The organism is Pseudomonas sp. NPDC089408 (genome assembly GCF_044749445.1).
Taxonomy (GTDB): domain Bacteria; phylum Pseudomonadota; class Gammaproteobacteria; order Pseudomonadales; family Pseudomonadaceae; genus Aquipseudomonas.
The window spans coordinates 251,868-307,479 of the sequence record NZ_JBIVHY010000004.1; the positions used below are offsets into that span (position 1 = coordinate 251,868).

Below are 55,612 nucleotides of genomic sequence, written 5' to 3' on the forward strand. Positions count from 1 at the left end.
TGAGTCCTTGGGGCTGCTTTGCAGCCCTTCGCGACGCAAGGCCGCTCCTACAGGGAGTGCGACGCCTTTGAGGTGAACCATGACCACAACCACCGCCCAACTGCGGGCCTCCCCCCTGGACGCACTACAGCGCTGGCTACCCAAACTGGTGCTGGCGCCGAGCATGTTCATTGTCCTGGTGGGCTTCTACGGCTACATCCTCTGGACCTTTGTGCTGTCCTTCACCACCTCGACCTTCCTGCCCACCTACAAATGGGCCGGCCTGGCGCAGTACGCCCGGCTGTTCGACAACGACCGCTGGTGGGTCGCCAGCAAGAACCTGTTGCTGTTCGGCGGCCTGTTCATCGCCATCAGCCTGGCCATCGGCGTTCTGCTGGCGGTATTGCTCGACCAGCGCATTCGCCGCGAGGGCTTTATCCGCACCATTTACCTATACCCCATGGCGCTGTCGATGATCGTTACCGGCACCGCCTGGAAGTGGCTGCTTAACCCTGGCATGGGCCTGGACAAGCTGCTGCGTGACTGGGGCTGGGAGGGCTTTCGCCTGGACTGGCTGATCGACCCCGACCGGGTGGTGTACTGCCTGGTGATCGCCGCCGTGTGGCAGGCATCGGGTTTCATCATGGCGATGTTCCTTGCCGGCCTGCGCGGCGTCGATCAGTCGATTATCCGGGCCGCGCAGATCGACGGCGCCAGCCTGCCGCGCATCTACTGGACGGTCGTGCTGCCCAGCCTGCGACCGGTGTTCTTCAGCGCACTGATGATCCTCTCGCACATCGCCATCAAGAGCTTCGACCTGGTCGCGGCGATGACCGCCGGTGGCCCGGGCTACTCGTCTGACCTGCCAGCCATGTTCATGTATTCGTTCACCTTCAGCCGCGGCCAGATGGGCATGGGCTCGGCCAGCGCCATCCTCATGCTCGGGGCAATCCTGGCGATCCTCGTGCCGTACCTGTACTCGGAGCTGCGGAGCAAACGCCATGCATAGCCCTGTCGACAAGGCGCCGCTGAGCGCAAGCCGCATCGCCATCCACGCGGTATTGCTGATCGCCGTGCTGCTGTACCTGGTGCCGCTGGTGGTGATGCTGCTGACCAGCTTCAAGTCCCCGGAAGACATCAGCAGCGGTAACCTGCTGAGCTGGCCGACAGTGATCACCGGCATCGGTTGGGTCAAGGCCTGGGGCACGGTCAGCGGGTATTTCTGGAACTCGATCATGATCACCGTGCCCGCAGTGCTGATCTCTACCGCCATCGGTGCGCTGAACGGCTATGTGCTGTCGATGTGGCGCTTTCGCGGTTCGCAGCTGTTCTTCGGCCTGCTGCTGTTCGGTTGCTTCCTGCCGTTCCAGACCGTATTGCTGCCGGCCTCCTTCACCCTCGGCAAGCTCGGCCTGGCCAGCACCACCAGCGGCCTGGTGCTGGTGCACGTGGTGTATGGCCTGGCCTTCACCACGCTGTTCTTCCGCAACTTCTACGTGAGCATTCCCGACGCGCTGGTCAAGGCGGCGCGCCTGGACGGGGCGGGGTTTTTCACCATCTTCCGCCGCATCATCCTGCCGATGTCGACGCCGATCATCATGGTTTGCCTGATCTGGCAATTCACCCAGATCTGGAACGACTTTCTATTCGGCGTGGTGTTCTCCAGCGGCGACTCGCAACCGATCACCGTGGCCTTGAACAACCTGGTCAACACCAGCACCGGGGCCAAGGAATACAACGTCGACATGGCGGCGGCGATGATCGCCGGCCTGCCAACCCTGCTGGTCTACGTGGTGGCAGGCAAATATTTCGTGCGCGGGCTGACCGCCGGCGCGGTCAAGGGGTAAGTCATGGCAACGCTCGAACTGCGCAATGTGAACAAGACCTACGGCAGTGGCCTGCCAGATACCCTCAAGGACATCCAGTTGTCGATCAGGGACGGCGAGTTCCTGATCCTGGTCGGCCCGTCGGGCTGCGGCAAATCCACGCTGATGAACTGCATCGCCGGCCTGGAGCAGATCACCGGCGGGGCGATCCTCATCGACCAGCAAGACGTCAGTGGCATGAGCCCCAAGGACCGTGACATTGCCATGGTGTTCCAGTCGTACGCGCTGTACCCGACCATGAGCGTGCGCGAGAACATCGAGTTTGGCCTGAAAATCCGCAAGCTGCCCCAGGCCGCCATCGACGAAGAGGTCGCACGGGTGGCCAAGCTGCTGCAGATCGAGCACCTGCTGGCGCGCAAACCGGCGCAGCTGTCTGGTGGCCAGCAGCAGCGGGTGGCCATGGGCCGGGCGCTGGCGCGGCGACCGAAGATCTACTTGTTCGACGAGCCGCTGTCCAACCTGGATGCCAAGCTGCGGGTCGAGATGCGCACCGAAATGAAACTGATGCACCAACGGCTGAAGACCACCACCGTGTACGTCACCCATGACCAGATCGAAGCCATGACCCTGGGCGACAAGGTGGCTGTGATGAAGGACGGCATCATTCAGCAGTTCGGCACGCCGCAACAGATCTACAACGACCCGGCCAACCAGTTTGTCGCCAGCTTCATTGGTTCACCGCCGATGAACTTCATCCCGGTGCACCTGACCAAAGAAGACGGTCGCGTGTTGGCGCTGCTCGACAGCGGCCAGGCGCGCTGCGAGCTGCCATTGGGGCTTGCTACCGAGGAACTGGATGGCCGCGAGATCATCCTTGGCATTCGCCCCGAGCAGGTTGCCCTGGGGGCAGGGGAGGGCAACGGCCTGCCAGGCATTCGCGCCGAAGTGCAGGTGACCGAGCCCACCGGGCCGGACCTGCTGGTGTTCGTCACGCTCAACCAGACCAAGGTGTGCTGTCGCCTGGCGCCGGATGTGGCGTGCCAGGTGGGTGACAGTCTCAACCTGCAGTTCGACCCGGCGCGGGTACTGCTGTTCGACGCCAACAGCGGCCAGCGCCTGCACCTGGCCAGCACTGCCGCAGCCGTAAAGGACAACGTGGCTCACTTCAAAGGCCGCTAACTCGTCTACACCATCAATAAGAAAAAAGAGGACGCAAAGGGATGGAACAGCGCAAACGCATCAGGACATTAGGCTCGCTGGCCTTGCTTGCCATCGTTGGCAGCAACGGCGCACAGGCTGCCGAGGCCTTTTCCAGTGAATCGAAATGGATGACCGGCGACTGGGGCGGCACCCGTACCGAGCTGCTGGACAAGGGCTATGACTTCACCCTCGATTACGTAGGCGAGGTGGCCGGCAACCTGCACGGCGGCTACAACGACGACAAGACCGCCCGCTACAGCGACCAGTTCGCCCTCGGCGCGCACCTGGACCTGCAGAAGATTTTTGGCTGGCATGACGCCGAGTTCAAGCTGGCGATCACCGAGCGCAGCGGCCGCAACCTGTCCAACGACCGCATCAGCGACCCGCGTGCCGGGCAGTTCAGCTCGGTACAGGAAGTGTGGGGCCGTGGCCAGACCTGGCGCCTGACCCAGATGTGGATCAAGCAGAAATACTTCGACGGCGCGCTGGATGTGAAATTTGGCCGCTTTGGTGAGGGCGAGGACTTCAACAGCTTCCCGTGCGACTTCCAGAACCTGGCCTTCTGTGGCTCGCAGGTGGGTAACTGGGTCGGCGGCATCTGGTACAACTGGCCGGTCAGCCAGTGGGCGCTGCGGGTGAAATACAACATCAACCCGGAATTCTTCGTGCAGGTCGGCGCTTTCGAGCAGAACCCGTCCAACCTGGAAACCGGCAACGGCTTCAAGCTCAGTGGCAGTGGCACCAAGGGGGCGATCCTGCCGGTGGAGGCGGTGTGGTCACCCAAGGTCAACGGCCTGCCGGGCGAGTACCGCCTGGGCTATTACTACAGCACCGCCAAGGCCGACGATGTGTTCGACGACGTCAACGGCAACCCACAGGCGCTAAGCGGCGAGGCCTTCAAGTCGCACTCCAGCAAGCATGGCTGGTGGGTGGTGGCGCAACAGCAGGTCACCGCCCACGCGGGGGACGTCAACCGTGGCCTGAGCCTGTTCGCCAACTTCACCGTGCACGACAAGGCCACCAACGTGGTCGACAATTACCAGCAGGTGGGGCTGGTCTACAAGGGCGCCTTCGATGCCCGGCCCAAGGACGACATCGGTTTTGGCGTGGCACGTATTCATGTGAATGACGACGTGAAGAAACGCGCCGAGCTGCTCAATGCCCAGAGCGGCATCAACGATTACGACAACCCCGGCTTCGTGCCGCTGCAGCGTACCGAGTACAACGCCGAGCTCTACTACGGCTTCCACGTCACCAACTGGCTGACCGTACGGCCCAACCTGCAGTACATCAAGAGCCCCGGCGGGGTGGACCAGGTGGACAACGCGCTGGTCGCAGGCTTGAAGATTCAGTCGTCATTCTGAGGGCATTTGTTGTAAATTTACGCCAATCCATTTTCGGCTCCCGGCAACCACTGGCCTGCAGTGGTTGTCAGGGATAGGCCGAGACAGCGCTATCTCAAAAAACAAGAGCTCTGAACCATGCCCGAACATCCGCTCCATCGCTTCTTCACCTCGCAGCGGCCACGGCCGACATTCGAGTGGGAGCGTTACCAGCAGCGCGATGTGCTGATCATCGATCACCCCCGTTGCCAGGCGGTGCTCAGCCGCCAGGGCGCGCAGCTGTTGCACTTTCAGCCAGCGGGCGAGCGGCCCTGGCTGTGGTGTGCCGAGCAGTGGCCGCAGGTGGGCGCGATCCGCGGTGGTGTACCCGTGTGCTGGCCCTGGTATGGCCGCCACCCCAGCGAAGACCTGTGGCCGGCTCATGGTTGGGCACGTTTGCTGGACTGGAAACTGGTAGACAGCCGCGAGGACGAGGAGGGCGTGACGCTGAAGTGGCGGCTGGACCTGTGCGACTGGCAAGTCGACCTGCATGCCCGGCTGGGCAGTCGCATGGAGCTGAGCCTGAGCACCGAGCATCAAGACAGCGAACCTTGCCAACTGAGCCATGCCCTGCTGGCCTACTGGCGCATCAGTGACGTGTCCGAGATAGCGCTATCCGGGCTTGAGGACATCGAAGGTTACGACCGCCTGAACCGCCAGGCCTGCCGTGAAGATGGCGCCCTGAAGCTCAAGGGCGGCTGCCAGAAGGTCTACCCCGGCACGCCGCGCGTGCAACTGCAGGACCCGGCGTGGCAGCGCGAGCTGTGCATCGATACCGGGGACAGCGACGATACCGTGGTGTGGCACCCGGGCAATCGCCCACTGATGGGCGTGAGCGGCCGCGAAACGCAGGGGTTTGTCTGCGTCGAAGCCGCCAGCGGCAGCGGTGAGGGCCTTAGCCTGGCGCCTGGGCAGCGTGCGCACCTGCGCTTGCAGGCGCACCGGCTCAGCTGAGTTCGTCGTCCTCGATCGGGTAGCGGCTGGCGTTGAGGCTTTCCTTGATCTTGCGCAGGTGTGGCTGGAAGTCCACGCCGCGGCGCAGGGTCATGCCGGTGGCCAGCACGTCGAGCACGGTCAGCTGGATGATCCGCGACGTCATCGGCATGTAGATGTCGGTGTCTTCCGGCAGCGGAATGTGCAGGCTCAGGCTGCAGGCGTTGGCCAGCGGCGAGCCGGCGGCGGTCAGGCCCAGCACCGAGGCGCCGTTTTCGCGGGCCAGGCGTGCCACTTCGACCAGTTCGCGGGTGCGCCCGGTGTAGGAAATGATCACGAACAGGTCGCCGGTGTGGGCCACCGAGGCCAGCATACGTTGCATGAGTACGTCGGCATGGGCCGACACCGCCAGGTTGAAGCGGAAGAACTTGTGCTGCGCATCCAGGGCTACCGGGGCCGAGGCGCCGAGGCCGAAGAAGTGGATCTGCCGCGCCTGGATCATCATGTCCACGGCGCGGCTGACCTGCGCCGGGTCGAGTTGCTGGCAGGCGCTGTCGAGCGAGGCGATGGCACTGGCGAAGATCTTCTGAGTATAGGCCGCCGGGTCATCGTCGGCCTCTACCGCACGGCTGACATAGGCGGCGCCGCTGGCCAGGCTTTGTGCCAGTTGCAGCTTCAGTTCCGGGTAGCCGCTGACGCCGAACGAGCGGCAGAAACGGTTGACGGTCGGCTCGCTGACCTTGGCCGCCTGGGCCAGCGCTGCGATGCTGAAACGGGTGGCTTGTTGCGGGTTGAGCAGGATGACTTCGGCGACTTTGCGTTCGGCCTTGTTCAGCTCGTCGAGGCGGCCCTGGATCTGTTCCAGGAGGTTTCGCACGCGGTCCATGGGTGTGTCCTTGGGTCGGGAAGACAGCCGGCTGTGGGAGCAGCAGGCTTTTTGCACGGTCGTCTATCGTACTGTCGGTGCGGTTGGCGTACCACTTGTCTGTAACACTTGCGTGTAATGTTGTGGTTTTTACTACATTATCCCTTGAAAACCGTATGTGAAAGCGGTATTCCTAGACCAACTTTAGGAAAGAACCAACATCATGGCTGCTATCAGTGTCGAACCTTGCACCTTTGCCCTGTTTGGCGCCCTCGGCGACCTGGCATTGCGCAAGCTGTTTCCTGCGCTCTACCAGCTCGACCGGGCCAATTTGTTGCATCCAGACACCCGCCTGCTGGCGCTGGCGCGCGAAGCTGGCAGCGCGCAGGCGCACCTGGACCACATCGAAGCCCATTTGCGCCGCCATGTGCCCGAAGCTGATATCGAACCCGCCGCACTGGGCCGCTTCCTCGCCCGGCTGAGCTATCAGCACTTGGACTTCCTGCAGCCCGAGGGGTATCAGGCGCTGGCCGAGCAACTGCCAGGCGAACTGCCGTTGATTGCCTACTTCGCCACGGCGGCAGCGGTGTACGGGGCCATCTGCGAGAACCTCGACAAGGCCGGCCTGGCTGCGCGCACCCGGGTGGTGCTGGAAAAACCCATTGGCCACGACCTGGAGTCGTCGCGCCGGGTCAACGATGCCGTGGCGCGGTTCTTTCCGGAAAACCGGGTTTACCGCATCGACCACTACCTGGGCAAGGAAACGGTGCAGAACCTGATTGCCCTGCGCTTTGCCAACAGCCTGTTCGAAACCCAGTGGAACCAGAATTCCATCTCCCACGTGGAGATTACTGTCGCGGAAAAAGTCGGCATCGAGGGCCGTTGGGGTTATTTCGACAAGGCCGGCCAGCTGCGCGACATGATCCAGAACCACCTGCTGCAGCTGCTGTGCCTGATTGCCATGGACCCGCCCAGCGAACTGTCCGCCGATGCCATCCGCGACGAGAAGGTAAAGGTACTGAAGGCCCTGGCACCGATCACCGGTGACGGGTTGAGCACCCGCGTGGTGCGTGGCCAGTACATTGCCGGCTACAGCGACGGCAAGGCGGTGCCAGGCTACCTGGAAGAAGACAACGCCAACGCCCAGAGCGACACCGAAACCTTTGTTGCCCTGCGCGCCGACATTCGTAACTGGCGCTGGTCGGGCGTGCCGTTCTACCTGCGCACCGGCAAGCGCATGCCGCAAAAGCTTTCGCAGATCGTCATCCACTTCAAGGAAACGCCGCATTACATTTTCGCCCCGGAACAGCGTTTGCAGATCGGTAACAAGCTGATCATCCGCCTGCAACCGGACGAAGGCATTTCTTTACGGGTGATGACCAAGGAGCAGGGCCTGGACAAGGGCATGCAATTGCGCAGCGGCCCGTTGCAGCTGAATTTTTCCGACACCTGGCGCAGTGCGCGGATTCCGGATGCCTATGAGCGTTTGCTGCTCGAAGTGATGCGGGGCAACCAGAACCTGTTCGTGCGCAAGGACGAAATCGAGTATGCCTGGAAGTGGTGCGACCAGTTGATCGCCGGCTGGCGTAATGCAGGCGATGCGCCCAAGCCATACGCAGCGGGGTCTTGGGGGCCAATGAGCTCGATTGCACTGATCACACGCGATGGGAGGGCGTGGTATGGGGATATCTGAACTGAAACTGCCGGCGGCGGTAAAGGTACACGCGCTGGCAGATGCCAAGGCGCTGGCCGCCATTCAAGCCCACGATGTGGCCGAACGCCTGCGTTCGGCGATCGCTGCCAGGGGCCAGGCCTGCCTGGTGCTGTCCGGTGGCCGCAGCCCGGTGCCGTTTCTGGAAAAACTGGCCAGCGAGCACCTGGACTGGGCCCAGGTCACGGTCAGCCTTGCCGATGAACGCTGGGTGCCGGTAGAACACGCCGACAGCAACGCCGGCCTGCTGGCCCGACACCTGCTGAAGGGCGAGGCGGCCAAGGCGCGCTTCGTTGGCCTGTACCAGCAGGCGGAGAGCCTCGATGCCGCTGCGCTCAAGGCCGATCAGGTCCTCGCTGCGCTGCCGCCAATCGACGTGCTGGTGCTGGGCATGGGGGACGATGGCCATACCGCCTCGTTGTTCCCGGCCAGCCCTAACCTGGAAGCGGGCCTGGACCTGGCCAACCCGCGCCGCTGCCTGCCGTTGCTGGCGCCGAGCGTGCCGCACCAACGTTTATCGATGACCCGCTCGCTGCTGGCCAGCGCCGCCTTTATCGCGCTGTCCGTGCAAGGCCAGGGCAAACTCGCTACCCTGCGCGCCGCGCTGGCTGGCAACGACCTTACTGAAATGCCGATTCGCGCTTTTCTTCACGACCCCCTGGACATCTACTGGTGCCCATGAGCCAAGGATCCACAGTCATGACCACCCTCGAACGCCCACAGCCAAAGCTCTCGATGGCCGACAAAGCCGCGCGGATCGACGCCATTTGCGAAAAGGCGCGCATCCTGCCGGTAATCACCATCGCCCGTGAGGAAGACATCCTGCCACTGGCTGATGCCCTGGCCGCAGGCGGCATCCGTACCCTGGAAGTGACCTTGCGCTCGCAGTATGGCCTGAAGGCCATTCAAGTACTGCGCGAGCAGCGTCCGGAGCTGTGCGTCGGCGCCGGTACCGTGCTTGATCGCCGCATGTTTGCTGCCGTTGAAGCAGCGGGTGCGCAGTTTGTCGTTACCCCGGGTATTACCCAGGACATTCTCGAAGCCGGTGTGGACAGCGCAATCCCACTGCTGCCGGGTATCAGCACCCCGTCCGAAATCATGATGGGCTACGCCCTGGGCTACCGCCGCTTCAAGCTGTTCCCGGCGGAGATCAGCGGTGGCGTGGCGGCGATCAAAGCTTTTGGCGGGCCGTTCGGTGATATCCGTTTCTGCCCTACGGGCGGCGTGAACCCGGCCAACGTGCGCAATTACATGGCCTTGCCCAATGTGATGTGCGTGGGGGGGACCTGGATGCTCGACAGCAGCTGGATCAAGAACGGCGAATGGGCGCGGATTGAAGCGTGCAGTGCCGAAGCGATGGCGCTGCTGGACGCCAACTGAATTTGTTGCGTGCTTTACGGCTTATTGGGGGCGCTTGGTCGGCGCCCCTTTTTTTTGCCTTAGGTTTCTGCAATGCCTGTGCGGGCCTCTTCGCGGGTGAACCCGCTCCTACAACGGGCTGCGTTCCCATGTAGGAGCAGGTTTACCCGCGAAGAGGCCCGCACAGGCACGCCACAGCCATCGAATCCTGCGGCGGTCCCCTTGTAGGAGCGGGTTTACCCGCGAAGAGGCCGGCACAGGCACGCCACAGCCATCGAATCCTGCGGCGGTCCCCTTGTAGGAGCGGGTTCACCCGCGAAGAGGCCCGCACAGGCACGCCACAGCCATCGAATCCTGCGGCGATCCCCTTGTAGGAGCGGGTTTACCCGCGAAGAGGCCGGCACAGGCCAAAAAAAAGCCCGCATCAAACGATGCGAGCTTCTTCATTCATCACGCCAAGGCTCAGGCCGCCTTGGCTTCCTGCTGGCTCAGCGAGCGGTTCAGCGCGCTGAACAGGGCCTTGAAGCTGGCGGTAGTGATGTTTTCATCGATACCCACACCATGCACCGGGCGGCCACCGGCCACGCGCAGTTCAATGTAGGCCGCAGCTTTGGCGTTGGTACCGGCGCCAATCGCGTGCTCGTTGTAGTCCATGATTTCTACCGCAATCGGCAGGCCGGCAACCAGTGCTTCCAGGGCGCCGTTGCCCTTGCCGCGCCAGTGCAAGGTGGTTTCGCCTTCACCGGCAACTTCCACTTCCACGGCGCTGTGGCCGTTTTCTTCTTGCAGGCGGTGGCTGACCAGCGCATACGGCGCGTTGGCCTGGAGGTATTCCTTGTGCAACAGGCTGTAGATCTGCTGGGCAGTCATTTCCAGGCCCAGGCGGTCGGTTTCACCCTGTACCACCTGGCTGAACTCGATCTGCATGCGGCGTGGCAGGCTGATGCCGTATTCCTGCTCGAGCAGGTAAGTGATGCCGCCTTTGCCCGACTGGCTGTTGACGCGGATCACCGCCTCGTAGCTGCGGCCAATGTCGGCCGGGTCGATCGGCAGGTACGGCACTTCCCACAACTCGCCTTCCTGCTGCTTGGCGAAGCCCTTGCGGATGGCGTCCTGGTGCGAGCCGGAGAACGCGGTGTGGACCAGGTCGCCGACATACGGGTGACGCGGGTGCACCGGCAGCTGGTTGCACTCTTCGACCACCTTGCGCACACCGTCGATGTCGGAGAAGTCCAGCAACGGGTCGATGCCCTGGGTGTAAAGGTTCAGGGCCAAGGTCACCAGGTCGACGTTACCGGTGCGCTCACCATTGCCGAACAGGCAGCCTTCGGCGCGGTCGGCACCGGCCATCAGGCCCAGTTCGGTGGCAGCGATGCCGGTGCCACGGTCGTTGTGGCAGTGCAGGCTGATGATCACGCTGTCGCGGCGGCTGACGTTGCGGCAGAACCACTCGATCTGGTCGGCGTAGATGTTTGGGGTCGACACTTCGACGGTGGCCGGCAGGTTGAGGATGATCTTGTGCTCGGGCGTCGGGTTCCACACTTCGATGACCGCGTCACAGACTTCCTTGGCGAACTCCATCTCGGTGGCGCTGAAGGTTTCTGGCGAGTACTGGAAGGTCCAGTGGGTTTCCGGCTGCTGGGCCGCGTACTTGACGAACAGCTTGGCCGCATTAACCGCAATGTCCTTCACGCCTTGCTTGTCCTGGTTGAAGACAATGCGGCGGAACGACGGGCTGGTGGCGTTGTACAGGTGGACGATGGCCTTTTTCGCCCCGCGCAGCGATTCGAAGGTGCGGGCGATCAGGTCTTCACGGGCCTGGGTGAGCACCTGGATGGTGGTGTCGTCCGGGATGTGGCCGTCCTCGATCAAGGTGCGTACGAAGTCGAAGTCGGTTTGCGAAGCGGACGGGAACGACGCTTCGATTTCCTTCACGCCAACCTGCACCAAGGTCTTCCAGAAGCGCAGCTTCTTCTCCGAATCCATCGGCTCGATCAGCGACTGGTTACCATCACGCAGGTCAGAGCTGCACCAGATAGGCGCTTCGGTGATGGTCTTCGACGGCCAGGTACGGTCAGGCAGGTCGATGGTCGGGAAAGCGCGGTACTTCTTCGAAGGGTCTTTGAGCATGGACATGGAAGCAATCCTTTTGTGTGCGGCCGAGATCGGGCCTGCCGAGCAGTAACGAGATGAAGGGGCGAGGCGACGCGATTCAGCCTGGTAGTCGGGCGCTGACCAGGCAGAGGCTGCGATGTTGTCGGAGCAGGATGAGGGTGCTGAAGGTTTTCATGCCTTCAAACTTAACCAGTGGGGTGGGGGATGGCAAGCGTTCGGGAAAAATTGAGAGGAATGCTTAAAAAAAGATGATGCGCGAGATTTTATGGCTGGAATTCTCCAGGGCGTTATTTATTTTTGCGCGGTAGTTTTCGATGGCGCAACACAATGGAAGTGACATTGGCAGTGCGGGCCTCTTCGCGGGTGAACCCGCTCCCACAGGGATCGCGCTGTACCTGTGGGAGCGGGTTTACCCGCGAAGAGGCCAGCAATGGCAACACAAATCTCAGGGCTGAAACGCCCCAATGAAAATCGCCGGATCCACTCGCGCATCATTCAGGCTGACATTCCAATGCATGTGCGGCCCGGTAGCCCGCCCTGTAGACCCCACGCGCCCGACCACCTCGCCACGACGCAACTGCTGCCCCACCTGCACATCGATCTTCGACATGTGGCAGAACATGCTGATAAAGCCCTGCCCATGGTCGACGAACACCGTGCGGCCATTGAAGAAGTAATCACCTACCAGAATCACCTTGCCATTGGCCGGGGTCTTGATCGGCGTACCCGCCGGCACGGCGAAGTCCAGCCCGGCGTGCGGGTTGCGCTCTTCGCCATTGAAGAAGCGGCGTACGCCGAACTTGCTCGACAGCGGGCCATTCACCGGCTTGTCGAGGATCAGGTTGCTCGGCAGGCCCGGGCTGAAGCTGCGGTAGGCCTTGATCTGCTCGGCCAGCTCGCCGTCGATGCGTTTAAGGTCGGCCGGGTTCGGGTTGACCTGGCGGGTGTTCTTCAGGGTGATGCGCTGCTCGGGATATTTCTTGCTGCCAACCGCGAAGGTTAGGGTGCGACCGCCCTGGCTCAGCACGGCGGTACCGGGCTTCTGGGTCAGCGGGATGCCGACGATGGCCAGCCAGTTGTCCTGCTCCTTCACCACCAATACCGGCTTGCCATCGAAGCGGGCACTGGGTGCGCTGGCAGCAGGGCCGAGGTCGACCACCGCCACGCCACCGGGCACCGGCTTGTTCAGCGTGCGGGTGATGTAGCTGGCCTGGGCGCCACCGGCCAGCAGCAACAGGGATAGGGCAAGCAGGGGCGCGAGCAGGCGGGGCATGTGTCAGTCCAGTAGTGAGAGGGTGACCGGGGTCAGGTGGTTGTCTTCAACGCGTACCAGCAGCTCGCCTTCGTTGAGGCGGGCGGTCAGGCGCTGGCCGTTGCGGGTCTGGTCGGCGCTGCGAATGGCCTGGCCCTGTTCGTCGAGCAGGATGCTGTATCCGCGGGCGAGGGTGGCCAGCGGGCTGACCACCTGCAGCGTCTGCAACTGGGCCTGGAAGCGCTGGCGACGGTCCTTGAGCACTTCGCGCATCGCCCGTGGCAGGCGCTCGGCCAGGCTGTCCAGGCGCTGGCTCAGCAGTTTCAGGTTGCGCCCCGGGTGCTGCGCGGCCAGCCGCGTTTCCACTCGTGCCAGGCGCTCGCGGCGCTGGTTGAGGTTAAGCATGAACGCGCGGCGCAGGCGCATGTCCAGGTCGTCCAGGCGCTGGGCCTGTTGGCGCAGGCGCTCGCCCGGGTGGCGCAGGCGCCGGGTCAGCGACTCCAGGCGCAGGCGGTCGTGGGTCAGGCGGTTCTGCATGCGCAGCAGCAGGCGCCGCTGCAGGCCGTCCAGGCGTTGCTGCAGGCCGCTGTTGTCGGGGGCCAGCAGTTCGGCGGCGGCTGATGGCGTGGGGGCGCGCACGTCGGCAACGAAGTCGCTGATCGACACATCGGTTTCATGGCCCACGGCGCTGACAATCGGCGTGACGCAGGCCGCCACGGCGCGCGCCACCGCTTCTTCGTTGAAGCACCACAGGTCTTCCAGCGAGCCGCCACCACGGGCCAGGATCAGCGCATCGAAACCGAGGCTGTCGGCCAGGCGAATGGCCCGCACGATCTGCGCGATGGCTTCGCGGCCCTGTACTGCAGTGGGGATCAGGTTCAGCTCCACCTGCGGGGCACGGCGGCCGAATACGCTGATGATGTCGCGGATCACTGCGCCGGTGGGCGAGGTGATGACGCCAATGCGCTGCGGGTGGGCGGGCAGCGGCTTCTTGCGTTCGGCGCTGAACAGCCCCTCGGCACCGAGCTTTTCCTTCAGTGCCTCAAAGGCCAGGCGCAGCGCGCCATCGCCGGCCGGCTCGACGGTGTCGAGGATCAGCTGGTAGTCGCCACGCCCCTCGAACAACGAAACCTTGCCACGCACCCGCACCGCCAGGCCGTCGCGCAGGGCCTGACGCACCCGCGTGGCGTTCTGCCGGAACAGCGCACAACGCACCTGGGCGCCGCTGTCCTTAAGGGTGAAGTACATGTGGCCGGACGCCGGGCGGGCGAGGTTGGAAATCTCGCCTTCCACCCACACGCTGCGGAACACGTCTTCCAGCAGCACGCGGGCGCGGCCGTTGAGTTGGCTGACGGTAAGGACCTCACGGTCCAGGCCGAGTCGTTCGAAAGGGTCTCTGATCATGCTCGGCATCATCGCAGCTGCGGGTGGCGAGCTACAAGTAATAGAAAATGCTATTGCCAGGTCAGACGTGCTGCCAGCGCTGACCTGGTCTGCTGGCCATTGGCTCAGAACGAGAAATGTCTGGTCCTGGAAAAGTTGGCTCGTAATGCTCTAGCCTGCTCTGAAGCAGGCATTACCTCCGTAGCAATTGGGGTACTAGTGGGACCAGGCATTAGCACAGCGGCTGGGAGGTCGGTAAACGAATTGCTTTGACTGCTTGCCAGGCTTTCCATCGACGCATACGGGGTCGCTTCGGCGCTCCCGGCGACCGGTGGACGGGGCTGCACACGCTCTCTCAATTCGCGTAGCAGTGTATTAGCTTGCTCAGCTTGCGCCATTTGATGTGCTGCTCCGGCTGTTTCTTGCTGCACGGCAAGGAACTCGAAATCCGAAGTTAGGCTGCGTCGTCTGGGGCGCATTGTCTGATGTGGAAGCGCATTGACAGCGCGGCCCTTCAATGGCGCCAAATGACCAGAGGGGTCGGCAAAGTTAATGGGGTCCCCTGCACAGTATCCATAGCTGTTGATTCCCCCTTTGCCAAAGGGACTCACACTATCAGGTGAATAGAAACGCATCATGCCCGGATTGTAGGCGCGATAGCCATTCCCAAGTATGTAGCCGTTCAATACCTGATCCTGGTATTCGCCATTGAAGCCCAGCAAGGCAGAAAAACGGCCTTGCACGGTGCGAAATCCATAAGGCGAATAGGGAAGTGTGCGTTCAATTGCACGGTGCCCCAAAGGGCCGGTTGGTATGAGGTTTTGCATAGTGGAACTCCACCTTGAATCAAAGGTGTATTTCAACTAGCCACAGGGCCAGGGTCTACTGTCAAAAATGACAGTTGATGTGGCCATGCTGGTCACTACAGCATCGCAAGAGCGAAATGCCGCACCATCTGCCCCGCATCCCGCCGGCAAGCCAGCGCTACGGTACTCTCACAGCCCCCCTCCAGCGCCACGAAGCTGACCGAAGCCGGCGCAATCTCGCGCATGCACGCCGGTAGCAACGCCACCCCAAACCCCGCCTGAATCAGCTGCAACTGCGTGGTCTTGCGCGACAGCACCTGCGCCGCGCGCGGAAAAAAACCTGCCTCCATACACAACGAAGCCGACAGGTAACTCAGCCCGCCACGATCCCGATGCGGAATGGAAATGAAGCGCTCTTCGCGCAATTGTTCCAGCTTCACCTGTGCCGCTTCAACCAGCGGATGCCCGGTTGCAACCGCCAGCAGCAATGGCTCGCTGAACAGTTCATGCAGTACCACGCCCTCATGCTGGCGCAACACCGGCAAACGCAGCAGGCCGATATCCAGCCGTCCGCCAGCAATATCCTCCAGCTGCGCCTCCGACGACTGTTGGGCAATTTCCAGTGAAACCCCAGGGTTGTCGCGCAAGTAACCGCCCAGGCGAGCCAGCAACGGGCCGGTCAGTGGCACGGTACTGGAATGGTTCAGGCGCAGGCTGCCCTGCAACCCTTCGCCAATGTCGCGGGTAACCCGCTCTGCTTGCGCCAGGTCGGCCAGCAAGCGCCGCGCCCGCTGCAAAAAGGCCTGCCCGGCCAGCGTCAAGCGTGGCAGGCGTGCAGTGCGCTCGAACAGCGGCGTGCCCAGTTGTTGCTCCAGCTCCTTGATCTGCCGGCTCAGTGCCGACTGGGCGACGTACAGCCGCTCGGCGGCGCCGCTGAAGCTGCCGCACTCGGCGATTTCCACGAAGTAACGCAACTGGCGGATCGACGTCATGTCATGCCTTTTCGAGATGGCTGTGGCGATAAAGCCATATTAGTCGGCATGGCTCGCTGATGGCTAACCTTTAGCTGTCTCCCCAGGAATTGCCGTCATGCTTGCCCAATTGTCGTTGTCCGGCCTTGACTGGCTGCCCATCCTGCTCGGCGTCGGTGTCGCCTATATCGTCTTTGGCATTGCCGGTTTCGGCACCGCGCTGGTGGCTGGCCCGGTGCTGATTCATTTCATGCCGTTGTCGCGGATCATTCCGCTACTGGTGCTGCTCGACTTCGTCGCGGCCTTCGGCAACCTGCTGCCATCACGCCGCGATGTGGTGCGTGGCGAGTTGCTGCGGCTGTTACCGTTCATGGCCGTAGGTTGCACGTTGGGCGTGGTGTTCCTGTTGCAACTGAAGTCCGACGTGTTGCTGCTGTTGATGGGCTTGTTTGTCACGGCCTACGCGCTGTACGGCCTGGCAGTCAGGGTGCGGCCGGCACATCTGTCCGGCTTCTGGGCCATGCCGATGGGGACGGCGGGCGGGCTGTTCGGTGCGCTGTTTGGCAGTGGCGGCTTCCTTTATGCGCTGTACCTGAGTGCACGCCTGGAGGCGAAGGAGCAGGTGCGCGCCACCCAGAGCGCGCTGATCAGTTGCAGCACGGTCGTGCGCCTGACGCTGTTCCTGATCGCGGGGGTATATGCCGACCAAAGCCTGTTGCTGCTCGCGGCCTGCTTGCTGCCGGTAATGTTCGCCGGCCTTTGGGTAGGGCGCCGGCTGACTCACCGGCTGTCCCGCGAAGCCTTCGTGCGCCTGGTCACCTGGCTGGTGCTGGCCAGTGGCGTGGCGCTGATCGGTCGCTACCTCGGCGCCTGAGCGGTAGAATTGCACCATTACCGCAGTTTTGCAGGCTAGTCCCGTTCATGAACACCCAGAGCATCATCGTTCCCAAGCTGTCTACCGTGCCAGTGCACGAAGCCCGCGCTCGCGCGATCCTGCGCTGGCTGGTGCGCGAGAAAGTGGTCGAGGAACAACTGACCACCTGCGGCCGTACCGGCAACCGCATGGGCCATGCCCTGGCCGCCGGCGCGCGCAAAATGGCCCTGCACCCAGACAAGCTACCCTTCGGTGCGCCGGTCAACGGCCTGGAAGTCATGCTCAAGCGCTGCATCTACACCCCCACCGACGGTTTTCTCGAAGAGGCCGGCTGCCCCGAGTGCCGGCGCGAGGTGGGCGAGCCGCTGTTCGAAAGCCTGGAAGAATGGATGCCGGCGGTGAGCGACAACTTCACCTGCCCGCTGTGCGGCTTCGAAGATGACATCAATGGCTTCATTTACCTGCAGCCATGTGCCTTTTCCAACCTGGGGTTCATCTTCAACAACTGGGGCGAGGCCGGGTTTACCCAGGCCTTCCTCGACAGCTTTGCCGACTGGCTCGACCAGCCGGTGACCGTGGTGCAGGTAAAACTGCCACAAGGCTGACCGAAGGCCCTTATTTTGCATTGAGCGGCGCGCCGTGGATGAGTATAATGGCGCGCTTCCATTTTTCCCGCCCGGGAGCCCCCGCGATGCTGCGTATCAGCCAAGAAGCCCTGACCTTCGACGATATCCTCCTTGTACCTGGCTACTCCGAGGTACTGCCCAATGAAGTCAGTCTCAAGACCCGTTTGACTCGTGGCATCGAGCTGAACATTCCGCTGGTTTCCGCTGCCATGGATACCGTGACCGAAGCGCGTCTGGCCATTGCAATGGCCCAGGAAGGCGGTATCGGCATCATCCACAAGAACATGACCATCGAACAGCAGGCCGGCGAAGTCCGCAAGGTCAAGAAGTTCGAGGCTGGCGTGGTCAAGGACCCGATCACCATCGACGCCGACGCCACCGTGCGCGACCTGTTCGAGCTGACCCGCCTGAACAACATTTCCGGCGTTCCGGTGCTGGCGAACGGCGACCTGGTCGGCATCGTCACCTCCCGTGACGTGCGCTTCGAAAACCGCCTGGACGCCAAGGTCCGTGACGTGATGACGCCAAAAGAGCGCCTGGTCACCGTCCGCGAAGGCGCCGACAAGAACGAAGTGCGCGAGCTGCTGCACAAGCACCGTCTGGAAAAAGTCCTGATCGTTGACGACAAGTTCAGCCTCAAGGGCATGATGACCGTCAAGGACATCGAAAAGGCCAAGGCCTACCCGCTGGCCAGCAAGGACGACCAAGGCCGTCTGCGCGTCGGCGCTGCCGTCGGCACCGGCAAGGACACAGGCGAGCGCGTTGCTGCTCTGGTGGCTGCCGGTGTTGACGTGGTGGTGGTCGACACTGCCCACGGTCACTCCAAAGGCGTGATCGACCGCGTGCGCTGGGTTAAAGAAACCTACCCGCAAGTGCAGGTAATCGGCGGCAACATCGCCACCGGCGCCGCCGCCAAGGCCCTGGCCGAAGCTGGCGCGGACGCAGTCAAGGTCGGTATCGGCCCGGGCTCGATCTGCACCACCCGTATCGTTGCCGGTGTCGGCGTGCCGCAAATCAGCGCCATTGCCAACGTTGCCGCAGCACTTGAAGGCACTGGCGTGCCACTGATCGCCGACGGCGGCATCCGCTTCTCCGGTGACCTGTCCAAGGCCATCGTTGCCGGTGCTTCCTGCGTGATGATGGGTTCGATGTTCGCCGGTACCGAAGAGGCCCCGGGTGAAGTCGAGCTGTTCCAGGGTCGTTCCTACAAGGCCTACCGCGGCATGGGCTCGCTGGGTGCCATGGCGCAGGCGCAAGGCTCGTCCGACCGTTACTTCCAGGACTCCTCGGCTGGCGCCGAGAAGCTGGTACCGGAAGGCATCGAAGGCCGTGTTCCTTACAAAGGCGCCCTGGCCGCGATCATCCACCAGCTGATGGGCGGCCTGCGTTCGTCCATGGGCTACACCGGCAGCGCAACCATCGAAGAGATGCGCACCAAGCCGGAATTCGTGCGCATCACCGGTGCCGGCATGGCCGAGTCCCACGTGCATGACGTGCAGATCACCAAAGAAGCCCCTAACTACCGCGTCGGCTAACGCCTCCAGCGGTAAGCGACAAGCTTCAAGCTACAAGCGGTAGTTGCGCTGCAGCAACTACCGCGTTCTCCCCGATCAACTTGCAGCTTGCGGCTTGACGCTTGTAACTGCATCAGAGATTGAGTCATGGCCCTCGACATTCACGCTCACCGTATCCTGATCCTCGATTTCGGTTCCCAGTACACCCAGCTGATCGCCCGCCGCGTGCGCGAAATCGGCGTGTACTGCGAACTGCACCCGTTCGACATGGACGACGAAGCGATCCGCGAATTCAACCCGCGCGGCATCATCCTCGCTGGCGGCCCCGAGTCGGTCCACGAAGCCAACAGCCCGCGCGCACCGCAGGCCGTGTTCGACCTGAACGTACCGCTGCTGGGCATCTGCTACGGCATGCAGACCATGGCCGAGCAACTGGGCGGCAAGGTCGCAGGTTCCGACCTGCGTGAGTTCGGTTATGCCCGCGTGGACGTGGTCGGCAAAAGCCGCCTGCTCGACGGCATCGAAGACCACGTAGACGACGACGGTGTACTGGGCCTGGACGTGTGGATGAGCCACGGCGACAAGGTTACCCAGATGCCGGGCGACTTCCACGTACTGGCCAGCACCCCAAGCTGCCCGATCGCCGGCATGTTCGACGATGCCCGCGGCTACTACGGCGTGCAGTTCCACCCGGAAGTCACCCACACCAAGCAGGGCGGTCGCATCCTGTCCCGCTTCGTACAGGACATCTGTGGCTGTGAAGCCCTGTGGACCCCGTCCAACATCGTCGAAGACGCCATCGCCCAGGTGCGTGAGCAAGTTGGCTCGGCCAACGTCCTGCTGGGCCTGTCCGGCGGCGTTGACAGCTCGGTGGTTGCCGCGCTGCTGCACCGCGCCATTGGCGACCAGCTGACCTGCGTATTCGTTGACAACGGCTTGCTGCGCCTGCACGAAGGTGACCAGGTGATGGCCATGTTCAAAGAGAACATGGGCGTCAAAGTGATCCGCGCTGACGCTGAAAAGCAGTTCCTCGACAACCTGGAAGGCGAAGCCGACCCAGAGAAGAAGCGCAAGATCATCGGCCGCACCTTCATCGACATCTTCGATGCCGAAGCCAGCAAGCTGGACAACATCCAGTTCCTTGCCCAGGGCACTATCTACCCGGACGTGATCGAGTCGGCTGGCGCCAAGAGCGGCAAGGCCCACGTGATCAAGTCGCACCACAACGTCGGTGGCCTGCCGGAGGAAATGAACCTCAAGCTGGTCGAGCCACTGCGTGAACTGTTCAAGGACGAAGTGCGCAAGATCGGCCTGGAGCTGGGCCTGCCGTATGACATGGTCTACCGCCACCCGTTCCCGGGCCCGGGCCTGGGCGTGCGCATCCTGGGTGAAGTGAAGAAGGAATACGCCGACATCCTGCGTCGCGCCGACCACATCTTCATCGAAGAGCTGCGCAAGGCTGACTGGTACCATAAGACCAGCCAGGCCTTCGTGGTGTTCCAGCCGGTCAAGTCGGTTGGCGTTGTTGGCGACGGCCGTCGCTACGCCTGGGTCGTGGCCCTGCGTGCCGTCGAGACCGTGGACTTCATGACCGCGCGTTGGGCACACCTGCCGTACGAGCTGCTGGAAACCGTCAGCGGGCGTATCATCAACGAAATCGACGGTATCTCGCGCGTTACCTACGACGTGTCGAGCAAGCCGCCGGCCACCATCGAGTGGGAATGATCCGGCATACGGCTGTCGCCAGTGTCAGATGACGAGGGATACACAAAGGCCCGCTTAATCGCGGGCCTTTGTCATTCTGCAGTCTGCGCCGCCGGGCGCACCATCACAGCGAGTAAAACGGGTCGCTTTCAGGCGCCTGGTCGTGCAACGCTTGGGCGAGGTCCTGGATGTGTTCGGACCACGCCACTGTCTTTACCCATTCCTCGGGCATGCCGGATACCCCGTACAACGCTCCGGCCAGTTGCCCAGCCACGGCTGCCACACTGTCGGCGTCGTCTGCCAGGTTTGCCGCCAGAAGCACTGCGTCCCTGAAATTGTCGGTATTCCAAACCGCCCATAGCGCAGCTTCCAAGGTATCGATGACATACCCTGAGGAGCGGATTTGGTCGCGTGTTTTGTCCTTGTACTCGCCAGCATTGATGATGGTGGCACGGGGTTGCAGCGGGCGGACCCTAGGGCTGCACATTTCATCCTTGTCCGCGCCGTTTAGTGCGAGATGCAGCTGCGCGCCCAGCAGTTCGCAACAACTCACTGCTTCGGGCGCCCGATGGGTGGCCCGGCTCTGGCTTTGGGCTTCGCGCCACGTGGATGGCAGAATGTGGCGCCTGAATATGGCGGTGGGGGCGAGCCGGATGATCGAGCCGTTGCCGGCCGTATTCGGCTCTGTGTTGCCTATCCAGTCCAGGCCTTGCCGTAGCCACCCTTCCAGGGCAAGGCGTGTAGCATTGCCGATGTCGAAACAGACACCGTTTGCGCTGTTTTCCCCACGCTTGTACCACCTGCACAAGCGGTCGAGATAGTCTGCATGGTCAAATCGCATGCAAGCCAGGTACGAGTCCGCCAGGCAAAGCGCCATGCTCGTATCATCGGTCCACTCACCTGGCTTGAGCCTGAACGGCCCGCCGCCGACCATGTCATCGACATGCTTGGCATCACGGGGCAGAAACTCCAGCGTGGTGCCTACGGCATCGCCAATGGCCAACCCCAGTAATGCACCCTTGGCTCTGTCGAGCGATTGATCGGGGGTTAATGTGCAGGCGCGCGAACTTTGCCATTGCGGGTGCACGTAGGTGCGGCCTGCTGACTCGCGTGGGGTGGGCGCTGGCAACAAGTGGTTGTACCGGTAGGCATACTCGGTAACTTCGAGGGTGGGGCTGTGCAGGTCGATCATAGAACTTCTTCTAATAAGAGATGAGTCGTGGGGCCTTGCTCGATCCGGTTCAGTACCCTGAAAGAGGTTCCTGGCGGGTACAGTACTTCCGCCTCGGGAATTTGCGTAAGGAAACTGATGTCCTTGCCGGATACACCTCGTACGACCATCTGGGTATTGCCGTTGAACGGTGTTGTCGCGGATGAGCTGAAGAATGCCATGTCGGTCTCCACCGAGCCCATTTGCATCCGATTGAGCACATGCTGCGGAAGGTCCGTTCCGCGGAAGGTTTCAATGCCTTCATAGCGAGGCAAGCGTGCCAGGCCTTCGGTTGCGTGCTCGGCAAAGGCCTTGATACCAGGCGTTGCAGTACCTTCGCGCAGCGCCTGGTTATACGCCTTGTACACATCGTTGGTAGAGTAGCCGTAAAGTGCACCTATCTGATCATCGCTGAGCAGTTTCGAAAGCTCCGGGGCCCGAATATCTGCCCGGGCGCGGCCTTCCGCAATCCACCGCTCTGCCATGTCCTTGCCCACTGCCTCTCGCAGGCTCATGAGCTTCTTGGGCGCCGCTGCAATGGTTTTTTCAGTGGCTTGCGTTGCTGGCGGAAGCTCTGGCTCCGCTTTCTGCAGCGGTGTCGCGGCCTTCATCTGCAACTCAGGTTCAGCCAGCAGCCTGCTTTCGTTCTTCGCCAGCCAGTTGGCCAACTGCTTGTTGGAAATTTCGGCCTGAAGCTTGGCACTACGGCTGGCGATGCTTTCCACGCTGCTTATCACGCCGGCTTTCATCTGCCCGCGGGTCAGGTAGGTCACAATTGCCATCAGCAAAAGCATCACCAGCTGCTCTTGCCCACGGGCCAGTTGCCTTGCAGCGTGTTCGGTACGCTCTCGAACCAGCGCCGCCGAGCCGCCCGAAGGGTCGAGACCGGAGGGTTTCAAGCCGTCTTCGGCAGTCCACGCGGTAGCAAGCCCCTCTTGCATGGAGGCCAGGCAGGCGGGAAGCCCTTGATAGAAATACTCCGCGATGGCGGCCAGGCCCAGCGCCATCAGGATCAGGTTGCCGACCTGCAGGCCGATACCGCTGCCTGCGACCACCCCAGGTGCCGCACCGACGCCAAAGGCGAGAGAACCCACGGCGCCGCCGATAGCGCCGCCTAGCGCGACGCTGCCGCCGAGAATCATCACCACTTCCTGCACGAGCTTGAGCAGTACGGGCAAAATCTGGTCGATGTTGATGGATGCCCATTTACGGGACAGATTTGACTGCATCATGGGATAGGACAAAGCCATCGCCTGCCGGACATTGTCGATCCGGTGCCCGCCTACAGCGCCATAGGCCTGGCTGGCGCCATCGCTTACACGGCGGGTGAAGCCGTCCCAGCCGTCATGGACATTGCGCAAGCCGCTGCTGACGCTCTGATTCAGTGCGCTGAACTTCTGGTCCAGGTTGCGTTCGATGTCGCCCCAGCTGGGGACGTGAGCTGATAAGTCCATTTACCATTGCATTCCTTTAGAGAAGGCAGGTGAGTGTGCTGGCGGCAGGCGATTCATTTCCGTGCAGCGCCCTGGCAGTCAAGCCAACCGCCAAGCGAGCTGGCGATTGCATTGCGAGGCATTTTCTCATCTGAGGTGCCTCTGGCAATGGTGTCAATCTGATCTCATTCTTGTCGATTGGTTCTGTCACGCCTGTCGTATGGCCAACACGGTAGCCAAAGCGAGCAATGGCTGGATACTTCACTTAATATTTCGCATTTGCAGGTGTATCGTATTCGCCCTTCATCGTCAGCCACTGCTGGCAGCTTGATTGCGCAGAACATGAGGTACCCGCACCGATGTCCTTCACCCGTCGACAAATGCTCAAAGGCCTGACTGGCCTGGTTGTGGTTGGCCTGGGCGCCGGGGGCGCGGCGCGCTACTGGCTGGGCAAGGTCGAAGATGACAACGCCGGGCATGATTACGAGCTGATTGCCGCGCCCCTGGACGTCGAGCTGGTGCCGGGCTTCAAGACCGAGGCCTGGGCCTTCGGCCCATCGGCACCGGGCACCGAGTTGCGCGTGCGCCAGGGCACCTGGCTGCGGGTGCGCTTCATCAACCACCTGCCGGTGGAGACCACCATTCACTGGCACGGCATTCGCTTGCCGCTGGAAATGGACGGCGTGCCTTATGTGTCGCAGTTGCCGGTCAAGCCGGGCGAGTACTTCGACTACAAGTTCCGCGTGCCGGATGCCGGCAGCTACTGGTACCACCCGCATGTCAGCAGCTCCGAAGAGCTGGGCCGCGGCCTGGTCGGCCCGCTGATTGTCGAGGAGCGCGAGCCGACCGGCTTCCGGCATGAGCGCACGTTGAGCCTGAAGAACTGGCACGTGGATGAGCAGGGCGCCTGGCTGCCGTTCAGCATCCCGCGCGAGGCCGCACGCAACGGCACCGCCGGACGCTTGATCACCATCAATGGCCAGGCCGACTCGGTCACCGAGCTGCCGGCCGGCCAGGTGGTGCGCATGCGCCTGCTGAACCTGGACAACACCTGGACCTACCGCATCAACCTCAAAGGCAACTGCGAGGCGAAAATCTATGCCCTCGACGGCAACCCGGTGACGCCACGGCCGTTGGACGATGACTACTGGCTTGGCCCCGGCATGCGCATCTGCCTGGCCATCCGCATTCCCGAGGCGGGCCTGGAGATTTCCCTGCGCGACGGCTTCGTGCGCCTGGGCACCCTGCGTTCGGTGGCCAGCAACGATGCGCCGAGCGACTGGCCACCCGCGCTGCCACCCAACCCGATCGCTGAGCCGGACCTGGAGAATGCCGAAAAGCTCAACTTCAATTTCGAGTGGGCGGCCAGCGTCTCGGTCACCCCTGACGAGAGCAAGCCATCAAGCATGTGGCAGATCAACGGCCAGGCCTGGGATATCACTGACAAGACCTGCGCCGACCGGCCGATTGCCACGCTGAAGAAGGGCAAGAGCTACATCTTCGAGCTGAAGAACATGACCCAGTACCAGCACCCGATCCACCTGCATGGCATGAGTTTCAAGGTGATCGCCTCCAACCGTCATGACATCAAGGAACCGTGGTTTACCGACACCTACCTGCTCGGCAAGAACGAACGCGCCCAGGTGGCGCTGGTGGCGGATAACCCGGGTACCTGGATGTTCCACTGCCACGTCATCGACCACATGGAAACCGGCCTGATGGCCGCGATTGCGGTGGTCTGATGCGCCCGCAGATCATCGATCGCAGCCGCGATCAGGAATTCATGCGCCTGGCCCTGGCCCTGGCTGCCGAAGGTGCGGCGCTGGGTGAGGTGCCGGTGGGGGCGGTGCTGGTGCAACACGGGCAGGTGATCGGCCAGGGCTTCAACCGGCCGATCATCGACAGCGACCCGAGTGCGCATGCCGAGATGGTGGCGATCCGCGCGGCGGCCAAGGCGGCCAGCAACTACCGTTTGCCTGGCAGCACCCTGTACGTGACCCTGGAGCCGTGCAGCATGTGTGCAGGGCTGATCGTGCATTCGCGGGTGATGCGCGTGGTGTATGGCGCGCTGGAGCCCAAGGCGGGGATCGTGCAGAGCCAGGGGCAGTTCTTTGGCCAGGGTTTCCTCAACCATCGGGTGATGGTGGAGGGCGGGGTGCTGGCGGAGGAGTGTGGGCAGATTCTGAGTGACTTCTTCAAGGCGCGTCGGGCCAAGGGCTAATCTGTGCCGGCCTCTTCGCGGGTAAACCCGCTCCCACAGGTTAAATACAGGCCTGAGAGGTGTGATATTCCTGTGGGAGCGGGTTCATCGTGGCGACGAACCGCCGCGAAGAGGCCAGAGCAGGCTCACATCGGCGGCGACTGATCCGCCGGCTTGTCCTTGTTCACCCCAGGCACATGCAGGTTGCCCTCGGCCACCTGGCCTTCAAGCTGCGGCTGGGTCACCCAGGTAAGAATGTCGTAATAACGGCGGATGTTGGCCACGAAGTGCACCGGCTCGCCGCCGCGGGCATAACCGTACTTGGTCTGCCGGTACCACTGCTTCTGCGACAGGCGCGGCAGCATCTTCTTCACGTCCAGCCACTTGTTCGGGTTGAGCTTCTCGCGCTTGGCCAGGGTGCGGGCATCTTCCAGGTGGCCACTACCGACGTTGTAGGCCGCCAGGGCGAACCAAGTGCGGTCTGGCTCCTGGATGCTGTCGTCGAGCTCTTCCTTGATCTTCATGAAGTACTTGGCGCCGCCCTGGATGCTCTGCTTCGGGTCCAGGCGGTTGGACACGCCCATGGCCTGGGCGGTGCGCTGGGTCAGCATCATCAGGCCTCGCACGCCGGTCTTCGAGGTCACTTCCGGCTGCCACATCGACTCCTGGTAGCCGATGGCGGCCAGCAAGCGCCAGTCCACTTGCTCGACCTTGGCGTAGCTCTTGAAGTGCTTCTCGTACTTGGGCAGGCGCTGCTGCAAGTGCTGGGCGAAGGTGTAGGCGCCGACATAACCCAATACGTCGACATGGCCGTAGTAGCGGTCCTTCAGCCGCTGCAGGGTGCCGTTCTTCTGCGCCTTGTCGAGAAATTCGTTGATTTCGTTGAGCAGGCTGTTGTCTTCGCCCGCCGCCACCGCCCAGCGCTGGTCACGGGTGTCGCCGACGTCGAAGGCCACCCGCACGTTGGGGAAGTACACCTGGTTCATCGCCAGCTCGTTGGAGTCGACCAGGGTCAGGTCGATCTGGCCTTCGTCGACCATGCGCAGCAGGTCGACCACCTCGACGGCGTCGGATTCTTCATATTCCAGGCCCGGGTTCTGCTTTTTCAGCTCGGCCAGCAGGTCGGCGTGGCTGCTGCCCTTGAGTACCATGATTTTCTTGCCGACCAGGCCTTTGGCGTTGGTCGGGCGAGGGCGGCCGTTGCGGTAGATGACCTGAGGGGTCACTTCCAGGTACGGGTGCGAGTACTTGACCTGGGCCTTGCGCCGCTCGCTGCTGACCAGGCCAGCGGCGGCCAGCACCGGGCCGGAGGGCTTGCCGAGCGAGTCGTACAGCTCGTCGAGGTTGTCGGCGGTTTCGATCTGCAGCTTTACGCCAAGATCGTCGGCAAAATGCTGCACCAGCTCGTATTCGAAGCCAGTTTCGCCGTTGCGGTCCTGGAAGTAGGTGGCCGGGCTGTTGCGGGTGATCACGCGCAGCACGCCGTCCTCCTTCACGCGCTCGAGGGTGCTGGGTTTTTCAACGCAGGCACCGAGCAGCAGAAAGAGTCCGGTTGCGAGGAGCCATTTGGCGCAACGCTGGCGCAAAGCAGTGTGGGCGAACATAGGTTGCAGTATACGCAAAGGACCGGCCCAACCATATCTCGACAACTGTTAGGTTGTCTGGTAGCGGGTTGTGGGGTATGGGGTGGGTAGATAGGGGTGGGGACAGGTGGGGATTGCATCAAGGCCGCCAGGTGCCTGCCACAACATCTTCAGTGTCTGTGAGATCGAGCGCCGAAGCGTTCGCCTTGACACATTCAGCGCCTATGAAATCGAGCGCCGCCCGCGCGGCGCTTCGCGGCTAAAGCCGCTCCTACATTTGTTTCGGGCCAATCCGTCCTGTGCCTGGCGCGCGCGACCGCCTTGTTTGTACGACGCGATATCGAGCCATGCGCCAAGGCGTTCGCGCGCAAATCTCACAGGAATAATTGGCCCGAAACGAATGTAGGAGCGGCTTTAGCCGCGAAGCGCCGCGCGGGCGGCGCTCGATCTCATAGGCGCTGAATGTGTCAAGGCGAACGCTTCGGCGCTCGATCTCACAGGCGCTGAATCTCTAAAGGCAGGCACCCTGCAACCATCAAAAAATCTGACCCCAAAGTCCGGTTCCGCCGCCCGGCAGCCATGGCGTAGAGCGGGTGCCGAAAGCCATCGAATTAGGCTAGAATGCACGGCCTCTAAGCACACCCCTTCCTGAGGCTGTCCCGACGATGTTGATCCTGCGCGGCGCTCCTGCCCTTTCTGCCTTTCGCCACGGTAAATTACTCGAGCAACTGAGCCAGAAAGTCCCCGCTGTTACTGGTTTGTATGCCGAATTTGCCCACTTCGCCGACGTTGAAGGCGAGCTGACCGCCGACCAGCAGCAGGTGCTGGGCCGTCTGCTCAAATACGGCCCGAGCGTGCCGGTACAGGAGCCGACCGGCCGCCTGTTCCTGGTCGTGCCGCGCCTGGGCACCATTTCGCCGTGGGCCAGCAAGGCCAGCGACATCGCCCACAACTGCGGCCTGCAGTCGATCCAGCGCCTGGAGCGCGGTATCGCCTACTACGTGGCCGGTACCCTGAGCGACGCTGACGCCGCCCTGGTTGCCGCCGAACTGCACGACCGCATGACCCAGCGCGTGCTTGGCCAGCTGGAACAGGCCGCTGACCTGTTCAGCCACGCCCAGCCCAAGCCGATGACCTCGGTCGACATCCTGGCCGGCGGCCGTGAAGCCCTGGCCAAGGCCAACATCGACCTGGGCCTGGCCCTGGCCGAAGATGAGATCGACTACCTGGTCAACGCCTTCCAGGGTCTCAAACGCAACCCGAACGACATCGAACTGATGATGTTCGCCCAGGCCAACTCCGAGCACTGCCGCCACAAGATCTTCAACGCCAGTTGGGACATCGACGGCCAGGCTCAGGAAAAGAGCCTGTTCGGCATGATCAAGAACACCTACCAGATGCACAACGAAGGTGTGCTGTCTGCGTACAAGGACAACGCCTCGGTGATTGTCGGCAACGTTGCCGGCCGCTTCTTCCCGAACCCTGAAACCCGCCAGTACGGCGCGGTGCAGGAGCCGGTGCATATCCTGATGAAGGTGGAGACGCACAACCACCCGACCGCCATCGCCCCGTTCTCCGGCGCCTCCACCGGCTCCGGCGGCGAAATCCGCGACGAAGGCGCGACCGGCCGTGGCGCCAAGCCAAAGGCCGGCCTGACCGGTTTCACCGTGTCCAACCTGCGTATCCCGGGCTTCGAGCAGCCATGGGAAAAGGCCTACGGCAAGCCTGAGCGCATCGTCGACGCCCTCGACATCATGATCGAGGGCCCGCTGGGCGGCGCCGCGTTCAACAACGAATTCGGTCGCCCGGCGCTGACCGGTTACTTCCGTACCTTCGAGCAGGCCATCAACACCCCGCACGGTGAAGAAGTGCGCGGCTACCACAAGCCGATCATGCTTGCTGGCGGCATGGGCAACATCCGTGAAGACCACGTGCAGAAGGGCGAGATCACTGTCGGCGCCAAGCTGATCGTGCTCGGCGGCCCGGCCATGCTGATCGGCCTGGGCGGCGGCGCCGCTTCGTCGGTAGCCACCGGTGCCAGCTCGGCAGACCTGGACTTCGCCTCGGTACAGCGCGAAAACCCGGAAATGGAGCGCCGTTGCCAGGAAGTCATCGACCGCTGCTGGCAGCTGGGCGACGCCAACCCGATCGCCTTCATTCACGACGTCGGCGCCGGTGGTATCTCCAACGCGTTCCCTGAGCTGGTCAACGACGGTGGCCGTGGTGGCCGCTTCGAACTGCGCAATGTGCCCAACGACGAGCCGGGCATGGCCCCGCACGAAATCTGGAGCAACGAATCGCAGGAGCGTTACGTGCTGGCTGTCAGCGCCGTCGACTTCGAGCGCTTCCAGGCCATCTGCGAGCGCGAGCGCTGCCCGTTCGCCGTCGTGGGTGAGGCAACCGAAGAGCCGCACTTGACCGTAAGCGACAGCCACTTCGGCAACACCCCGGTCGACATGCCACTCGACGTGCTGCTAGGCAAGCCGCCACGCATGCACCGTTCGGTGACCCGCGAAGCCGAGCTGGGCGATGATTTCGACCCAAGCCAGCTGGACCTGGACAACGCCGTGCAGCGCGTGCTGAACCACCCGGCAGTGGCCAGCAAGAGCTTCCTGATCACCATCGGTGACCGCACCATCACCGGCCTGGTTGCCCGCGACCAGATGGTCGGCCCGTGGCAGGTCCCGGTCGCCGACTGCGCCGTTACCGCCACCAGCTTCGACGTCTACACCGGCGAAGCCATGGCCATGGGCGAGCGTACCCCGCTGGCACTGCTGGACGCCCCGGCGTCCGGCCGCATGGCCATCGGCGAAACCCTGACCAACCTGGCGGCTTCGCGCATCGGCAAACTGTCCGACATCAAACTGTCGGCCAACTGGATGTCCGCTGCCGGTCACCCGGGTGAAGACGCGCGCCTGTACGACACCGTCAAGGCTGTGGGCATGGAGCTGTGCCCGGAGCTGGGCATTACCATTCCGGTCGGCAAAGACTCCATGTCGATGAAGACCAAGTGGAGCGACGAGGGCGTCGAGAAGAGCGTGACCTCGCCGATGTCGCTGATCATCACCGGCTTTGCCCCGGTCACCGACATTCGCAAGACCCTGACCCCGCAACTGCGCATGGACAAGGGCGAGACCGACCTGATCCTGATCGACCTGGGCCGTGGCAAGAACCGCATGGGCGCCTCGATCCTGGCCCAGACCTACGGCAAGATCGCTGCCCAGGCGCCGGACGTCGACGACGCCGAAGACCTGAAAGCGTTCTTCGCAGTTATCCAGGGCCTGAACGAAGATGGCCACCTGCTGGCCTACCACGACCGTTCCGACGGCGGCCTGCTGACCACCGTGCTGGAAATGGCCTTCGCTGGCCACTGCGGCCTCGACCTGCAACTCGACCCGCTGACCGACAGCAAGGCCGATGTGGCTGCCATCCTGTTCAACGAAGAGTTGGGTGCAGTCATCCAGGTGCGTCAGGATGCCACCCCGGACGTACTGGCACAGTTCAGCGCCGCAGGCCTGGGCGAAGAGTGCGTCGCGGTGATCGGCAAGCCGGTCAACAACGCTGAAGTGTCCATCAGCCTGAACGGCGAAGTGCTGTTCGACGACGACCGTCGCATGCTGCAGCGCCAGTGGGCCGAGACCAGCTACCAGGTTCAGCGCCTGCGTGACAACGCCGACTGCGCCGACCAGGAATTCGACCTGCTGCTCGAGGAAGACAACCCAGGCCTGTCGGTGAAGCTGGGCTTCGACGTCAACGACGACATCGCTGCCCCGTACATCAAGAAGGGCGTGCGCCCGCAGGTGGCCATCTTGCGCGAGCAGGGCGTCAACGGCCAGGTCGAGATGGCGGCTGCCTTCGACCGCGCCGGCTTCGCTGCCATCGACGTGCACATGAGCGACATCCTCGCTGGCCGTGTCGACTTCGAAGCCTTCAAGGGCCTGGTCGCCTGCGGTGGCTTCTCCTACGGTGACGTGCTGGGTGCCGGTGAAGGCTGGGCCAAATCGGCGCTGTTCAACAGCCGCGCCCGCGACGCCTTCCAGGCCTTCTTCGAGCGTACCGACAGCTTCGCCCTGGGCGTGTGCAACGGTTGCCAGATGATGTCCAACCTGCACGAGCTGATCCCGGGCACCGAGCACTGGCCGCACTTCGTGCGTAACCGCTCGGAGCAGTTCGAGGCCCGCGTGGCCATGGTCGAAGTGCAGAAGTCCAACTCGGTCTTCCTGCAGGGCATGGCCGGTTCGCGCATGCCGATCGCCATCGCCCACGGTGAAGGCCATGCCGAGTTCGCCAGCGAAGAAGCACTGCTGGCAGCGGACCTGTCCGGTTGCGTGGCCCTGCGCTACGTCGACAACCACGGCAAGGTCACCGAAGCCTACCCGGCCAACCCGAACGGCTCGCCGCGCGGTATCACCGGCCTGACCAGCCGTGACGGCCGTGTGACCATCATGATGCCGCACCCGGAGCGTATGTTCCGCGCCGTGCAGAACTCCTGGCGCCCGGACGAGTGGCAGGAAGATGCTGCACTGATGCGTATGTTCCGCAACGCACGGGTGTGGGTGAACTAAGGCGTGTACAAGCTCGCCTTCTTCGTCCCCGCCAGCCATGTCGACGTGGTCAAGGCCGCTGTGTTCGCCGCTGGTGGCGGGCGCATCGGTGACTATGACCACTGCGCCTGGCAAACCCTGGGCCAGGGCCAGTTCCGCCCGCTGGACGGCAGCCAGCCGTTCCTCGGGCAAACCGGGCAGGTCGAGGTGGTGGAAGAGTGGAAGGTGGAGCTGGTAGTGGCTGACGAGCTGGTAGCCCAGGTCGTCGCTGCGCTCAAGCAGAGCCACCCGTACGAGACGCCAGCCTATGAAGTCTGGCGGCTCGCCGAGTTCTAAGGCTATTCGCGGGTAAACCCGCTCCTACAGGTATTGCACCGCTCTCAAGCATTGTGCAGTACCTGTAGGAGCGGGTTTACCCGCGAAGAGGCCCTACAACCCAGCCACAATCTCCTTGCCCGGCCCCGGCCGCTTCAACATCCCACACGCCAGCAACCCCACCTCGAACAGCACCCACATCGGCACCGCCAGCATCGTTTGCGAAAACACATCCGGCGGCGTCAATATCATCCCCACCACAAAGCACCCGACGATCACGTAGGGCCTGCTGCGCCGCAACGTGGCTACATCAGCCAACCCCACCCAAACCACGATAAACGTCGCCACCGGGATTTCGAACGCCAGCCCGAACGCCAAAAACAGCGCCAGTATAAAGTCCAGGTACTGGCTGATGTCGGTCATCATCGCCACGCCGTCCGGCGTCACGCTGGCAAAGAAGCCGAACATCATCGGGAACACCAAAAAGAACGCGAAGGCCATGCCGGCATAGAACAGCACAATGCTCGACACTAAGAGCGGCAAGGCAATGCGCCGTTCACGGCGGTACAGCCCCGGCGCCAGAAAACCCCAGGCCTGGTGCAGCAACAGCGGCATGGCGACGAACACGGCGCACATTGCGGTCAGCTTGAACGGGGTAAGGAACGGCGAGGTGACGCTGGTGGCGATCATGCTCGCGCCTTCCGGCAAGAAGCGCCGCAGCGGCTCGGAAATCAGCGTGTACAGCGTCTGGGCAAACGGGAACAGGCCGGCGAATACCAGCGCCACCAAGCCCAGGCAACGCACCAGGCGCTTGCGCAGGTCGCGCAGGTGTTCGGTCAGCGGCATGTTCGCTGCCGGGTCCATGGTAATACTCATGAGGCGTTTTCCTTGGGCTCGGGGACCGTGGCCGCATCATTGGCCGGTTCTGCGTGCAGGCTGATGCCCTGGCGAATCTCCTGCTCCAGGCGCTGCAACGGTGCGCTGTCGAGGTTGGGCATTTCGATTTCGCGCTCAACCTGTGTGCGCAAGGCATGCATGGCCCGGCGCGCCTGGCCCAGGCCACGGCCGAGGGTGCGCGCTGCCACCGGCAGGCGCTCCGGGCCCAGCACCAGCAATGCGACGATGCCGACCAGCAGCAACTCGCTGAAACCTACCTCGAACATCAGGCCTGACGGTCCGCTTGTGGCTGCTGCGTAGCCTGGCCGGTCAGCGGAGCATCCTGTTGCACCTGCGCGTGGCCAGGTGCGTTGGCGTCAGTGTCGCCGCCCATGGACTTGCGAAAGCCCTGAATTGCCTCGCCCACATCGCTACCCAGGCCTTTGAGGCGCTTGGTACCAAACAGCAGGAATACGATCAGCAGTACGATCACCAGTTGCCAGATTCCAATGCCACCCATTGCGACCACTCCTGTAAGGTCATGAAAAGGAAGGGCAATCCTGCCTCGCCCAGATGACGTGAACATGACGGACGGGGCATTGCCATCTACCTGCAACACACCGCGTGTTGACTGGCGTCTTTATTGCGCGAGCGAGGCACGCACGGATGGCTGGCAGGCAACAGCAGGGCGCGGCCCTGCTGATGGTGATGGTGGTGCTGGCAATGCTGGCGGCGGGCATGGCCTGGCTGGTAGAAGACGGCCGGCGCCAGGTCGATGAAGTGCGCCTGCTACACCAGCGGGTACAGGCGCGGGCTATGGAGCAAGCCGGCCTGGCCTATGCCAAGCAGGCCCTGCGTGACCCCGCCTGGCGGCTGAGCCCGCTGTTCTGGCAAGCGCTGCGCGGGCAGCCACTGAATTACGACTTTGGCGCCGGCCAGGCGCAGTTGCGGGTGCGCGACCAGCACACCTGCTTCAACGTCAATGCACTGCTCGGCGCAGATGGCGAGCGTGCCGAGCACCAGTTGCGCTACCTGTTGGGCGACGACATGGCTGCCGAACGCCTGGTCGACGCCTTGGCTGACTGGCTCGATGCGGACAGCGATGCGCGCCTGCAGGGCGCCGAAAGCGCCCAGTACCTACGCCAGCAGCCACCAAGGCTGGCGGCCAACCAGCCGATGCTCGACACCAGCGAGTTGAACCTGTTGCTGGAGCAGGATGCCAGCCGCCAGGCGCGTTACCCGATGCTGTGTGCGTTGCCGCAGACCACCGGCTGGCGGCTAAATGCCAATGCCCTGGGGCTGGAGCATCTGCCGCTGCTGGAGGCGCTGTACGAGGGGCGATATCCACGGTCCTTGCTCAGCCGCATCATCAGTGGCCGGCCGGCGTCGGGGTACGTGGATGCGGGCGCATTGCGCCAGGCGCTGGGGGCGGTGGATGACGAAACGTTCGAACGGTTGAGCGAAGGCTTGCTGCTCAACAGCGGGTATTTTCTGTTGCAGCTGTCGTTCGCGGAGGAGGGGCGGGTGATACGCAGCGAGTTCCAGGTGGAGGCGCTGGGGGTGGTGCAATGGCATGCCAGGGTACCGGCGCAGCAAGTGCGGGTGCGCAGCCGCGAGCCAATAACCTGGTAAAGCTTGAGGTAGCCGGGGCTGCTTTGCAGCCCATCGCGACACAAGGCCGCTCCAGGGGTATGCGATCCCTTGTAGGAGCGGCCTTGCGTCGCGATTGGGCCGCAAAGCGGCCCCCGTGCACAGGTCAATCAGACGGTCCCAATCTCCCCGCCATCAATCCGCTGAATCACCACCGTCGAAGCCCGCGGCCGCACCGTGGCCCCTGCCGGCGTCACATCGGTAGCCTTGTCGGTATATGGCCAGTTCCCCGGGTGCTGGATGTTGACGAACAGCGTCTTGTTGTCCGGGGTAAAGCTGATGCCGGTCACTTCGCAGTCATTCGGGCCGACAAAAAAGCGCCGCAGGTCCACCTGGTTCTGCGCGTTCACCGGCACCTGCTTGCCGCTGGCATCCACCAGGTCGGTAGGGATTACCGCCAGCAACTGGTCGTTGGTGTAGTCGGTCAAGGTGGTCTCGCCGTTGTCGGTCTCGAACCACAGCACACCACGGCTATCGAAGCTCATGCCATCCGGGCTGGCGAACTGGTTCAGTTCGGTCAGGCCGGAACGGTTGATGTCGGCGGTACCGGCAGCGTTGGCGCCGAACACGAAGATGTCCCAGGTGAAGCTCAGCTGGTCGTCGCTGTCGTGCCAGCGAATGATGTGGCCATGGCGGTTCGGGCCACGCGGGTTGGCGGCATCGACCTTTTCCGGGGTACGCGCACTGTTGTTGGTCAGGGTCAGGTACACATCACCGTTCAGCGGGTTGACCGTGGTCCATTCCGGGCGGTCCATCGGCGTGGCGCCCACGGCATCGCCAGCACCCCGGGTGTTGAGGATGATGCCCGGCAGGTCGCCGTACAGCGCACCCAGGGTGCTACCGCCGGTAGTGGCGGTGGCCACGTCCAACAGCAGCCATACGCCGGTACCGTCGGCGTTGAAGCGGGCCACGTACAGTTTGCCCTGGTCGAGGTACTTGGCACCGGTGGCCAGGCGGTCGGCCGGGGTGGCGTCGGCGGCATCCCACACGGCGGTGGACACCCACTTGTACAAGTACTCGTTGTTCGAGTCGTCACCCATGTACCACACCAGCGGCTTGCCGGGGACCGGCAGGCCCGGGGCGCAACCTTCGTGGCGGAAGCGCCCCAGCGCAGTGCGCTTGGTGGCCAGGGTGCTGCTGTTGTACGGGTCGATCTCGACGATGTAGCCGTAGGTGCTGGCTTCGTTGCGGTAATCGTCGGTGGCGCTGGCGCCCTTCACAGTCACGTCGAAGCGGGCGAACTCGTCGGCTACTTCGGTGCTGTCACCGGCAGCGCTTTCCCACTTGTACTGGCCGCTGGAAGTGCCCACGCCGATGCGGCGCTGGTCTTCAGGGCGGGTGCCCTTGTTGACGAAGATCCCCGGCCAGTTCTCTTCGCAGGTCAGGTAGGTGCCCCACGGGGTGTAGCCGTTGCCGCAGTTGTTGTTGGTGCCACGGCAGTGGGTGCCGGCGGTGGAGTACTTGGTCTTGACGTGGTCGGTGCCACGCAGCGGGCCAGTGATTTCCATGCGCGAAGCGGTGGTGAAGCGGCGGTTCAGCGGGTCGTTGTCGACCACCTGCCAGCGGCCGTTGACTTTCTGCAGGCGCACCACGCCAGCGCCGTGGGCGTTGATTTCCTTGCGCACTTCTTCAACCGGGCGCTTGCCGTTGACATCGGTGGTCGGGCCGGCCGGGTGCAGGGCAGCGGCGTCGATGTATTCGAAGTTGATCGCCAGCAGGCCGTCTTCCGAGCTGCCGTTGATCGGGAAGAAGTGCATGCCGTCATGGTGCATGCCCATGGCGTTGGCCTGGTCGGTCGAGGTGTTGCTGCCGTCGGATTTCCACGGGTTGCCGTTGCTGTTCAGCGGCGTACCCCAAGGTGCCAGTACATAGGCGCTGTAGCCGGCGGCAACCACGCAGGCGTCGGTGCGCGAGCCAGGGATGGACTGGAAGCCCAGCGCCAGTTTCGGCACTTCCGGTTCGGTGACTGGCGGCTCGGTTACCGGTGGCTCGGTGACCGGATCATCGTGATCGGACCCACCGCCGTCGAAGCAGCCTGTCAGGCCGGTACCGGCGATCATGGCGATGGCGGCGCCCAAGCTGCCGCGCATCACGCTGCGGCGGCTCAGGTAGGCGTCCATGACCGTGGCCATCGGCAGGTTGCCGCTTGGGTTGCGGTCCAGGTTGTCGCCGGTATCTCGACTCATCAGGGTGTCCTTATGTTGGCTGAGTTGGAAGAAACCGCGACTTTAAGGCGCAAGTGTGATGATTCCTTGGCAGAAATGTTAACGAGCTTTTAAAACTGCCGGTTCTTAGATTTGTGCCAGACAGATCAATTTGGAATTGCTGTCGGATTTCTGCCATCAAACTGTAATGCCAACGCCGCAACATCCGGGGCCCTGAATGAGTGTGGAAAAGGATGGCGGGTGCGATGGCGAGCAGTGTGCACAGGCGCGAAGTGATTGGCTGGATGGGCGTCGGGGCCTTGGCGCCGCTGCTTGGCGCCTGCTCCGCATTCCCCGGCCAGCCAGGTGGCAATGCCAGCCTCGACCTGCTGTACGTGGCCGACACCCTCGATGCCCGCCAGCCTGGCCAGGCCGTGGTGCCGGCAACCCGCCTGGGGCCGGTCAGCCACCTAGGCCGCGCGCCGTGGATGACCGGCAGCAGTGCCAGCATTGCCTATCCGCAACTGGCGCCGCTGCTTGACGCCAGCCAGGCTGCTGCTGCCCAACTGGGCGGCTATGCGGTGCTGGCGGCACTGCTGGAGCAACTGCGTGGCGAGGCCGGTGCCGGCAACAGCCTGACCCTGGAAAACGGCCAGGGCTGGAACGGCAGTGGCCTGGCCTACCTGACCCAGGGCGAAAGCGGTGTGCAGGGCAGCCAGTTGCTGGGCATCGAAGCGCGGGTCAGCAGCGATGAACGCGTGCTGTGGCCGCAACGCAGCCCGGGCCTCTACCGTCAGGCCAGCGCCATTACCCTGGGCGCCGGCCTGGCGGAACAACAGCGCCAGGCATTGGGTCTGGGAAGCCTGCATATCTTCGAGCGTGGTGGCGCGCGGATTGCGCTGGTCGGCGTGACCGACCCCTACGCGCAAGATCAGAAAGCCTCTCTCAAACAGTGGTACCAGTCGCTACAGCCGGTGTTCGAGCAGGCCCGGCGTGAAGCCGACCTGGTGGTGGCCATGGCCGATGTCGGCACAGGGCCCGGGTTGTGGCTGGCTGAACGGGTGCCGCAAATCGATGTGCTGCTGTGCGCCCGTGGCCAGGACCTGTGGCCGGCGCCGGTCGAGGTCACCCAGGCCAGCGGCCGCCGTGTACCGGTACTGTTCGCGGGTTGCCGCGGCAGTGGCGCCTTCCGCCTGCGCTGCCAGCGGGTGGCCGGGCTGTGGCAGTTTGACGGGCGTTTTTTCCCCGCTTTCGAGCAACAACTGGCACCTGCGGCGCAGCTACGTGTCGCGCCGCTACAGGCACAACTGCGCCAGCAGCGGGCCGGTCACGCCGCCTGGCTCGACCAACCTTTGGCCCGCGCACCCCAGGCCTTGTGGCGCCGCGACACCCGCGGCGGCAGCTGGGACCGCCTGCTGCATCAAGCCTTGGCCGACGACAGCAGCATGCCTGTGCTGCTGCCTGGCCTGCGCTATGACTACCCGCTGCCGGCGGGGGCCTCCATTACCCGCGAGCACCTGATCAGCCTTACCGGTGGTTACCCGGCGCCAGTGGTCGAGGCCCCGGCCCGGCAGGTTGAACAAGTGCTGGAGAACGCCGCCGAGCAACTGTTTGGCGACCCGCTGCTGCTGGACAACAGCCAGGACCTGCCACGCTGGCAGGGCCAGGCCTGGCGCGTCAGCTACAGCCCGCAAGGCAAGCGCATCGCCGGGCTGGAACCGGTGCAGGGCCTGTGCCGCACTTTCGGCCTGCAATTCGAGGCCCAGGCCGGCGAGCCGCTGTGGCAACGGCTGGAAGCCTGGCTCGGCCGGCAGAAAACCGACTGGCAGCTGGCGCCGTTGCAACTGCCAGAGGTGCGTTACGTGCAGGGCCACCCGGGCTGGCACCCACGGCAGCTGGCGTCGTGAGGCTCGCCTCGCGCTTGCTCACCGGCGCTGGCCTGACCCTGGCCGGCTGGCTCGCTGCCCAGTGTGTGCTGCAACTCAGCCGCCAGCCACAGCCCGCCACCGCGCCTGCCGCTGCCGACAGCCCGCTGCCCGGGTTGATGGTCGGCCACTGGCAAGCGCCCAACGACGACGGCGCCATCGCCATTACCCGCCTGCCGCTGCAATACCTGGGCGGCCTCAGGGCCCAGCCGCTGGCCTCCAGCGTGGTGGTGCTGCGCTATGGCGAACAGGTGCGCACCCTGGCCCGTGGCCAGCGCCTGGCGCCCGGGATCGTGCTGCAGGACATCGACAGCGATGGCCTGATCTTCAACAACCAGGGGCGGCGTGAGCGCCTGCCCTGGCCGTCACGCCCTGCCGTGACCGGCTTCAAGCGGCAAGGATGAACGATGCCTGTTAGATACTGCGTGGCGGTTGCCTTGAGCCTGGCCTTGTCCATGGCCAGCGCCGAAGAACCGGTGTTCGATGAAAACGGGACGCCGATGTATGAGGTGAACTTTGTCGACACCGAACTGGGCGAGTTCATCGACAGCGTGTCGCGCATCACCGGCACGACCTTCATCGTCGACCCGCGGGTCAAGGGCAAGGTCACCGTGCGCACTGTCGACCTGCACGACGCCGACGCCATCTACGACATCTTCCTGGCCCAGTTGCGCGCCCAGGGCTATGCCACCGTCGACCTGCCCAACGGCAGCGTAAAGATCGTTCCCGACCAGGCCGCTCGCCTGGAGCCGGTGCCGGTGGAGACGGCCGGCCAGCAGGGCGAGGGCAGCGACAGCGTGGCTACCCGAGTATTCAGTGTGCGAAATGCTGCCAGCGAGCAGGTGCTGGGCATACTCAAGCCGTTGATCGACCCGCGTGTCGGCGTGATCACGCCCTATCCGGCCGCGCACCAGCTGGTTGTCACCGACTGGCGCAGCAACCTTGAGCGTATCGCCAGCCTGCTTCGGCAGTTGGAGCGCCCCAGTGAAGCTGCTGGCAGCAGTACCCAGGTCATCTACCTGCGCCACGCCAACGCAGGCGAAGTGGTGAAGGTGCTGCGCGGCCTCAGCCAGGAGGGCGCGGTGCCCAGCGAAGGCGCGACCAACGGCGGTGCTGAAGGGCAGGGCAAGGACCAGCCACTGCCGGTTGCCAATGACTCGGGCATTCGCCTGGAGTACGAAGAAGGCACCAATGCCGTGGTCATGGTCGGCCCCGAGCGCGAGCTGGCGGCCTACCGCGCCATTGTCGAGCAACTGGATATCCGCCGGGCCCAGGTGGTGGTCGAGGCCATCATCGCCGAGGTGTCCGACAGCAGCGCCCAGGAGCTGGGCGTGCAGTGGCTGTTCGCCGATGAAAAGTTTGGCGCCGGCATCGTCAATTTCGGCAGCAACGGGGTGAACATCGCCAACATCGCCGGGGCGGCGGCCAGCGGCGACAACGAAGCGCTGGGCGATCTGCTCTCTACCACCGCCGGTGCCACCGCGGGCATTGGCCACTTCGGCGGCGGTTTCAACTTCGCCATGCTGGTCAACGCGCTCAAGGGCAAAAGCGGCTTCAACCTGCTATCCACGCCCACCTTGCTGACCCTGGACAACGCCGAAGCGTCGATCCTGGTGGGCCAGGAAGTGCCGTTCGTGACTGGCTCGGTGACGCAGAACAACGCCAACCCGTACCAGACCATCGAGCGCAAGGAAGTCGGGGTGAAGCTACGCATCAAGCCGCAGATCAACATCGACAACAGCGTGCGCCTGGACATCGTCCAGGAAGTGTCGTCGATTGCCGAATCCAGCGCTGCCAGCGACGTGATCACCAACAAGCGTGAAATAAAGACCAAGGTCATGGTCGAGGACAACGGCCTGGTGATCCTCGGCGGCCTGATCAGCGACGAGCTGAGCACCAGCGACCAGCGTGTGCCATTGCTCGGCGATATCCCTTACCTGGGCCGGTTGTTCCGCTCCGATGCCAGCAAGAACACCAAGCAGAACCTGATGGTGTTCATCCGCCCGCGCATCCTGCGCGATGGGCCAAGCCTGGCCGGGCTCAGCGAGGACAAGTACCGCACCCTGCAGCAGACCACGCCGCTGCAATTGCCGGACCTTGCCGAGGGTAGCTCGCAGTTGCTCAAGGTTTTCCCCGCCAGCCGCGCACGCCTGGAAGGCGGTGACTGGTGATGCTGGCTTATCGTCAGGCCCGCCAGAGCGGGGTGGCCATGGCCCCGGCGGAGCAGGGTTGGCAGCTGTGGCTGCGGGCCGACGCCGACAGTGCCCAGTTGCAGGAACTGCTGCGTGTGCATGGTCAGCCGAGCACGCTGGAGTACCTGCAACCTGCGCTGTTCGACGAGCGCCTTGGCCAGCTGTACCAGGCTGGCGATGCCGCCACCGAAGCGCTGATCGAAGGCATCGGCGACCAGGTCGACCTCGACAGCCTGATGAGCGAAATGCCGCGCATCGAGGACCTGCTGGAAAGTGATGACGAAGCGCCGGTGATCCGCCTGATCAACGGCCTGTTCGGCCAGGCCCTGCGCCTGCGCGCCTCGGACATTCATATCGAAACCTTTGAGCAGAGCCTGGTGGTGCGCCTGCGCGTCGATGGCCACCTGCGTGAAGTGCTACGCCCGCCGCGGGCGCTGTCGGCCATGCTGGTGTCGCGGATCAAGGTCATGGCGCGCCTGGACATCGCTGAAAAACGCCAGCCGCAGGACGGTCGCATTACCTTGCGTGCGGCAGGCCGCGAGGTGGATGTGCGGGTGTCGACTTTGCCCGGCATCCACGGCGAGCGGGTGGTGATGCGTGTGCTCGACAAGCAGGCCAGCCTGCTGGCCCTGGACAACCTGGGCATGCCGGCAGCGGTGCTGCAGGGGCTGCGCAGTTGCCTGGCACGGCCCAACGGCATCGTCCTGTCCACCGGCCCGACCGGCTCGGGCAAGACCACTACCCTGTACGCCAGCCTCAACAGCCTCAACGATGGCAGCCGCAACATCCTCACCGTCGAGGACCCGGTGGAATACGCCATCGCCGGCATTGGCCAGACCGCGATCAACCCGCGCGCCGGGCTGACCTTCGCCAGCGGCCTGCGCGCGATCCTGCGCCAGGACCCGGACGTGATCATGCTCGGCGAAATCCGCGACCAGGAAACCGCGCAGATCGCCGTGCAGGCCAGCCTCACCGGCCACCTGGTGCTGTCTACCCTGCACACCAACAGCGCCGTGGGCGCAGTGACCCGCCTGCGCGACATGGGCATCGAGCCGTTCCTGATCGCTTCCTGCCTGCGCGGGGTGTTGGCCCAGCGCCTGGTTCGCCGCTTGTGCAGCTGTGCGGTGGCGCATCCATTGCAACCCGCCGAGCGTGACTTGTGGCCTGAGTTGGCGGCTTTGGGCAGCAGCTACCACGCGGTGGGTTGCGAGCACTGCCAGGGCAGTGGTTACGTTGGGCGCCTGGGCCTGTACGAATTCATCGAGCTGGATGCCGGGCTGATCGGCCTGCTGTACGACGGCGCCAGCGAGCTGGCGATGCAGGACTACCTGGCGGGGCGTCGGCGGAGCCTGGTGGCGATGGCCAGCGATTGCCTGGCGCGCGGCGAAACCAGCTTGGCCGAAGTGCTGCGCGTGGTGCAGGGCTAAGGCATGCCGACCTATCGCTACCAGGCCGTGGACCTCGCCGGCAAACCGCACAAGGCCAGCCTGCAGGCTGACAGCGAACGCCATGCCCGCCAGCTGTTGCGTGAGCAGGGCCTGTTCGCCCGCCAGTTGCAGCGTCATGAAGTCGGCACCCGCCAGCCCCGGCGCCAGCGCATGAGCCGCGCCCAGCTGTGCGAGCTGACCCGCCAGTTGGCCACCCTGACGGGGGCTGGTATTCCGTTGGTCGATGCCCTGGCCACCCTTGAACGGCAACTGCGTCAGCCCGCCTTGCACAGTGTGCTGGTGGCCCTGCGCGGCTCGCTGGCCGAAGGGCTGGGCCTGGCCCGCAGCCTGGCGCGTCAGGGGGCACCGTTCACCGGTCTGTACTGCGCGCTGGTCGAGGCGGGCGAGCGTTCCGGGCGCCTGGCCCAGGTACTGACGCGGCTGGCCGATCACCTGGAGCAGGTGCAACGCCAGCAGCACAAGGCCCGTACTGCGCTGATCTACCCCGCCGTGCTGATGGGCGTGTCGCTGGCCGTGGTGGTCGGGCTGATGACCTTCGTCGTGCCCAAGCTCACCGAACAGTTCGCCCACGCCGGGCAGAGCCTGCCGTTGATCACGTCGTTGCTGATCGGCCTCAGCCAGGGGCTGGTGCACGCCGGGCCCTGGCTGCTGGGGCTGGCGTTGGTGCTCGGTGCGGTCGGCGGCTGGTTGCTGCGCAAGCCGCACTGGTGTCTGCGCCGTGACCAGTTGCTGTTGCGCCTGCCGCGCATCGGCAGCCTGCTGCAGGTGCTGGAAAGCGCACGCCTGGCGCGCAGCCTGGCAATTCTCAGCGGCAGCGGCGTGGCCCTGCTCGAAGCCTTGCAGGTGGCCACCGAAACCGTCGGCAACCGGCGCATCCGCCTGGCCATGGAACAGGTGCGCCAGCAGGTGCAGGGCGGCACCAGCCTGCACCGCGCGCTGGACGCCAGCCAGCAATTCCCGCCGCTGCTGGTGAACATGGTCGGCAGCGGCGAGGCCAGCGGCACCCTGGCCGACATGCTCGAGCGCGTGGCCGACGACCAGGAGCGCGGCTTCGCCCGCCAGGTCGATACCGCCATGGCGCTGTTCGAACCCCTGATGATTCTGGTGATGGGCGCCGTGGTGCTGTTCATCGTACTGGCGGTGTTGCTGCCGATCATGCAACTCAACCAGGGCCTGCAATTGTGACAACAAGGAGCTTTGCCATGCAGCATCGACGCAACCGCCAGCGCGGTTTCACCCTTATGGAAATCATGGTGGTGATCTTCATCATCGGCCTGCTGATCGCCGTGGTCGCGCCCAGTGTGCTGGGCAACCAGGACAAGGCCATGAAGCAGAAGGTAATGGCCGACCTGGCCACCCTGGAACAGGCGCTGGACATGTACCGGCTGGATAACCTGCGCTTTCCCAGCAGTGAACAGGGCCTGGCCGCGCTGGTGAAAAAACCGGCACAGGAACCGCTGCCACGTGCCTGGCGCAGTGACGGCTACGTGCGCCGCCTGCCTGAAGATCCCTGGGGCACCCCGTACCAGTACCGCATGCCCGGCGAACATGGGCGGGTTGATGTCTACTCGCTGGGTGCCGACGGCCTGCCCGGCGGCGAAGGCCAGGATGCCGACCTTGGTAACTGGGAACTGTAACGGGTGCGTCGTCAGCGCGGTTTTAGCCTGATCGAGCTACTGGTGGTGCTGGCCATTGCCGGGCTGATGACCGGGCTGGCGGTGGCCGGGCTCGGCAGCGGCCAGGCCAGTGTCGACCAGGCCCTGCAACGGCTGGCGGCCGAGACCCGTGGCCAGGCTGCGCTGGCCCGGCATGCCGGGCAATTGCGCGGGTTGCGCTGGAATGGCCAGCGCCCGGAGTTTGTCCGGCGTGAGGGCAATGGCTGGGTGCTCGAAGCGGTCGCGCTCGGTGACTGGCCCAAGGGGCTGCACCCGGAGTGGGCGGCCAGCCCGCAACCGCGCCTTCTGTTCACCCCGCATGGCTGGGCGCAGCCGGGCAGCGTGCGCTGGCGTTGGGCCGAGGGTAGCCAGCAATGGGCCTGGAGCCGCGATGGCCGCTTGCAGGTGACGCCATGAGGCGGCACCAACGTGGCTTCACTCTGCTGGAAGTGACTGTGGCGCTGGCAATTGCTGCAGTGCTGGCCGTGATTACCAGCCAGGTTTTGCGCCAGCGCCTGGCCGTGCAGGACAACCTGCAACAGCACCGCCTTGGCCTGCTGTGCGCACGCGAACTGCAAACCCGCTTTGCCGTCGAGCAGTACTGGCCTGCGGAAAACCAGGTGGGCGGTGAACTCAGCCAGGGTGGCCAGCGGTGCCATTGGCAACTGCAACTGCGTCGCACCGGCGTACGCGACCTGCGCCGTGGTGAATTGCAACTGTTCGCCGACCGCGACAAGCGTTTGCCACTGGGCCAGTACAGCGTGTTTCTGGAGCGCCCATGACGCCTCCACGGTCCTGTGAGATTCCTGTAGGAGGGGGTTTACCCGCGAAGCAGGCACCGCGGTGTATGGCACCGGCTTCGCCGGTGTTCGCGGGTGAACCCGCTCCTACAGGGGCGGCGTATGCCCGTCAGCCTGCAGCTCAAGCCATGAAACACCGCGAGGCCGGCCTCACCCTGATCGAACTCATGGTCGCCCTGGCCCTGACCGCCATCCTCGGCATCATGCTCGCCGCGCTGGTCAACGGCTGGCTCAAGGTGCGCGAACGCCTGCAAGTCACCACCCAGCAAACCTCGGTTCTGGACTTTTGCCTGGCCCTGGAGCGCCGCTTCGACAGCCCGGTACTACGCCGCGTTTACGACCAGCGCCTGCCGTTGGCCAGCCGCTGGCTGGACTGGCAACCCGCCAGCAACCAGCTGCTGTGGGTTGCCAGCACCGGCTTGCCAGAAGCCGAAGGCGGCTCGCGCTTGCAACGCCAGCGCCTGCGCTTCGAAGCCCGCGAGCAACGCCTGCTGCTGGAAAGCTCGCCCGACCTGTACGCCGCCGCCGCCCCCCGTTGGGTCCAGCGCGAACAACTCGAGCGGGTCAGCGCCCTGAATGTCCTGTATTACCAGGGCGGCCGTTGGCTGGCCTGGCCTTCCGATCAACCGGCGCACCCCGGCCGTGGTGTGCGCCTGGAACTGCAGCGTGATGGAGCACCTTATGTCTGCACCTTCGCCCTCCCGTGGGGGCGCTCATGAAGTTTGAATGGCGGCGGCGCATACCGGCCCAACCGTGGCTGTTGCTACGGCCGGGCACGGTTTGGCACTGGGCGCTGGTTGAACGCGGCACCCTGCAGCAACAAGGGCAGGGCCAGCCACCGGCCAACCTGCGCGCCCGTATAGCGCTGGTATTGCCTGCCGAAGCCTGCAGCCATTTTCGTGTGCCGGCCCCGCCCGGGCTCAAGCGCGAGGAGTGGCCGTTGCTGCTCGAAGACCGCTTGCTGCAAACCGCCGACGAAGTGGCTTGCGCCTGCCTGGCCCGTGAACCCGGTTACCTTCGCCTGTTGGTGGTGGCCCGCCAGCAGTTGGACGCCTGGCGTGAGCAATGTGCTGTCTGGGGTTTGCAGGTGGAACGTTGCTGGGCAGAGTTGCAGTTACTGCCAGCGCCGGAAACAGGCAGCTGCTGGAACTGGCAGCGCACTGCCGGGTTGTCCTTGTGCAAGGGGGTGACCGAGGACGGCCAGCAACACTGGCTGGCGTGGCCGGATGCGCTGGGTAGCGTGCCGCAGCAACCCTGGGCAGCGCTGCAGAGGCTGGCGTTGAGCGGTGACTGGCCAAGTACGTGGGCACCCCTCGACTCAATGCCAGGCCTGTTCGAGGGCGCCCGCAAAATGCGCTCAATCCCGGTATTGCCCCGCCAGCATCAGCGTCTGCTTGCCGCCTGCCTGCTACTGGCTGCCGTCTGGGGTGGCCTGTGGTTGACCCAGCAATGGCGTCAGGCGCAGCTCTGGCGCAGCCAGGTCGTTGCCGTGATCGGCGAGCACGCCAGCCCCCGGCATGCTGCACAGGCGCTCAAGCGCCTGCGGGAAAGCGAATTGCAACAGCAACTGCGCACGCGCCAGCTGGAGGACCTGCAAACCCGCTTGCAGGCCTGGCTGCGTGACAACCCAGGCTGGCAGCTGCAGGCGGTGCGCTTTGATGGCCAGCGTTGGCACCTGCGCCTGGAGGGCGAGGGCTATGCTCCGCCCTGGCAGGACATGGCGGCTGCCGCTGGCGCCACGGTGCAGGGTCAAGCTGGCCAAGTGATCTTTGACCTCGGAGCCGCCTCATGAACCGCGATTGGCTGCAGCGCCACCGTCTGGCATTCGCCTGGGCACTGATTGCCCTGTTACTGGCCTTCCTGGCCCTGCGCGCCGGCATTGCGCAATGGCGCGAACTTAGTCAATGGCGCGGGCTGGCCGAACAGGCGGCCAGCCTGCAAGGCGGCCCGGGGCTGAACCTGGAGCGGTTACGCCAGTCGGCCCAGGCCCTGCAGATCGAACTGGCCGAAGTCGATGCGCAGGGCCAGGCCTGGCAGCTGCGTGGGCAGGTGGCCGATGAGCGCGTCTTGCAAGGCTGGCTGCAAAGCCTGCGTGCAGAAGGCGCACAGCCAATGCAGTGGGGGCTGGAGCGGGAGGGCAAGGGGCTGCGCTTTGATCTGGTGGTGCAGCCATGAACCGCAAGGGAATGGCGTGGGTTGGGCTGGTATTCGTACTCACGCTGTTGGTCGAGCTTCCGGCCAATTGGGTAGCGCGGGCGTTTGGCCTGCCCATGCAGGAAGTCAGTGGCAGCCTCTGGCATGGCCAGGCGCGACAGTTAGGCCCGGTTGGCCCTTTGCGCTGGGCGGTGCAGCCTTGGCGCTTGCAGGCAAACGCACAGCTGGGCTTTCAGGGCCAGGCCTGGCAACTGCGTGCCGAGGGCTGGCCCTGGCGCTGGCGGCTGGAGGCCGCAGCGGTGGGCGCCCAAGCGACAGTGCTGACGGATTACCGGTTGGCAGGGCATTGGCAGGGGGCATTGCGGATTCAGGGGGCAGGGCGCCAATGCCGCGCCAGTGAAGGCCGCATTGCGGTGACCGACCTTGCCCTGAGCGAACCGTGGTCACTGGGCCTGGGGCAGGGGTGGCTGGAAATGGACTGCCGCAGCGGCTGGCAGCTGCGCGGGCAGTTGGCACAGCAGGGGCAGCATCAACTGGCCGTGGACGCCGACTTGCTCGCGCGCCGGGCACAGATGGTGTTCGAGTTGCAGCCTGAGGCAGAGCTGACGCCATTGCTGCGCGGGGTGCAGTGGCTTGGGCCGCAGGCGTTGGCAGGGCAGCGGAATTTGCGCTGGTAGGCCCGTTCTATCACCAACAAGCTTGCGGTCACAGGTACTGCATTTGCCTATTGGGAAGCTGCAATGTTGCTGAGGTCAGCCATTTCCTACAGAACCTTCTGTTTTTGGTCCCGGGTGAATGAATTCACTCCAATTGGGTGTATTTTCATCGACCCGACCAAGTGGCTCGCCGGTGCACAGCAAGCCGGTATTGCCTGCCACACGACAGGACAACTCATGAAAAGAGATGAGCGTGAATACATTGAGCTAGAAAGGCTTTCAGTGGAAATACGCAAATTTATGGCGGAGACCCGCAAACTGAAAACCGAAGAGGAAAAAATGCGGCGTGAGTCGATGCTTTATCCATTCGCGGTTAGCGCAGGACTGGTCACTGCACTCGTCGCATTGTTTACTTTTCTGAGCCGCTGACCATGCTGACGTCCACCCGTGCTCTGTCTCGGTAGACTTGAATTCTTGCTATGGTCCGCTCAGAGTTTCCCCCGTTGGGCTGTTGTTTCTGTGCCCTGTTTTTTGCAATTGAGGATGATCCATGTCGACACGGCGTCCAGCTTCTCCCTTCGACCCCGCAACCGAGTTGGCGCAATTGCATGCTGATGTAGCAGCTTTCCATGCAGAAATGCGCCAGTCAGTGCGTGCCCACCCATTCAAGGTCTGGCTGCCCTTTACCCTGGGTGCCGGGTTGGCGCTGATGGTATTTGCTTTGGTTACCCTGTTGCCACGCGTGGGCTGATTACTTGGTAACTCCATTCAGGTTGCCGGGTCTGCCATAGCTTTTCACTTCAGCCTCAAGGCCGAATCTCGATCAACGTCCCGTCCCGCACCAAATCCCACACCTCTTGCATGTCGCGGTTACGCATGGCAATACACCCATCCGTCCAGTCCAAGGTATGGAAGTACCACTCCGGGTAGTCATCGTTGAGCGGCGTGCCATGAATCATGATCATGCTGCCGGCACTCACCCCTTCACGCGTGGCGCGGGCCGCATCACTGATGTTCGGGTAGTTGATGTGCATGGCCAGGTTGAAGCGGTCGCTCTGCTTGCGCCAGTCCAGCCAGTACAGGCCTTCGGGGGTTTTCTTGTCGCCCTCGCGCTCCTTGGCGCCCTTGGGCTGCTTGCCCAGCGAGATGCGGTAGGTTTTCAGCGGCTCGCCGCGGCTGATCAATTGCAGGCGGCGCTCGGACTTGATCACCAGCACCTTGTCGATCAACGGTTGCATGGCCTGTTGCGACTGCGTAGGCGCTTGCGCGGGCGACAGAGGCTTGCGGACGATGGTCTCGGTGAAGGCCGCCTGGGACACCGAGGTAACGCAAAGGCAGAAAAGGGCAAGCAACCAGCGCATGTAACGGTATCCCTGAAGGCGTTTAGGTGTTGGGCGAAACGTTCATCGGCGGCAGGTATTCATGGCCTATAGGGTAGTGCTGCCCGATGCGGTCGCGATAGTAGCATTCTAGTGTGCGCGTGACGGTGCGGAAAGCCAGCTCGCCCCACGGTATCTCATGTTCCTCGAACAGCCGCACCTCCAGGCTTTCGACACCCACATCAAAGGCAAGGTCCGCCAGTTCGGCGCGGAAGAATACATGTACCTGGTTGATGTGCGGCAAATCGAACAGCTGGTACAGGCTGGTCGGCCCGACCCGGGCGCAGGCTTCCTCGACGGTTTCGCGACGGGCGGCCTGCTCGAGGGTTTCGCCGTTTTCCATGAACCCGGCGGGCAGGGTCCAGAAACCGCGGCGCGGTTCGATGGCGCGGCGGCACAGCAGCACCTGGCTTCCCCAGGTGGGCAGTATGCCGGCGACAATGTTGGGGTTCTGGTAGTGGATGGTCTGGCAAGCATCGCAGACATACCGCAGGCGGCTGTCGCCTTCGGGGATCCGCTGGGTGACCGGCTGGCCGCACGCGCTGCAGAATTTCATGATGGGTTCCTTTTGTTCAGGGCTATCTTGGCGTGGCCGCAGGGCCGCCGCAAGCGCAGGGGCTTGGGTGCTTCGCGGCTTTGGTGCATCATGCAAGGCAGGCCTTGGATACGAGCGTGCGCAATGCTGGACGAGCTACTTCGCCGAATGAGCAACCACCACCCCGCATCACTGGAAACCGACCGACGGTTCCCCGAAGCGGCGGTTCTCTTGCCCATTACCCGCAGCGAAGCGCCCGAACTGGTCTTGACCTTGCGCGCCAAAGGCTTGTCGACCCACGGCGGCGAAGTGGCCTTTCCCGGTGGCCGCCGCGACCCGGAAGACCCAGACCTGGTGTTTACTGCGCTGCGTGAAGCCGAAGAAGAAATCGGCCTGCCGCCTGGCCTGGTCGAAGTGATCGGCCCGCTCAGCCCACTGATTTCGCTGCATGGCCTTAAAGTGACGCCATTCGTCGGGGTTATCCCCGACTTCGTCGAATACCGCGCCAACGATGCCGAGATCGCGGCAGTATTCACCGTGCCCCTGGAATTCTTCCGCCAGGACCCGCGTGACCATACCCACCGTATCGATTACCAAGGGCGCAGCTGGTATGTGCCCAGCTATCGCTATGGCGAATACAAGATCTGGGGCTTGTCGGCGATCATGATCGTCGAGTTGGTCAACTTGCTGTTCGATGCAGGCATCAGCCTGCACCAGCCCCCGGAGCGTTACATCGAAAACTGAGCGGGGCCAACCCCGCCGTCTGCGTCATAGCCTGAGGAGCAAGCATGAAATACCGCCTGGGCGACCTGCGGGTCGAAAGCCACCCCACCAGTTGGGTCGCACCCAACGCCACGCTGATCGGCAACGTGCGCCTGCAGGCCAATGCCAGCGTATGGTTTGGTGCGGTGCTGCGCGGCGACAACGAGCTGATCGACATCGGCGAAGGCAGCAACGTGCAGGATGGCACGGTGATGCACACCGACATGGGCTCGCCGCTGACCTTGGGCAAGGGTGTGACCGTTGGCCACAACGCCATGCTGCATGGCTGTACGGTGGGCGACTACAGCCTGGTCGGTATCAATGCGGTGATCCTCAACGGCGCGCGCATCGGCAAGCACTGCATCATCGGCGCCAATGCACTGATTGCCGAGGGCAAGGAAATCCCCGACGGTTCGCTGGTGATGGGCTCGCCGGGCAAGGTGGTGCGCGAACTGACCGAGCAGCAGAAGCGCATGCTGGAAGCCAGCGCCGCACATTACGTGCACAATGCCCAGCGTTATGCGCAGGCGTTGGTGGTTGACGATGAGTGATGTTGTGGAACGGCCGGTGGCCTCGCCGTGCGTGAGTATTTGCGCGCTGGACGAGCAGGACATTTGCACCGGTTGCCAACGTACCGTGGCCGAGATTGGCCGCTGGGGGCGGATGGACAATGACGAGCGCCGGGCGGTGCTCAAGCTTTGCCATGAACGGGCACTAGAGGCCGGCCTCATCCTCTAGGCCGATGCAAAACCCTGTAGGAGCGGCCTTGCGTCGCGATGGGCTGCTTAGCAGCCCCAACAATTTGTGCCCTTGCGCTGAAATTTTGGGGCTGCTGCGCAGCCCATCGCGACACAAGGCCGCTCCTACAGGGTGTACCGTTGCCTGTCGAACAAGCCGACGGTAATCTGTACGGCTTGCCCACCGACTACCCGCCATGTTCTATCTCATTGCCTACATAAGCAGCGTAGTGCTGATCAACTACGCCTTCTCCAGTGCCCCGCACCTGGACATCATCTGGTCCGCCTGGGGCGGCCTGGTGTTCATCCTGCGTGACATGGTGCAAACCCGCTTCGGCCACGGCGCCCTGGTCGCCATGCTGGTGGCGCTGGTGCTGTCCTATGTCACCTCGGAGCCGGCCATTGCCCTGGCCAGTGCCACCGCGTTCTTCATTTCCGAGCTGATCGACTGGCTGGTGTTCAGCATCACCCGTCGGCCACTGCGCGATCGCCTGTGGCTGAGTTCGGCGCTGAGCATCCCGGTGGATACCTTCATCTTCTTCGGCATGATTGGCGCCCTGACCCCAGCGGTGATCGGCACCGCCATGGCCTCGAAATTCGCTGGCGTCACCGCCGTGTGGCTGGCCATGGCATTTCGCGCCCGGCGGGCTGCCGTTGCCGGTTGATGGTGTAGAATAGCGGTCCTTTTTCAGCGGGTGGCGCCAAGCCTGGCGCGGCCCCGGATGCCTTCGAGGACCTGAAATGACCCGTATCGGAACCCCCTTGTCGCCCACCGCGACCCGTGTACTGCTGTGCGGCTGTGGCGAGCTGGGCAAGGAAGTGGTGATCGAGCTGCAGCGCCTGGGCGTCGAAGTGATCGCCGTCGACCGTTACGCCAATGCCCCGGCCATGCAGGTGGCGCACCGCAGCCACGTGGTCAACATGCTCGATGGTGTGGCCCTGCGTGCCGTGATCGAAGCCGAGAAGCCGCACTATATCGTTCCGGAAATCGAAGCCATCGCCACCGCCACCCTGGTCGAGCTGGAAAACGAAGGCTTCACCGTGGTGCCGACCGCCCGCGCCACCCAACTGACCATGAACCGCGAAGGCATCCGCCGCCTGGCCGCCGAAGAGCTGGAACTGCCAACCTCGCCGTACCACTTTGCCGACACTTACGAAGACTTCGCCAAGGGCGTGGCTGATGTCGGCTACCCGTGCGTGGTCAAGCCGGTTATGAGTTCGTCGGGCAAGGGCCAGAGCCTGCTGCGCAGCGATGCCGACCTGCAAAAGGCGTGGGACTACGCTCAGGAAGGCGGCCGCGCCGGCAAGGGCCGGGTGATCGTCGAAGGCTTTATCGACTTCGAATACGAAATCACCCTGCTGACCGTGCGTCATGTGGGCGGCACCACCTTCCTCGAACCGGTCGGCCACCGCCAGGAGAAAGGCGACTACCAGGAATCCTGGCAGCCGCAGGCCATGAGCCCGAAAGCGCTGGCCGAGTCGCAGCGCGTGGCCAAGGCGGTCACCGATGCCCTGGGCGGTCGCGGTCTGTTTGGCGTGGAGCTGTTCGTGAAAGGCGACCAGGTGTGGTTCAGCGAAGTTTCGCCGCGCCCGCATGATACTGGCCTGGTAACCCTGATTTCCCAGGACCTGTCGCAGTTCGCCCTGCATGCCCGCGCCATTCTCGGCCTGCCGATTCCGGTGGTTCGCCAGTTTGGTCCTTCGGCTTCGGCGGTGATCTTGCCCGAAGGTCAGTCGCAGCAGACCCGCTTCGCCAACCTGGGGGCAGCATTGAGCGAGCCGGACACTGCCATCCGCCTGTTCGGCAAGCCGGAAATCAACGGTACCCGCCGCATGGGCGTGTGCCTGGCGCGTGATGAATCGGTCGAAGCGGCGCGGGCCAAGGCGACCCGGGCATCGCAGGCGGTCAAGGTCGAGTTCTGATCCGAGATTGCAGGGGGCCGCGTTGCGGCCCTTTCGCGACACAAGGCCGCTCCTACAGGAGACCGCGCTAGCCGAGGCTGATGCGATCCCCTGTAGGAGCGGCCTTGTGTCGCGATAGGGCTGCAAAGCAGCCCCAGCTTTCTTACAATTGTGTATTGCGGGTCTCTTTCAGGCACAACACAGCAATCAAACTGATCACCGCTGCGGCCGACACATAACCCCCCACCCAGCTCAATCCACCCATGCTCACCAGCTTCTGGGCAAAGAACGGTGCCGCCGAGGCGCCGACGATGCCGCCCAGGTTATACGCCGCCGAAGCGCCGGTATAACGTACATGAGTCGGGAACAGCTCCGGCAGCAAAGCCCCCATCGGCGCAAAGGTTACGCCCATCAGGAACAGCTCAATGGCCAGGAACAGCGCCACACCAGTGGTCGAACCCGAGGTCAGCAGCGGCTCCATGGTAAAGCCCGAAGCCACCGCCAGCAGGCCACCCACGATCAGCACCGGCTTGCGCCCATAACGGTCGCTGAGCCAGGCCGACAGCGGCGTGGCCAAGGCCATGAACACCACGGCAAAGCACAGCAAGCCAAGGAACGTCTCGCGGCTGTAGCCCAGCGTGGTCACACCGTAGCTCAGCGAGAACACTGTCGAGATATAGAACAGCGCGTAGCACACCACCATCGCCGCAGCGCCCAGCAGGGTAGGGCGCCAGTGTTTGGCGAACAGGTCAACCACCGGCATTTTCACCCGCTCCTGGCGAGCAACCGCCTTGGCGAATACCGGGCTTTCTTCAAGCTTCAGGCGCACATACAGCCCCACCAGCACCAGCGCAGCACTGAGCAGGAACGGAATGCGCCAGCCCCAGTCGCGGAACTGCTCGTCGCTCAGGGTCAGCGCCAGGGTCAGGAACAGGCCGTTGGCCGCCAGAAAGCCGATCGAAGGGCCCAGTTGCGGGAACATGCCGAACCAGGCGCGTTTGCCTTCCGGGGCGTTTTCGGTGGCCAGTAGTGCCGCGCCACCCCATTCGCCGCCCAGGCCCAGGCCTTGGCCAAAGCGCAGCAGGCAAAGGATGATCGGTGCCCACACGCCGATGCTGTCGTAGCCTGGCAGCACGCCAATGGCCGTGGTGGACACGCCCATCAGCAACAGCGAGGCGACCAGGGTCGACTTGCGGCCAATGCGGTCGCCAAAGTGGCCGAACAAGGCCGAGCCCAGCGGCCGTGCAAGGAAGGCGATACCAAAGGTAAGGAAGGCCGCCAGCATCTGCGCGGTGCCCGACCCTGACGGGAAGAACACCGGGCCGATTACCAGGGCTGCGGCAGTGGCATAGACGTAGAAGTCGTAGAACTCGATGGCGGTGCCGATGAAGCTGGCAGTGGCTACCCGCGCAGGCGAGTTGACCGGCGCGGCAGGCGCTTGGGCATAGGTGCTGCTTGTCATTAATTAGGTCCCTAACAGTCTGGTCCGGCTCCATGGCTTGGCCTGCGTGGGCATGCATGCAACAGGGCAGGCACGGCTGCGCGGGCGCCGGAGCGTTTTGTTGTTGTGTGCGCCCGACTGACGATAGCCCAAGGGGGATAGGGGCGGGGCGGGCACTGTTCGGGGTGTTGAAGCAGGACCGCGGGGCGTGTCAGTGGAGCGGACTGGCCGTGGAACGCCGGGTGCGGGTAGCAGGCGTGACGGCGGGGCTGGGTAAGCGTGACCCGAGTATAGCTAGCGGGTCACGGTCCACACCAGTACCTTGCTGGCACAATTGTCCTCTGTTTCGAGGATTTCCAGGCGATAGCGGCCGATCTTCAGGCAAACGGCGCTTTCCGGAATGCTTTCCAGCGCTTCGGTCACCAGCCCGTTGAGGGTTTTCGGGCCGCCGTCGCAGGGCAGGTGCCAGCCCAGGGAACGGTTGATTTCGCGCAGCGAGGCGGTGCCGTCAATGACGAAGGTGCCATCGGGCTGCGGGTGCACGTGCGGGTTCTCCAGGCTTTGTTCGTCCTCGAACTCGCCGACGATCTCTTCAAGGATGTCTTCGAGGGTGACGATACCCAGCACTTCGCCGTACTCGTCCACCACCACGCCCAGCCGCCGCTGCTGCTTGTGGAAGTTCAGCAACTGCATTTGCAGCGGCGTGCTCTCCGGTACGAAATACGGCTCGTAGCAGGCGCCGTGCAGCGCCTCCAGGGTCAACTCGGCCTTGGGCAGCAGGTGGCTGATCAGCTTGGTGTTGAGGATCGCTTCGACCTGGTTGATGTCGTTGTGGTACACCGGCAAGCGGGTGTGGCGGCTGACGATCAGCTGCTCGATGATGCGCTCGATCGGCTCGTCGAGGTTGATACCGTCGACTTCGTTGCGTGGCACCAGGATGTCGTTGACCGTTATCTTGTCCAGCGCCTGCAGGCCGTCGAGCAAGCCGTGGCGGGGCGCTTCGTGCTCATCGTCCTCGTCCAGGTCGTCATCTTCCTGCGGATGCAGGGCCACCGCTGCCGGCGGGGTGCGGAACGGGCGCAAGACCAGCTTGGCGCAGCCGTCGAGCAGGCAGGCAAAGGGTTGTAACAGTATCAGCGGCGCTTTCAGCAGGCTAACCCCAAGGCTGACCAGTGCCTGCGGGTTGCGCCGAGCAAGGCGCCGAGGCAGGAATTCGGCAAAGATCAGCAAGGCCAGTGCGCCACCCAGACCGGCCAGCCAGAACCCGTGTTCACCGCTGTAGCGCTGGCCGATCAGGCACGCCAGGCCGAGTACCAGCAGCTTGCCCAGGCTGGCGCACAGCACCAGCGCCTGGGCGGGCAGCGCTGGCTGCCCGTCTTCATGCGGGCGCAGCGAGCCATTGAGGTGCAGGCGGGCAGCATCCACGGCGGTAAACAACGCTGCCCAGAGCAGCGCCAGTGCCAAAGTGACCAATAGCGGTGCGTACGGCAGGGTGTCCATGGGTGGCCGTCAGATGTGCAGGATGAATTCGCGAACCAGCTTGCTGCCAAAATAGGCCAGCATCAGCAGGC

At 63.7% G+C, this 55,612-nt stretch carries 54 protein-coding genes (1 of these 54 running past the window's edge); 36 read left to right on the forward strand and 18 right to left on the reverse strand.

Features of this window, described 5'->3' with window-relative positions:
- Positions 1-79: 79 nt before the first annotated feature.
- The 5 genes from ACIP02_RS09285 to ACIP02_RS09305 all read left to right on the forward strand — a co-directional run bounded on the left by ACIP02_RS09285 (position 80) and on the right by ACIP02_RS09305 (position 5,341).
- Positions 80-988 (forward strand): carbohydrate ABC transporter permease, encoded by a 909-nt coding sequence (locus ACIP02_RS09285; protein WP_009683405.1) that lies wholly within the window; start codon positions 80-82, stop codon positions 986-988.
- Positions 981-1,826 (forward strand): carbohydrate ABC transporter permease, encoded by an 846-nt coding sequence (locus ACIP02_RS09290; RefSeq protein WP_400615468.1) that lies wholly within the window; start codon positions 981-983, stop codon positions 1,824-1,826. Before ACIP02_RS09285 ends, ACIP02_RS09290 begins: the two co-directional genes overlap by 8 nt.
- Before the next feature lie 3 nt (positions 1,827-1,829).
- A complete protein-coding gene (locus tag ACIP02_RS09295; protein ID WP_400615469.1) occupies positions 1,830-2,984 on the forward strand; it encodes an ABC transporter ATP-binding protein in 1,155 nt (384 codons plus the stop codon).
- A gap of 41 nt (positions 2,985-3,025) precedes the next feature.
- Positions 3,026-4,369, forward strand: a complete 1,344-nt coding sequence (locus tag ACIP02_RS09300; protein WP_400615471.1) for a carbohydrate porin — start codon at positions 3,026-3,028, stop codon at positions 4,367-4,369.
- 117 nt (positions 4,370-4,486) lie between these two features.
- The gene (locus ACIP02_RS09305; protein WP_400615472.1) at positions 4,487-5,341 is read left to right on the forward strand and encodes a D-hexose-6-phosphate mutarotase; all 855 of its coding nucleotides are present in this window, start codon (positions 4,487-4,489) and stop codon (positions 5,339-5,341) included.
- On the opposite strand, the gene hexR is transcribed toward ACIP02_RS09305, so the two are convergent.
- The gene (gene hexR / locus ACIP02_RS09310) at positions 5,334-6,197 is read right to left on the reverse strand and encodes a DNA-binding transcriptional regulator HexR (RefSeq protein ID WP_201200233.1); all 864 of its coding nucleotides are present in this window, start codon (positions 6,195-6,197) and stop codon (positions 5,334-5,336) included. The two genes, ACIP02_RS09305 and hexR, sit on opposite strands and share 8 nt — an antisense overlap.
- A gap of 211 nt (positions 6,198-6,408) precedes the next feature.
- Between hexR and zwf the strand changes: the two genes are divergently transcribed.
- Genes zwf through ACIP02_RS09325 form a run of 3 tightly spaced genes read left to right on the forward strand, consistent with a single transcriptional unit; the run spans position 6,409 to position 9,276 of the window.
- Positions 6,409-7,878, forward strand: coding sequence for a glucose-6-phosphate dehydrogenase (gene zwf, locus ACIP02_RS09315; protein WP_400615473.1), 1,470 nt, complete (start codon positions 6,409-6,411; stop codon positions 7,876-7,878).
- Positions 7,865-8,578, forward strand: coding sequence for a 6-phosphogluconolactonase (gene pgl / locus ACIP02_RS09320; protein ID WP_400615474.1), 714 nt, complete (start codon positions 7,865-7,867; stop codon positions 8,576-8,578). Before zwf ends, pgl begins: the two co-directional genes overlap by 14 nt.
- Before the next feature lie 17 nt (positions 8,579-8,595).
- Entirely contained in the window at positions 8,596-9,276 is a 681-nt protein-coding gene (locus ACIP02_RS09325; protein WP_400615475.1) for a bifunctional 4-hydroxy-2-oxoglutarate aldolase/2-dehydro-3-deoxy-phosphogluconate aldolase, read from the forward strand.
- Between the two features lie 441 nt (positions 9,277-9,717).
- On the opposite strand, the gene leuA is transcribed toward ACIP02_RS09325, so the two are convergent.
- From leuA to ACIP02_RS09350, 5 genes are all read right to left on the reverse strand, one after another.
- The gene (gene leuA / locus ACIP02_RS09330; protein WP_400615477.1) at positions 9,718-11,391 is read right to left on the reverse strand and encodes a 2-isopropylmalate synthase; all 1,674 of its coding nucleotides are present in this window, start codon (positions 11,389-11,391) and stop codon (positions 9,718-9,720) included.
- Between the two features lie 424 nt (positions 11,392-11,815).
- Positions 11,816-12,643, reverse strand: coding sequence for a peptidoglycan DD-metalloendopeptidase family protein (locus ACIP02_RS09335; RefSeq protein ID WP_400615479.1), 828 nt, complete (start codon positions 12,641-12,643; stop codon positions 11,816-11,818).
- Positions 12,644-12,646: 3 nt separating this feature from the next.
- Positions 12,647-14,026, reverse strand: coding sequence for an exodeoxyribonuclease VII large subunit (gene xseA / locus ACIP02_RS09340; RefSeq protein WP_400615481.1), 1,380 nt, complete (start codon positions 14,024-14,026; stop codon positions 12,647-12,649).
- A gap of 104 nt (positions 14,027-14,130) precedes the next feature.
- Positions 14,131-14,832, reverse strand: coding sequence for an RHS repeat-associated core domain-containing protein (locus ACIP02_RS09345; protein ID WP_400615483.1), 702 nt, complete (start codon positions 14,830-14,832; stop codon positions 14,131-14,133).
- Between the two features lie 95 nt (positions 14,833-14,927).
- The gene (locus ACIP02_RS09350) at positions 14,928-15,803 is read right to left on the reverse strand and encodes a LysR family transcriptional regulator (RefSeq protein ID WP_400615485.1); all 876 of its coding nucleotides are present in this window, start codon (positions 15,801-15,803) and stop codon (positions 14,928-14,930) included.
- A gap of 97 nt (positions 15,804-15,900) precedes the next feature.
- Between ACIP02_RS09350 and ACIP02_RS09355 the strand changes: the two genes are divergently transcribed.
- The 4 genes from ACIP02_RS09355 to guaA all read left to right on the forward strand — a co-directional run bounded on the left by ACIP02_RS09355 (position 15,901) and on the right by guaA (position 20,521).
- Complete coding sequence (locus tag ACIP02_RS09355; protein WP_400615487.1) at positions 15,901-16,656, forward strand: sulfite exporter TauE/SafE family protein; 756 nt, start codon at positions 15,901-15,903, stop codon at positions 16,654-16,656.
- Between the two features lie 47 nt (positions 16,657-16,703).
- The gene (locus ACIP02_RS09360; RefSeq protein WP_400615490.1) at positions 16,704-17,261 is read left to right on the forward strand and encodes a sugar ABC transporter ATPase; all 558 of its coding nucleotides are present in this window, start codon (positions 16,704-16,706) and stop codon (positions 17,259-17,261) included.
- A gap of 86 nt (positions 17,262-17,347) precedes the next feature.
- Positions 17,348-18,817, forward strand: a complete 1,470-nt coding sequence (gene guaB, locus ACIP02_RS09365; RefSeq protein WP_392523648.1) for an IMP dehydrogenase — start codon at positions 17,348-17,350, stop codon at positions 18,815-18,817.
- Positions 18,818-18,943: 126 nt separating this feature from the next.
- Positions 18,944-20,521 (forward strand): glutamine-hydrolyzing GMP synthase, encoded by a 1,578-nt coding sequence (guaA, locus tag ACIP02_RS09370; protein WP_201200157.1) that lies wholly within the window; start codon positions 18,944-18,946, stop codon positions 20,519-20,521.
- A gap of 103 nt (positions 20,522-20,624) precedes the next feature.
- Here guaA and tri1 read toward each other — a convergent pair whose 3' ends face one another.
- Together tri1 and ACIP02_RS09380 are read right to left on the reverse strand one after the other, a co-directional pair.
- Positions 20,625-21,692, reverse strand: a complete 1,068-nt coding sequence (gene tri1 / locus ACIP02_RS09375; RefSeq protein ID WP_400615493.1) for an ADP-ribosylarginine hydrolase Tri1 — start codon at positions 21,690-21,692, stop codon at positions 20,625-20,627.
- The gene (locus ACIP02_RS09380; RefSeq protein WP_400615496.1) at positions 21,689-23,164 is read right to left on the reverse strand and encodes a DUF6861 domain-containing protein; all 1,476 of its coding nucleotides are present in this window, start codon (positions 23,162-23,164) and stop codon (positions 21,689-21,691) included. The genes tri1 and ACIP02_RS09380 overlap by 4 nt, the downstream gene beginning before the upstream one ends.
- Positions 23,165-23,502: 338 nt before the next feature.
- Here ACIP02_RS09380 and ACIP02_RS09385 point away from each other — a divergent pair, with 338 nt between their 5' ends.
- Both ACIP02_RS09385 and tadA read left to right on the forward strand, forming a co-directional pair.
- Positions 23,503-24,885 carry a multicopper oxidase family protein gene (locus ACIP02_RS09385; RefSeq protein ID WP_400615498.1) on the forward strand — a complete coding sequence of 461 codons (1,383 nt, stop codon included), beginning with the start codon at positions 23,503-23,505 and terminating at the stop codon, positions 24,883-24,885.
- The gene (gene tadA / locus ACIP02_RS09390; RefSeq protein ID WP_400615500.1) at positions 24,885-25,364 is read left to right on the forward strand and encodes a tRNA adenosine(34) deaminase TadA; all 480 of its coding nucleotides are present in this window, start codon (positions 24,885-24,887) and stop codon (positions 25,362-25,364) included. The genes ACIP02_RS09385 and tadA overlap by 1 nt, the downstream gene beginning before the upstream one ends.
- A gap of 125 nt (positions 25,365-25,489) precedes the next feature.
- Here the strand turns inward: tadA and mltF are convergent, their stop codons facing one another.
- Positions 25,490-26,947, reverse strand: coding sequence for a membrane-bound lytic murein transglycosylase MltF (mltF, locus tag ACIP02_RS09395; protein ID WP_400615502.1), 1,458 nt, complete (start codon positions 26,945-26,947; stop codon positions 25,490-25,492).
- A gap of 644 nt (positions 26,948-27,591) precedes the next feature.
- Between mltF and purL the strand changes: the two genes are divergently transcribed.
- Together purL and ACIP02_RS09405 are read left to right on the forward strand one after the other, a co-directional pair.
- Positions 27,592-31,491, forward strand: a complete 3,900-nt coding sequence (purL, locus tag ACIP02_RS09400) for a phosphoribosylformylglycinamidine synthase (protein ID WP_400615504.1) — start codon at positions 27,592-27,594, stop codon at positions 31,489-31,491.
- Positions 31,492-31,494: 3 nt separating this feature from the next.
- Positions 31,495-31,806: an NGG1p interacting factor NIF3 gene (locus ACIP02_RS09405; protein WP_400615506.1), complete on the forward strand. Its 312-nt coding sequence runs from the start codon at positions 31,495-31,497 to the stop codon at positions 31,804-31,806.
- A 93-nt stretch (positions 31,807-31,899) separates the two neighbouring features.
- Here ACIP02_RS09405 and tatC read toward each other — a convergent pair whose 3' ends face one another.
- From tatC to tatA, 3 genes are read right to left on the reverse strand one after another with little or no spacing between them, the layout of a single operon-like run.
- Entirely contained in the window at positions 31,900-32,661 is a 762-nt protein-coding gene (gene tatC / locus ACIP02_RS09410) for a twin-arginine translocase subunit TatC (protein WP_400615508.1), read from the reverse strand.
- The gene (gene tatB / locus ACIP02_RS09415; protein ID WP_400615511.1) at positions 32,658-32,948 is read right to left on the reverse strand and encodes a Sec-independent protein translocase protein TatB; all 291 of its coding nucleotides are present in this window, start codon (positions 32,946-32,948) and stop codon (positions 32,658-32,660) included. The genes tatC and tatB overlap by 4 nt, the downstream gene beginning before the upstream one ends.
- A complete protein-coding gene (tatA, locus tag ACIP02_RS09420) occupies positions 32,948-33,181 on the reverse strand; it encodes a twin-arginine translocase TatA/TatE family subunit (RefSeq protein ID WP_400615513.1) in 234 nt (77 codons plus the stop codon). Before tatA ends, tatB begins: the two co-directional genes overlap by 1 nt.
- 146 nt (positions 33,182-33,327) lie before the next feature.
- Here tatA and gspK point away from each other — a divergent pair, with 146 nt between their 5' ends.
- The gene (gene gspK, locus ACIP02_RS09425) at positions 33,328-34,293 is read left to right on the forward strand and encodes a type II secretion system minor pseudopilin GspK (protein ID WP_400615515.1); all 966 of its coding nucleotides are present in this window, start codon (positions 33,328-33,330) and stop codon (positions 34,291-34,293) included.
- 128 nt (positions 34,294-34,421) lie between these two features.
- Here the strand turns inward: gspK and ACIP02_RS09430 are convergent, their stop codons facing one another.
- Positions 34,422-36,497: a PhoX family protein gene (locus ACIP02_RS09430; RefSeq protein ID WP_400615518.1), complete on the reverse strand. Its 2,076-nt coding sequence runs from the start codon at positions 36,495-36,497 to the stop codon at positions 34,422-34,424.
- 224 nt (positions 36,498-36,721) lie between these two features.
- On the opposite strand from ACIP02_RS09430, the gene ACIP02_RS09435 reads away from it, so the two are divergent.
- The 14 genes from ACIP02_RS09435 to ACIP02_RS09500 all read left to right on the forward strand — a co-directional run bounded on the left by ACIP02_RS09435 (position 36,722) and on the right by ACIP02_RS09500 (position 48,036).
- Positions 36,722-38,362 (forward strand): lipoprotein UxpA, encoded by a 1,641-nt coding sequence (locus tag ACIP02_RS09435; RefSeq protein WP_400615521.1) that lies wholly within the window; start codon positions 36,722-36,724, stop codon positions 38,360-38,362.
- A complete protein-coding gene (locus ACIP02_RS09440; RefSeq protein ID WP_400615523.1) occupies positions 38,359-38,784 on the forward strand; it encodes a pilus assembly protein PilZ in 426 nt (141 codons plus the stop codon). The genes ACIP02_RS09435 and ACIP02_RS09440 overlap by 4 nt, the downstream gene beginning before the upstream one ends.
- 3 nt (positions 38,785-38,787) lie before the next feature.
- Entirely contained in the window at positions 38,788-40,551 is a 1,764-nt protein-coding gene (gspD, locus tag ACIP02_RS09445; protein WP_400615525.1) for a type II secretion system secretin GspD, read from the forward strand.
- Positions 40,551-41,999, forward strand: a complete 1,449-nt coding sequence (locus ACIP02_RS09450) for a GspE/PulE family protein (protein WP_400615527.1) — start codon at positions 40,551-40,553, stop codon at positions 41,997-41,999. Before gspD ends, ACIP02_RS09450 begins: the two co-directional genes overlap by 1 nt.
- Positions 42,000-42,002: 3 nt before the next feature.
- Entirely contained in the window at positions 42,003-43,205 is a 1,203-nt protein-coding gene (gene gspF, locus ACIP02_RS09455) for a type II secretion system inner membrane protein GspF (protein WP_400615529.1), read from the forward strand.
- A 17-nt stretch (positions 43,206-43,222) separates the two neighbouring features.
- On the forward strand, positions 43,223-43,657 hold the full coding sequence (gspG, locus tag ACIP02_RS09460; RefSeq protein ID WP_013971171.1) for a type II secretion system major pseudopilin GspG: 435 nt from the start codon (positions 43,223-43,225) through the stop codon (positions 43,655-43,657).
- 3 nt (positions 43,658-43,660) lie between these two features.
- Complete coding sequence (gene gspH / locus ACIP02_RS09465; RefSeq protein ID WP_400615532.1) at positions 43,661-44,092, forward strand: type II secretion system minor pseudopilin GspH; 432 nt, start codon at positions 43,661-43,663, stop codon at positions 44,090-44,092.
- Positions 44,089-44,457, forward strand: a complete 369-nt coding sequence (locus ACIP02_RS09470; protein ID WP_400615534.1) for a type II secretion system protein GspI — start codon at positions 44,089-44,091, stop codon at positions 44,455-44,457. Before gspH ends, ACIP02_RS09470 begins: the two co-directional genes overlap by 4 nt.
- Before the next feature lie 146 nt (positions 44,458-44,603).
- On the forward strand, positions 44,604-45,194 hold the full coding sequence (locus ACIP02_RS09475; protein ID WP_400615536.1) for a prepilin-type N-terminal cleavage/methylation domain-containing protein: 591 nt from the start codon (positions 44,604-44,606) through the stop codon (positions 45,192-45,194).
- Positions 45,191-46,267: a GspL/Epsl periplasmic domain-containing protein gene (locus tag ACIP02_RS09480; RefSeq protein WP_400615539.1), complete on the forward strand. Its 1,077-nt coding sequence runs from the start codon at positions 45,191-45,193 to the stop codon at positions 46,265-46,267. The genes ACIP02_RS09475 and ACIP02_RS09480 overlap by 4 nt, the downstream gene beginning before the upstream one ends.
- Positions 46,264-46,650, forward strand: a complete 387-nt coding sequence (gene gspM, locus ACIP02_RS09485) for a type II secretion system protein GspM (protein WP_400615542.1) — start codon at positions 46,264-46,266, stop codon at positions 46,648-46,650. The genes ACIP02_RS09480 and gspM overlap by 4 nt, the downstream gene beginning before the upstream one ends.
- Positions 46,647-47,306, forward strand: a complete 660-nt coding sequence (locus ACIP02_RS09490; protein ID WP_400615545.1) for a hypothetical protein — start codon at positions 46,647-46,649, stop codon at positions 47,304-47,306. Before gspM ends, ACIP02_RS09490 begins: the two co-directional genes overlap by 4 nt.
- Before the next feature lie 114 nt (positions 47,307-47,420).
- Positions 47,421-47,714, forward strand: a complete 294-nt coding sequence (locus ACIP02_RS09495) for a hypothetical protein (RefSeq protein WP_400615547.1) — start codon at positions 47,421-47,423, stop codon at positions 47,712-47,714.
- 121 nt (positions 47,715-47,835) lie between these two features.
- Entirely contained in the window at positions 47,836-48,036 is a 201-nt protein-coding gene (locus tag ACIP02_RS09500) for a hypothetical protein (RefSeq protein ID WP_400615550.1), read from the forward strand.
- 55 nt (positions 48,037-48,091) lie between these two features.
- Here ACIP02_RS09500 and ACIP02_RS09505 read toward each other — a convergent pair whose 3' ends face one another.
- Both ACIP02_RS09505 and ACIP02_RS09510 read right to left on the reverse strand, forming a co-directional pair.
- A complete protein-coding gene (locus tag ACIP02_RS09505; RefSeq protein ID WP_400615552.1) occupies positions 48,092-48,646 on the reverse strand; it encodes a murein L,D-transpeptidase family protein in 555 nt (184 codons plus the stop codon).
- A 22-nt stretch (positions 48,647-48,668) separates the two neighbouring features.
- Positions 48,669-49,220: an NUDIX hydrolase gene (locus ACIP02_RS09510; RefSeq protein ID WP_400615554.1), complete on the reverse strand. Its 552-nt coding sequence runs from the start codon at positions 49,218-49,220 to the stop codon at positions 48,669-48,671.
- A gap of 123 nt (positions 49,221-49,343) precedes the next feature.
- Between ACIP02_RS09510 and ACIP02_RS09515 the strand changes: the two genes are divergently transcribed.
- The 5 genes from ACIP02_RS09515 to purT all read left to right on the forward strand — a co-directional run bounded on the left by ACIP02_RS09515 (position 49,344) and on the right by purT (position 52,621).
- Entirely contained in the window at positions 49,344-49,943 is a 600-nt protein-coding gene (locus ACIP02_RS09515) for a CoA pyrophosphatase (protein ID WP_201207893.1), read from the forward strand.
- A gap of 44 nt (positions 49,944-49,987) precedes the next feature.
- Positions 49,988-50,512: a gamma carbonic anhydrase family protein gene (locus tag ACIP02_RS09520; RefSeq protein WP_400615556.1), complete on the forward strand. Its 525-nt coding sequence runs from the start codon at positions 49,988-49,990 to the stop codon at positions 50,510-50,512.
- A complete protein-coding gene (locus tag ACIP02_RS09525) occupies positions 50,505-50,699 on the forward strand; it encodes a DUF1289 domain-containing protein (protein ID WP_085624170.1) in 195 nt (64 codons plus the stop codon). Before ACIP02_RS09520 ends, ACIP02_RS09525 begins: the two co-directional genes overlap by 8 nt.
- Positions 50,700-50,895: 196 nt before the next feature.
- Positions 50,896-51,363, forward strand: coding sequence for a VUT family protein (locus tag ACIP02_RS09530; protein ID WP_010952556.1), 468 nt, complete (start codon positions 50,896-50,898; stop codon positions 51,361-51,363).
- A 76-nt stretch (positions 51,364-51,439) separates the two neighbouring features.
- Positions 51,440-52,621, forward strand: coding sequence for a formate-dependent phosphoribosylglycinamide formyltransferase (gene purT, locus ACIP02_RS09535; RefSeq protein ID WP_400615559.1), 1,182 nt, complete (start codon positions 51,440-51,442; stop codon positions 52,619-52,621).
- A 142-nt stretch (positions 52,622-52,763) separates the two neighbouring features.
- Here purT and ACIP02_RS09540 read toward each other — a convergent pair whose 3' ends face one another.
- From ACIP02_RS09540 to ACIP02_RS09550, 3 genes are all read right to left on the reverse strand, one after another.
- On the reverse strand, positions 52,764-54,062 hold the full coding sequence (locus tag ACIP02_RS09540) for an MFS transporter (RefSeq protein WP_400615561.1): 1,299 nt from the start codon (positions 54,060-54,062) through the stop codon (positions 52,764-52,766).
- A gap of 273 nt (positions 54,063-54,335) precedes the next feature.
- Positions 54,336-55,541, reverse strand: a complete 1,206-nt coding sequence (locus ACIP02_RS09545) for a transporter associated domain-containing protein (RefSeq protein WP_400615563.1) — start codon at positions 55,539-55,541, stop codon at positions 54,336-54,338.
- Between the two features lie 9 nt (positions 55,542-55,550).
- A protein-coding gene (locus ACIP02_RS09550; RefSeq protein ID WP_400615565.1) for an inner membrane protein YpjD crosses the window boundary here: on the reverse strand, positions 55,551-55,612 show its end. Its footprint extends 748 nt past the window's final position; only the last 62 of its 810 coding nucleotides appear in the window; the start codon falls outside the window, past its right edge — the gene reads right to left on this strand; its stop codon occupies positions 55,551-55,553.

Excerpts from the sequence above, each read along its gene's own strand:
- ACIP02_RS09285 (WP_009683405.1), top strand. The coding sequence starts at position 80 with ATGACCACAACCACCGCCCAACTGCGGGCCTCCCCCCTGGACGCACTA.
- ACIP02_RS09290 (WP_400615468.1), top strand. The coding sequence starts at position 981 with ATGCATAGCCCTGTCGACAAGGCGCCGCTGAGCGCAAGCCGCATCGCC.
- ACIP02_RS09295 (WP_400615469.1), top strand. The coding sequence starts at position 1,830 with ATGGCAACGCTCGAACTGCGCAATGTGAACAAGACCTACGGCAGTGGC.
- ACIP02_RS09300 (WP_400615471.1), top strand. The coding sequence starts at position 3,026 with ATGGAACAGCGCAAACGCATCAGGACATTAGGCTCGCTGGCCTTGCTT.
- ACIP02_RS09305 (WP_400615472.1), top strand. The coding sequence starts at position 4,487 with ATGCCCGAACATCCGCTCCATCGCTTCTTCACCTCGCAGCGGCCACGG.
- zwf (WP_400615473.1), top strand. The coding sequence starts at position 6,409 with ATGGCTGCTATCAGTGTCGAACCTTGCACCTTTGCCCTGTTTGGCGCC.
- pgl (WP_400615474.1), top strand. The coding sequence starts at position 7,865 with ATGGGGATATCTGAACTGAAACTGCCGGCGGCGGTAAAGGTACACGCG.
- ACIP02_RS09325 (WP_400615475.1), top strand. The coding sequence starts at position 8,596 with ATGACCACCCTCGAACGCCCACAGCCAAAGCTCTCGATGGCCGACAAA.
- leuA (WP_400615477.1), bottom strand. The coding sequence starts at position 11,391 with ATGTCCATGCTCAAAGACCCTTCGAAGAAGTACCGCGCTTTCCCGACC.
- ACIP02_RS09335 (WP_400615479.1), bottom strand. The coding sequence starts at position 12,643 with ATGCCCCGCCTGCTCGCGCCCCTGCTTGCCCTATCCCTGTTGCTGCTG.
- xseA (WP_400615481.1), bottom strand. The coding sequence starts at position 14,026 with ATGATCAGAGACCCTTTCGAACGACTCGGCCTGGACCGTGAGGTCCTT.
- ACIP02_RS09345 (WP_400615483.1), bottom strand. The coding sequence starts at position 14,832 with ATGCAAAACCTCATACCAACCGGCCCTTTGGGGCACCGTGCAATTGAA.
- ACIP02_RS09350 (WP_400615485.1), bottom strand. The coding sequence starts at position 15,803 with ATGACGTCGATCCGCCAGTTGCGTTACTTCGTGGAAATCGCCGAGTGC.
- ACIP02_RS09355 (WP_400615487.1), top strand. The coding sequence starts at position 15,901 with ATGCTTGCCCAATTGTCGTTGTCCGGCCTTGACTGGCTGCCCATCCTG.
- ACIP02_RS09360 (WP_400615490.1), top strand. The coding sequence starts at position 16,704 with ATGAACACCCAGAGCATCATCGTTCCCAAGCTGTCTACCGTGCCAGTG.
- guaB (WP_392523648.1), top strand. The coding sequence starts at position 17,348 with ATGCTGCGTATCAGCCAAGAAGCCCTGACCTTCGACGATATCCTCCTT.
- guaA (WP_201200157.1), top strand. The coding sequence starts at position 18,944 with ATGGCCCTCGACATTCACGCTCACCGTATCCTGATCCTCGATTTCGGT.
- tri1 (WP_400615493.1), bottom strand. The coding sequence starts at position 21,692 with ATGATCGACCTGCACAGCCCCACCCTCGAAGTTACCGAGTATGCCTAC.
- ACIP02_RS09380 (WP_400615496.1), bottom strand. The coding sequence starts at position 23,164 with ATGGACTTATCAGCTCACGTCCCCAGCTGGGGCGACATCGAACGCAAC.
- ACIP02_RS09385 (WP_400615498.1), top strand. The coding sequence starts at position 23,503 with ATGTCCTTCACCCGTCGACAAATGCTCAAAGGCCTGACTGGCCTGGTT.
- tadA (WP_400615500.1), top strand. The coding sequence starts at position 24,885 with ATGCGCCCGCAGATCATCGATCGCAGCCGCGATCAGGAATTCATGCGC.
- mltF (WP_400615502.1), bottom strand. The coding sequence starts at position 26,947 with ATGTTCGCCCACACTGCTTTGCGCCAGCGTTGCGCCAAATGGCTCCTC.
- purL (WP_400615504.1), top strand. The coding sequence starts at position 27,592 with ATGTTGATCCTGCGCGGCGCTCCTGCCCTTTCTGCCTTTCGCCACGGT.
- tatC (WP_400615508.1), bottom strand. The coding sequence starts at position 32,661 with ATGAGTATTACCATGGACCCGGCAGCGAACATGCCGCTGACCGAACAC.
- tatB (WP_400615511.1), bottom strand. The coding sequence starts at position 32,948 with ATGTTCGAGGTAGGTTTCAGCGAGTTGCTGCTGGTCGGCATCGTCGCA.
- tatA (WP_400615513.1), bottom strand. The coding sequence starts at position 33,181 with ATGGGTGGCATTGGAATCTGGCAACTGGTGATCGTACTGCTGATCGTA.
- gspK (WP_400615515.1), top strand. The coding sequence starts at position 33,328 with ATGGCTGGCAGGCAACAGCAGGGCGCGGCCCTGCTGATGGTGATGGTG.
- ACIP02_RS09430 (WP_400615518.1), bottom strand. The coding sequence starts at position 36,497 with ATGAGTCGAGATACCGGCGACAACCTGGACCGCAACCCAAGCGGCAAC.
- ACIP02_RS09435 (WP_400615521.1), top strand. The coding sequence starts at position 36,722 with ATGGCGAGCAGTGTGCACAGGCGCGAAGTGATTGGCTGGATGGGCGTC.
- gspD (WP_400615525.1), top strand. The coding sequence starts at position 38,788 with ATGCCTGTTAGATACTGCGTGGCGGTTGCCTTGAGCCTGGCCTTGTCC.
- ACIP02_RS09450 (WP_400615527.1), top strand. The coding sequence starts at position 40,551 with ATGCTGGCTTATCGTCAGGCCCGCCAGAGCGGGGTGGCCATGGCCCCG.
- gspF (WP_400615529.1), top strand. The coding sequence starts at position 42,003 with ATGCCGACCTATCGCTACCAGGCCGTGGACCTCGCCGGCAAACCGCAC.
- gspG (WP_013971171.1), top strand. The coding sequence starts at position 43,223 with ATGCAGCATCGACGCAACCGCCAGCGCGGTTTCACCCTTATGGAAATC.
- ACIP02_RS09470 (WP_400615534.1), top strand. The coding sequence starts at position 44,089 with ATGAGGCGGCACCAACGTGGCTTCACTCTGCTGGAAGTGACTGTGGCG.
- ACIP02_RS09475 (WP_400615536.1), top strand. The coding sequence starts at position 44,604 with ATGAAACACCGCGAGGCCGGCCTCACCCTGATCGAACTCATGGTCGCC.
- ACIP02_RS09480 (WP_400615539.1), top strand. The coding sequence starts at position 45,191 with ATGAAGTTTGAATGGCGGCGGCGCATACCGGCCCAACCGTGGCTGTTG.
- gspM (WP_400615542.1), top strand. The coding sequence starts at position 46,264 with ATGAACCGCGATTGGCTGCAGCGCCACCGTCTGGCATTCGCCTGGGCA.
- ACIP02_RS09490 (WP_400615545.1), top strand. The coding sequence starts at position 46,647 with ATGAACCGCAAGGGAATGGCGTGGGTTGGGCTGGTATTCGTACTCACG.
- ACIP02_RS09500 (WP_400615550.1), top strand. The coding sequence starts at position 47,836 with ATGTCGACACGGCGTCCAGCTTCTCCCTTCGACCCCGCAACCGAGTTG.
- ACIP02_RS09505 (WP_400615552.1), bottom strand. The coding sequence starts at position 48,646 with ATGCGCTGGTTGCTTGCCCTTTTCTGCCTTTGCGTTACCTCGGTGTCC.
- ACIP02_RS09510 (WP_400615554.1), bottom strand. The coding sequence starts at position 49,220 with ATGAAATTCTGCAGCGCGTGCGGCCAGCCGGTCACCCAGCGGATCCCC.
- ACIP02_RS09515 (WP_201207893.1), top strand. The coding sequence starts at position 49,344 with ATGCTGGACGAGCTACTTCGCCGAATGAGCAACCACCACCCCGCATCA.
- ACIP02_RS09520 (WP_400615556.1), top strand. The coding sequence starts at position 49,988 with ATGAAATACCGCCTGGGCGACCTGCGGGTCGAAAGCCACCCCACCAGT.
- ACIP02_RS09525 (WP_085624170.1), top strand. The coding sequence starts at position 50,505 with ATGAGTGATGTTGTGGAACGGCCGGTGGCCTCGCCGTGCGTGAGTATT.
- ACIP02_RS09530 (WP_010952556.1), top strand. The coding sequence starts at position 50,896 with ATGTTCTATCTCATTGCCTACATAAGCAGCGTAGTGCTGATCAACTAC.
- purT (WP_400615559.1), top strand. The coding sequence starts at position 51,440 with ATGACCCGTATCGGAACCCCCTTGTCGCCCACCGCGACCCGTGTACTG.
- ACIP02_RS09540 (WP_400615561.1), bottom strand. The coding sequence starts at position 54,062 with ATGACAAGCAGCACCTATGCCCAAGCGCCTGCCGCGCCGGTCAACTCG.
- ACIP02_RS09545 (WP_400615563.1), bottom strand. The coding sequence starts at position 55,541 with ATGGACACCCTGCCGTACGCACCGCTATTGGTCACTTTGGCACTGGCG.